This window comes from Deltaproteobacteria bacterium (genome assembly GCA_035063765.1).
GTDB lineage: Bacteria > Myxococcota_A > UBA9160 > UBA9160 > PR03 > CAADGG01.
The window spans coordinates 1-56163 of sequence record JAPSFT010000014.1; the positions used below are offsets into that span (position 1 = coordinate 1).

Below are 56163 nucleotides of genomic sequence, written 5' to 3' on the forward strand. Positions count from 1 at the left end.
TCCTTGCACCCACCTCGACCGCCGCCGGGTCGCCGGTCGGCGACGGACGGGCTCACGCCCGAGACGAGGTGCGCCGCGTCCGGGCAGCCCCGCAGACGACGATTCCTGGCAACCCTCTCAGCGGGTGTGGGATTCCTCGAGCTGGAGCCCGGCCGCAAGCGGCCCGGCCGCGGCCACGGCGGCCTCGGCCCGCGCGCCGCGCTCGAGCTCCGCGATGGCGCGGTCGAGGTGGCGCCCGAGCGCCTCCATGTACTCGGAGAGCGCCTTGTGGACGACCGCGAAGGACACGGCGTCGCGGAAGGCGCTCGGCCGGCGCAGCAGGGTCTCGCCGAGCAGGCGCAGGGTGAACCAGGCCCGGCGCGGATCGGCCACGAGGAGCGTCCGGCGCAGGACCCGGCCGAGCAGGCGCAGATCGCTCCAGCGCAGGTCGAGCCGCTCGGTGATCTGGCGCCCGCGGCCGAGGAGGAACGCGAGCGTGCGCTCCCGGTAGTTGCGGAAGTCGTAGAGGTCCGCGATCAGGCGCCGGTAGCCCTCGTAGAGCTCGCGCCGCGTCATGCTGCGCGGCTCGATGTTCGAGAACACGAACTGGTCGCCGGTCGAGTCCGCGAGCAGGCGGCCCTCGCGCTCCACCCGCTCGTGGAGCGGCGTCTTCGGCATCGCCTGCAGCATGCCGGTCATCGAGACGGGGATGCGCGCCTCCTGGATGAAGCGCAGCTGCTCCTCGAAGATGCCGGTGTCGTCGGCGTCGAAGCCGACGATCATGCCCGCCTGGACCTGGATCCCGTAGTCGTGGATGCGGCGCACGTTCGCGACCAGGTCGCCGCCGCGCGTGTTCTGGGTCTTCTTCGACTGCTGGAGCGACGCCACCCGCGGGCTCTCGATGCCGACGAAGACGGTGGTGAAGTGGGCGTCGCGCAGCAGCCCGAGCAGCTCCTCGTCCTGGGAGACGTTCAGCGACACCTCGGTGTTGAAGTCGATCGGGAAGCCGCGCTCGCGCCCCCAGCGCGCCATCTCGCGCAGCAGCTCCTTGGCGAGGTTCTTGTTGCCGATGAAGTTGTCGTCGACGATGAAGACCTGGCGTACGCCCAGCCGGTGGCACTCCTCGACCTCGGCCAGCACCTGCTCGACGCGCTTGGCGCGCGGCCGGCGTCCATACACCACGATGATGTCGCAGAATTCGCACTGGAACGGGCAGCCGCGTGCGAACTGGATCGTCATCGCGTGGTAGCGGTCCACGTGCAGGAGGTCGAAGCGCGGGACCGGTGTCATCGACAGGTCCGGCTTCTCGTCCGGGCGGTACTCGGTCTTCCAGGTGCCGGCCCGGAAGTCGTGCAGGAACCGGGGCCAGGTCTCCTCGGCCTCGTCGACGAAGAGCACGTCGCAGCGCCCGCGCCATTCCTCGGGGCACAGCGAGGCGTGCGGGCCGCCCACCACCACGAAGCGGCCGCGGCGCCGGAACTCCTCGACGATCTCCGCCATCCGCCGCTTGTGGACGATGTAGCCGGTCACGCCGACGATGTCGGCCTCCACGTCGAAGTCGATCTCCTCGACGTTCTCGTCGCAGAGCGTGATCTCGTGCTCGCGGGGCGTGAGGCCCGCGATGGTCGGCATCGAGAGGTTCGGGAAGATGCAGCGCTTGCCGAGGATCGGGAGGATGCGGTCGTAGGTCCAGAAGCTCGGCGGGTTCTTAGGCGTGACCAGGTGGATCCGCAACGGCGATCTCCTCGGGGGTGCGCCGAGGGTACGCCAGGAGGGCCGCCCGGGGCGTGAAAGTTCGGCAAAAGACGGACCCGGTCCTAGGATGCCGGCCGGGGAGGAGCCGCCATGGACCTGCACGAGCTCGAGGCGATCAAGCGCCTCAAGTACCGCTACCTGCGCTGCCTCGACCAGAAGCTGTGGGACGAGCTGGCCGACTGCTTCACGCCCGACGCCCGCTCCTCCTACGGCGGCGGCCGCCATGCCTTCGAGGGCCGCGACGCGATCCTCGGCTTCCTGCGCGAGGCGATGGGCGCCCCGTCCTTCCTCTCGAGCCACCACGCCCACCATCCGGAGATCGAGCTGACCGGGCCGGACTCGGCGACCGGCGTCTGGGCGCTCGAGGACACCGTGATCGAGACGCGCGCCGGGGTGACGATCCGGGGCGCCGCGTTCTACCACGACGAGTACGTGAAGGTTGGCGGCGCCTGGAAGATCCGCTTCACGGGCTACAAGCGCACCTACGAGGAAGTCGAGTCGCGCCGCGACCGCCCCGGCCTGCGGCTCACGGCGAGCTGGTTCGAGACGGACGGCCGCAGCGAGGCGTGATCCGTCCCGCCGCCAGCCGTCCGGTTGCCGAGGCCGGGGACTCGGGTGGCCGGCGTGGCTATCGTGAGCGCGCGCGACCAGGAGGGACGCCGTGTCCGAGGAGCAGCCGCCGGTCACCCCGCACTGGGGTGACGCCACCAAGGCCTGGGGGCAGGATGCGTGGGAGCAGAAGCGGCGGCTCGCGCGTGCGATGCGCCTCGTGATCGAGCGGCTGGTTCCGAGCAACGCGCCCGAGGACGAGCTGCGCCGGGCGGCCGAGGGGCTCGAGCGCTACGCCGAGGTGCTGCGCGCCCATCCACGCCTCAAGCACTTCCACGGGTTCGCGGAGTCGGCCAACGCCGGTGACGTCGGCGCCTTCTTCGACCAGAGCCCGATGATCGGGCTCGCGAACCCGCTCGCGCCCCCGATCACGATCGGCCGGTCGGGGGAGCGCACAGCCGTCGCGACGGTCCGCTTCGGCTCCGCCTACGAGGGCCCTCCCGGCTGCGTGCACGGCGGCTTCGTCGCGGCGGCTTTCGACGAGGTGCTCGGCTACGTCCAGTCCCTGGGTGGGAACCCCGGCATGACGGCGCGGTTGACCGTCCATTACCGGGCCCCGACCCCGCTCCACACCGAGCTGCGCTTCGAGGCCGAGCTCACGCGGATCGAGGGCCGGAAGATCTTCACGCAGAGCCGCGTCATGGCCAACGGAAAGGTCACGGCGGAGGCGGAGGGACTCTTCGTCTCGGTGGATCGCGCCCGCTTCCTGGAGCTGCTCGAGCAGCGCCGGAGGCGCGAGGCGGGAGAGGCCTGAACGTCCCGCGTCCTCGTGGACCGGGCGGTGGTGCGGAGCGATCGGAGGCCCGGATCGACCCGCGGGCCCTCGCTCCCGGAAGCCCCACGAAGGCCCATCCAGACACGCGCAGATGTCATGCACGTCATCGCCCCATCATCCCGCTGCAACGTCGGAAGTGACCCGCGCGGAGCACGCTGCTAACTAGCGCGTGATCGCGGTCACACCGTGGTGACACGCCCCCTCCGATCAAGGGCGTGGACCGCATCACGGGCCTGGGTCGCGGCGGCCTGCCGGGGGGTGGGGCGCCAAGGGGGTGTGCGGGGGAGCTGCCCCCGGATCCGGGCCGATCGGAGGCTCGAATGCGTTGCAGCGCACTGCGCGGCGCCGTCCTGGCGCTGGCATTCCTCTCCCTGCCGATGCTGGGCTGCGAGATCAGGACGATCCAGATCCAGCTCCCGGGCTTCGCGGACGGCACGATCGAAGGGATCCGCCTCTACAAGCAGGTTCCGGATACCAACGGGGACGGCAAGCCCGACTGGAGCTTCGCCTGCCAGATCACCTTCGAGGATCTGCGCTACACGCAGCAGGGCGAGACGCTGTTCTACGTCCAGAACTGCATCGACGAGCGGCCGGGGCAGGGTCTCGTGCTGCCCGCCGAGGTGCAGCGCCTCCCCGGCGACCCGACCACGATCATCGTCGAGCTGTACTACATGCGCTACGAGGCCGCGGGGCTCTATACGGCGACGGCCTTCAACGACTACGGCGAGTCGGCGCCGTCGCCGAGCTCGGTACAGCTCTGACCCGCGTCCCGGGCCTTCCGGGCGGCCTGCTGGGACCCGCGCTTGCGCTGCTGCAACCAGGCGCTCCCGTCGCCGATCGGCATGCGGCCGTGCGTCGCGAGGTCGGCGGTGGCTTGCGGCCCCGCCTCGCAGGCGGGATCACGGAGGCGCCTGCGCGCGGTGCGCCGGCGCCCCGGGCGCCGGCACCGCCCAGCGCTCCTCGTGCGAGCCCGGCCGCCCCGGCCAGAAGCAGCACTTCGTCCAGGCCAGGCCCAGGATCTCTCCGAACAGGTCCTTGAAGGCCGGGCTGCTCGTCCACCAGCGCTGCTCGTCGTAGCTGGCGGGGCTCGTGGACAGCACGCCGATCCGGGTCTCGGGCCCGAAGGCCATCCGGTAGAGGAGCCGGGTCCGGCGCGCGTGCACGCTGCTCGACACCACGTCGAACGCCTCCATCGCGACGCCCCGATCCGCCGCCCAGTCGCGCACCCAGACGGCGCTCGCGAAGGTGCGGTCCTGGGCCGTTTTCGGCGCCGGTACGGCATCGAGCGGCAGGCCGGCGAGCCCGTGGCGGCGCAGGAAGTCGGCCGCGCGCTCGGCGAAGCTCGGGAAGGTGGCGAACGACTCGATCGGACCACCGGAGGTGATCGCGCGCCGATAGCCCCCGCGGCGGAAGATCACGGCCGCCTGCGCGAGCTCGTCTTCGCCGAGCCAGCCCTCGATCACGAGCACGGGCGCAGGGCGGCCGTCCGGCAGGACGGCGGGCTCGTCGAGCGCAAGGAAGCCGTTCGCCGCGCGCAGGAGCCAGGCCACCAGGCCGGCCGCGGCGGCGGTCAGGACCAGGACGCCCCACGGCGTCGGAAGCCAGACCTGGCGGCGGCGGAACAAGGCGGGCAAGGAGATGCGGGTCAGCGCCGCGTCGCGGCCACCCGTGCGGCCACCGGCTCCAGCCCCGTCTGTTCGCGCGGCCAGTGCGCGGCGAGCTGCGCGTCGAAGGCGCGTGCGAAGGACTGGAGCCGGCTGCGCGCCGGCAGGAGGTCGTCGTCGTGCAGCGCCGTCGAGACGCGCACCAGCGAGCCGTCCGCGCGGCCCTGGAGCAGGCGGCCGAGCAGCCGGTCGAGCGTCTGATCGAGGCCGCCGCGCAGCCCGGTGGCCCGGAACGAGCGGAACCAGTAGTGCACGAGCTCGCGCTTGCCATCGAGCGAGACGACCATCTCGTTCACGCCCAGTCCGCTGCCCTCGTCGATCTTCCGGTGATCGAGGATCTTCCAGCCGTGCGCCTCGTAACACTGCGTCGGCGTGTGCTCGGGGCGGCCGCCGCGCTCGGTCCCGTAGTAGCCGAAGTACACCCAGACGCGATCGCCCAGCGGATGGTCGTAGGCGCGCTGCACGTTGTAGTCGGCGCGCAGCATCGCCTCGACGTTCGATTCGAGCGGCACGTCGCGCGCGGCCCACGGCCCGAGCTGCCTCGGCAGCGACGCGAGCGGGCTCGCGTCGACGTGCAGCGCCGGCCGCAGGGCGAGCGCCCAGGCACCGGCCCCGACGGCCAGGAGGAGGGCAACGAGCAGGCTGCTGATCCGGTCGTCGTGCGTCATCGGCGGGCCTCGGCGACGGTGCAGAGCGGGAGTGCGCGCGCGGTGCGCGCTGCCCGGCGGGCCGTCACCAGGAGGGCGAGAGCGATCGCCGCCCACGCCCCGTGGTCCAGGAGGGCGCGCGCGCCCGCACCCGTGCGGGCGGCGGCAAGCGTTGCCATCGCGAAGCACAGGAGCACCGCCTGCGCGACGAGCCCCCAGGGCGCGAGCCGCAAGGCGGCCGCCGCACACTCGCGTGTCCCTCCAGCGTGGCGCGCGACGCTCCACCAGGCGAGCCCGCCGAGCGCGAGCGCCAGGGGGAGGCCACCGTCGGGCGCGTCGAGCAGCAACGAGGCGTCGTTCAGGAGCAGGTCGTCCTTGACGAAGCTCGCCGTGCCGCCGAGCGACCGCGTGACGCCCACCGCGGCCCAGGCGAGGGCGGACTCGAGGCCGGGCGAGAGCGCCGTGAGCAGCGCCTTGGGCGGCGGGACCGCCCAGCACGCGAGCAGGGCGATCGGGAGCACCGGCCGGCCGAGCGCCAGCGCCATCCCGACGATCGCGAGCGGCAGGCCGGGCCGGCCGAGCCGGGTCATGCCGCCGCCGACGGTGACCAGCGCGAGCGCGACGCCGGCCGCGACCAGCAGGAATCCGAGCGGCCGCCGCCCGGCACGGCGCGGGTCGCTCCAGGCCGCCGCCAGTCCGAGCGTGCCCACCAGCAGGAACGGGCGCGCCCAGGGCTCCACGGCGACGTGTCGCACGAAGTCGAGCAGGGTGGGCGAGAGCGCTGCGGCAAGCGCCAGCCACAGCAGCGGCTCGCGCGGGTGCGCGAGGCCCTCGCTGCGCGATGCCACCCCGTTCACGACGATCTCGAGCCGCTGACCCGGGAGGGGTGGCGGGGCCGGCGTGCCGCCGCGCTACTCCCCACCCGGGTCTCCGTAGTACCCGTAGGAGCTCGCGCGGACCGGCAGCACCCCTTCGTTCAGGATCGCACCGATCAGGCGGTCCTTCGGGATCAGCTTGCAGGTCGCCTCGAGGGAGCTGCGCGTCGACCTCCCGGCACGGCCCACGACGATCGCGGTCCCGATCGGCCCGAGGATCAGGGCGGCGTCGGGGACCAGCAGCATGGGCGGGGTGTCGACGAGGACGATCTCGTAGCGGCGCTCGAGCTCGCGGACGACCCCCGCGAGCGACGGCATCGAGAGCGTCCGGTAGGCGTCGGGCTGGGGACGGAACGCGGGATAGACGTCGAGCTGCGGCAGGTCGAGCGACACGCAGGCGGACGGGAGGTCGGCGCGCCCGGCGAGGACGTCCTCGATGCCGGTCCCGGCGCGCAGCTCGAAGCTCGACGCGACGCGCGGCTTGCGCAGGTCGAGGTCCACGAGTGCGACCGTTCGCTCGCTGCTGACCGAAGCAAGCGCGAGGGCGAGGTTGCAGGCGAGCGTGGTCTTGCCTTCTTCGCGGACGGCACTCAGCACCGCGACGCTGCGCGCGTTGCGGGCCTCGAGCTCGCGGCGCAGGCGCAGCGCGAGGTGGCGCAGCGACTCGGACGCAGGCCCCTGCGCGTCGACCACCACCTCGCGTGACTGCCAGCGCCCGCTCTTGTCGTGGGAGACCCGGCCGACCCGGCCGGGCGGGGCCTCCGCTGCCGGCTTCGGCGCCATCGTCCGGAACGCCTCCACGATCTCCGGGTCCGGCTGCCGTTCGCGCAGCGGGTCGGGCGGCGGCGGACCGGAGGTTCCCGGGACCCGGTTGGCGCGGCGCAACGCCTCGTGGATCTCACCCACGGCTTCCGCTTCCGAGGCCCGTGCTCGTGTTGGGCTGCCCCACCCGTAGGGCCGCGATCTGCTCGGCCTTGCGCTCGAGCAGGCTCGCCTCGACGGGCTTCATCTGGCGCGAGTAGGCAGCGAGCAGGGCGCGGTCCGCCAGCAGGCTGATCAGGCGCGGGCAGCCAAGCGACGCGGCGTAGAAGATGGGCTCGAGCCCGCCCTCGAAGAGATCCTCGTACTTGCCGCCCGCCACCTCGATCCGATGCCGGAGGTAGAGCCCGATCTCTTCGGGCCGGAGCGCCTCGACGTGGTGCTCGAGGGCGATCCGCTGGCGGAGCTGGCGCATGCCGGGCTCGGCGAGCCGATCCAGGAGCTCCGGCTGCCCGGTCAGCACGATCTGGAGCAGCTTCTCGGTGTCGGTCTCGAGGTTGGAGAGCAGGCGGATCTCCTCGAGCGCGGGTGTGTCGAGGTTCTGGGCCTCGTCGACCACGAGCACGGTGTTCAGGTGGCGCTTCAGGCGGCCCAGCAGGAAGCGGTTGAGCGAGATCAGGAGATCGGACTTCGAGGCTCCGCTCGGATCGAGGCCGTACTCCGTGGCGATCAGCTTGAGCAGGTCGAGCGGGCTCAGGCCGGCGGTGTTCAGGATCAGGGCCGTCTCGGTGTCGGCAGGAAGCCGGTCGAGCACGGCGCGCAGCAGGGTGGTTTTCCCCGCTCCCACCTCCCCGGTGAGGAGGACGAATCCCTTCCGCCTGGCGATGCCGTAGTAGAGGGAGGCCAGGCCCTCCTCGTGCGTCTCCGACAGCCAGAGGAAACGCGGGTCGGGCGTCAGCGAGAAGGGGGGCTCCCGGAGGCCGAAGAAGGGCTCGTACATGGCTTCCTGGATCGGTCGGCTCGATCGCGACCGAAAGTTAACCCACCGGCAACCGGCGGCGAATCGAATCCCCCGGGGCGGAACCGCCGGCCCCTCGTCCAACGACGTGAGTGGCTGCGGAAACCCGGAAGGTTACGAGGCGAGCCCGGTTCGGCGGCGATCGCCGGGCGACACCGGGAGGGTTCGCCGGCCTCGCGCACTCGGTGGCGCAGGCGGCACGCGGCCCGGGGTCCCATCCGCGGGTTCGGCAAGGGTTTCCCTTCCAAAGCCACGCCGCGGCGGATAAGATTTTGCCTCGGTTGCGGAAACCAAAGCGGGAGGAAGCGGCACTCAAGAGGGGGGTAGAGGAAGGAGCACTCGGTTCATGCTGCGTTCCCAAGCTGCGCGCCTGCACACTCTGATTCTCGTGATCGACATGGCGCTCAGCGCGTGCCTGCTCGCCGCCGTCCTGTCACGGCCGGAATTCGAGGCGGTGATCCGCACACCGGGGCTCGGCCTCCTGGGCGTGGTCCTCGCCGGGACGTTCTCGCTGCCGATCCTGTTCGATTGGGTGGGGCTCTACGGCTCCCAGCGCCGGACCCAGCTGTCGGAGCTCCTGGGCCGCATGGCGCTGGCCGCCGTGGTCTCGATCACGGCGATCGGCGCGATGATCGTCGTCACGGGCTCACCCCTGACGCTCGACTTCGCGCTCCTCGTAGGGGGGCTCCAGCTCGGCGTGGTGGGCGGGCTGCGCCTCGCGATCTTCGGCGCGCTGCGCTTCGTGCGCCGCCATGGCCGCAACTACCGCAACGTCCTGGTGATCGGCTCGGGCCGCCGCGCGGCGCAGCTCCAGCAGACGCTCGAGGCCAACCGCAGCTGGGGCCTGCGGATCCTGGGCTTCGTCGACGACTGCGACGGTCCGGCCGATCCGCGCCTGCGGGACGCCCAGCTCTTCAAGCTGGCCGACGTACCGTCCGTCGTGCGCGAGCACGTCGTCGACGAGGTGGTCGTCGCCTGCCCGCGCTCGATGCTGGAGCAGATCACGCCGCTGATGGGCTTGTGCGCCGAGATCGGCGTCCAGGTGACCCTGCTCGCCGACCTCTTCACGGACTTCCTGCCCAGCCCGAGCGCCACGAGCCTCGGCGAGGTGCCGGCGCTCTCCTTCGCCACGGTCCGCCACAACAGCACCCAGCTCGGCGTCAAGCGCCTGATCGACGTGGTGGTGTCGTTCACGGCACTGGTCGCCAGCGCACCCGTGCTCGCGGTCGCCGCCGTGCTGATCCGGCTCGATTCGCCCGGACCCGTGTTCTTCCGCCAGAGCCGCTGCGGCCTCTACGGGCGCGTCTTCACCATGCTCAAGCTCCGGACCATGTACGAGGATTCCGAGGCGCGGAAGGCCGAGCTCGCGCACCTGAACGAGCTCGACGGTCCCGTCTTCAAGATCGCCAACGATCCACGCGTGACGCGGGTGGGGCGCTTCCTGCGCCGCTACAGCGTGGACGAGCTGCCCCAGCTCTGGAACGTGCTGGTCGGCCACATGAGCCTCGTGGGGCCGCGCCCGCCGATTCCGGGCGAGGTCGACGAGTACCGCCTGAGCCAGCGCCGACGGCTCTCGATGCGCCCCGGTCTCACCTGTCTCTGGCAGGTGGGGGGGCGCAACCACATCGGATTCGAGGAGTGGGTCCGGCTCGACCTCGAGTACATCGACCACTGGTCGCTCTCGGAAGACCTGCGGATCCTCGCGCGGACCGTACCCGTGGTGTTGCGCGGGGAGGGCGCCAGCTAGCAGGAGCTACACGTTGCCCTCCGAGCGGCCGATGGAAGCCTGTTGCCGCGTGCGGTATAGGAGCGGCTTCCGTCTGGGGGAGGGAACCATGCGCTCGTGTCTCTCGTGGGTCTCGGCGGCGTCGAGCCGCCGTGGTGCAGGCGCCGCCGCCGTCGCGGTCGTCACGGCCAGCCTCGCGGTCGGCTGCGCTTCGCCGCTCATGCCGAGTGGAGAGGCGCCTCCGCCCTCGTCCGCCGCGGCGAGCAGCGAGCTCTACCAGGTCGGCGCCTCCGACCGGCTGGTCGTGCGCGTGCTACCCGATCCGGCGATCGAGCGCATCGTGATCGTGCGCCCCGACGGCTTGTTCTCGATGGACCTGATCGGGGACGTGCAGGCGGCCGGCCGGACGACCAACGAGATCGCCGCCGACGTCCAGACGCGCATGGAGGAGTACCGCCAGAGCCCCAGTGTCTCGGTGGCGCTCGAGAGCCCGCTCAGCAACGCCGTGGCCGTGATGGGCGAGGTGGAGACCCCCGTGCTGTTCCCGCTCGAGCGCGACACCCGCCTGTCCGAGGCGGTCGCCCGGGCCGGCGGCGCCACCGAGCTGGCTGCCGCCTCGCGGGTGCGGGTCGTGCGCAAGACCGCCGAAGGCGAGACCCTCTTCATCGCCAACCTCGACAACATCCAGGGTGGCCAGACGGCGACCGACATGCTCCTCCAGCGGGGCGACCTGGTCTTCGTGCCGCCGGCCATGACCGTCGAGGCCGGCTACGCGCTGCGCCGCTTCCTGTATCCGCTCGAGCAGGTGATGCGGACGATCGCAGGCCCGCTCCTGGGCTTCCTGATCCGCTAGCCCCCGGGGATCCCTCGGACGTGACGCCAGGGGCGGATCCGGGGGCACTCACGGTTCGAGCGCCGCCGGGCGCGGGCGAGCGGGAGGTCACGAGGCATGGACGACGACTCGGAGGACCTTCTCGGCGGCCCGCTCGCCGAGATCCTTCGCGATCCGCGTGGCGTGCTCCGGCGGCGCTGGAAGCCGATGCTGGCGGCGGCCGTGGCCATCCTGGCGGCGACCGGCGTGTTCGTCGCGCTCCAGCCGCCCGAGTACGCCGCCAGCGCCACGATCCTGATCGCCAGCCAGAAGCTCTCCGAGGAGTTCGTCCGCCCGACCATGGAGGAGGACGTCCTCGAGCGGGTGAACGCCCTCACGGCCGAGGCCCTCTCGCGCGACAAGCTCACCCCGATCGTCGAGAAGTACGACCTGTTCCCGGACCTGCGCGCCGAGTACGGCGAGGTGGGTGCCGTCGCGGAGCTGCGCAGCCGGCTCGCGGTCGGGCCCGAGGCCCCGACCGTGCAGTCGCGCGGCGCCCGGGCACTGGTGCTGCTCGTGGGCTTCACCCACAAGGACCCGAAGATCGCCGCGGACGTGACCAACGACGTCGCCCAGGTGTTCGTCGAGTCCGGCGTGCGGCTGCGTACCGAGCAGGCGCGCCTCACGACCAGCTTCATGCGTCGTGAGCTCGAGGCCGCCGAGGCCGCGCTGAAGGCGCAGACCAAGGAGATCAGCGAGTTCCAGGCCGCCCATCGCGGGGAGCTTCCGTCGGAGCTCGCCTCCAACCTGCACCGGCTCGAGCGCCTCCAGCAGCAGCGCAACTCGCTGGCCATGCAGATCACCGAGGCCGAGACGCAGCGGGCGATGGCGATCGCCGCCGCGAACGCGGCGCACCCGGATCCCGCCCTGCTGCAGCTCCAGGAGCTCGAGGCGGCGCTCGCCCGCGAGCTCGGGGTCAACAAGGAGACCCACCCCAACGTGATCTCGCTGCGCCGGCAGATCGCGGCGGCGCGCAGCCAGATCGGCCGCAGCGGCTTTGGGGGTGCCGGCGCCGCGGCCATCGGTGAGCGCGAGGTGGACCTCCTGCGCGAGCAGCTCGCCGAGACCGACCGCGAGCTCCAACAGCTCGACGCCGCGGTGGCGGCCATCCCCCAGCGGCAGGAGCAGCTCGCCGGGATGCTCGAGCGTCAGAGCGTGCTCCAGGAGAACTATCTCGAGTTCCTGCGCAAGGTGAAGGAGGCGGAGCTCGCGCAGAGCCTCGAGATGGCGCAGCAGGGCGAACGGGTGGCCGTGCTCGACGGGGCCTCCCCGCCCTCCAGTCCGGAGAACGCACCCTGGAAGTACGCGATCCTGGGCGTCGCCGCGTCGCTCGGCCTGTCGCTCGCGCTCGGCGTGCTGCTCGAGCTGCGCGATCCCGTCCTGGTCTCGCCCGCGGCCCTCGAGGCCGCGACCGGGGTCCCGGTGCTCGGCACCGTGCCGCACATGCGCTGAGGGGGTTGCCTGCCGGCGCCGGACTCGATCGACGCCGCGGCCTGCTCATCCGGTCCGGGCCTCCCCGGAGCTCTTGTACTCGATCAACTGGCGGCTGCGCCCGAGCAGGCACGCCACCGCGAAGCGGCGTGCCCCCTCCAGGTGCGCGGCCTTGGTGAGCACCAGCAGGAGCGCCAGCGCATCGACGTCGCGCGAGCTGCCGTAGGTCCGATACCAGCGTCGCACCCGCCACGCGAGCAGTCCGTAGCCGGCCAGCAGGAGCAGCAGGGTGAGCCCGCGGGTCCAGGGGGCCAGCGCGAGCGCGAGGGCCGGCAGTGCGAGGGCCCAGAAGCATGCCGAGAGGAGGGGGCGGATGCCGTATCGGCCGGAGGCGAAGCCGTGCTTGAGGGTCGTCTCGGCGTAGGCGTGTCCCGCGCGGATGGCGCGCCGCCACCAGGCACCGAAGCGCGTCATGGCCGCATCGTGCAGGGTCATCTCGTCCGCAAGGCGAAGGATCCGCCAGCCCCGCTGGCGGAGGCGGAGGCACAGCTCGGGCTCCTCTCCGGCGATCATCTCCTCGTCGAAGCCGCCCACCGCCTCGAAGGCGTCGCGCCGCACCAGGCAGTCGCCACCGCAGGCCTCGGCTTCGCCGACGGGCATGTCCCACTCGATGTCGCAGAGACGGTTCCAGAGCGACTGCTCCGGGAATCGCTCCCGGCGGCGCCCGCAGACGACCGCGACGTCCGGCTGGGAGGTCAGGGCGCGCAGGGCGGCCGGCAGCCACCCGGCGTCCACCAGGCAGTCCCCGTCCACGAACTGTACGAACCGCAGGCTCGGATGGGTGCTGCAGAGCTTGTGGAAGCCGGCGTTCCGGGCGCGCGCCGCGGAGAAGGGCCGGGCACGGTCCAGCTCCACGACGGACGCACCGACAGCGGCCGCGTGGGCGACGCTGCCGTCGCACGACCCCGAATCCACGTACACGATCGCGACCTGCCGGGTGGCGAGGGATGCCAGGCAGGCCTTCAGGCGGTCCCCCTCGTTGCGGCCGATCACGACGACGCCGAGCGCGCTGGCTTCCTTCATGCAGCGTGGCCCGGCGCGCATCTCGACCAGGAGAGGTCCGGGGCGCAGGTGACCCGGGAGAAGTTGTCGCAGCGGAGATCGATGCCGAGCCAGGCGCCGAGCTCTGCCAGGTCCTCGTCGAAGCACGCGGCCAGCGCGTTCCGTCGCTCCGGCGAGAGCGCCGGGGGCTCCTTCATGCGCCAGAGGTCGCGGATCCGCTCGCGAAGCGCCTTCGGAACGAGCGCCCGCCGCAGGACGCGCAGGAGCGGCTGCTCGACCACCGCATCGCGCAGCGGACTGCGCCGCATCCGCTGGCTCGAGACGTTCTGCCGCTCGACGTCGGCGTGCCACCGCGGCTCGCGCCCGTAGCCCAGGAACCGGCAGATGCGAACCAGCTCCTGGTGCGGTTCGGTGCGCAGGCGGTCGAAGAACACCGGCAGCACGCGATCGTCTCCGAAGCGCGTCAGGTAGGGCCGGAGCTGCATGGCGTAGCGTCCGTACGCGACGAGCTCGGGATGACGTTCGATCGCCTGCTCGATCGGCTTCTCGATGCGCCGCTCGCTCCAGTCGTGGATGTAGTGCGAGACGAGACGATCGATCGGGTGCCGCATCACGTAGATCAGCTTCACCTGCGGCAGGTGACGCGCGATGCGCTCCACGGCGTGGGGGTGGGTGGGCAGCTTGGTGTAGTGGGTGCTCGACTCTCCCCGGAGCAGCGCCTCGGCACCGCCGGCGAACAGGCCCCGATACCACTCGAACCCCCGCGCGTAGATCGGGTCGTCGCTGAAGAAGTTCGGCTCCTTGGGCGTGCTCATGAAGACGCCCGGCTGCCGTGCGAGCTGCTCGTGCAGCGTGCTGGTCGCGCTCTTCATGGCCCCGATGATCAGGAAGTCGGGAGCCGGGCTCACCGTGCCTCCTCGCGGGTCCGGGCCAGCGACGCGAAGGGGTCCAGGCTATGGCGCCAGATGTCGCGGCCGGCCCCCTCGCAGGTGTGCGCCTGCTTGGCCCCGAAGGTCTCGCGCAGGAGCGAGACCGTGCGGCCTGCCCACCACGCCAGGTTCGCGAACCAGAGGCCGTAGCGGCCGTAGAACTTCGCGAAATAGCGTGCTCGCGAGTGGTAGTAGTAGGGGGGGGGAGGGCGCCGGGCCGCGATGGCGGCCTTGAGCGGCGAGGTGCCCCCGCGCAGGTGCACGACGCGAGCAGCCGGCCAGTGGAGGACCTCGAAGCCGCTCCGCCAGGCCCGCCGGCAGTAGTCCACGTCGTCGAAGTACATGAAATACCCATCGTCCATCGGCCCGAGGGTCTCGAGCACCTCGCGGTGGAGCAGGACACAGGCGAAGCTCGTCCAGGCGGGTGAGAGCGGTGCGTCCGAGACCGGCAGGGGGACGTCCCAGCGCGAGAGCAGGCGCGTGACGACGCTCGTCCCGGCGGCCTCGATCAGCTCGCTTGCCGGCGAGCGGAAGCGGAAGCAGCTGATCTGCGCGGTGCCGTCCGGCCACTCGAGCCGCGGGCTCACGATGCCGGCGCGCGCGCGGCCGCCTGCCGCACGCAGGAGCTCTGCGATGGCTCCGGGCCGAACGTACGCATCCGAGTTGAGCAGCAGGTAGAACTCCGCAGACTCCGCGGCCAGCCCGACGTTGTTGCCGGCCGAGAAGCCGCCGTTGTCGGGGGAGCGGATGACTCGCGCCCACTCCCGCCAGCCCTTCGCGTGGATCGCTGCCTCGATGACCTCGGCGGATCCGTCCCCCGACGCATTGTCGACGACCAGCGCGCGGTCCCGGTCGCGGTCCAGCTCGCCCGCGAGGGAAGCGAGCGCTCCGAGGGTCAGCTCGGGCGTGCGGTAGTTGACGATGACCACGGCGAGGCGGCGCATGAGGCTCAGGGCACCCCCGAAGGCACGAAGTGGATGGCTCCCGGCCGCGCGCTCTTCCCCGGGGGTCCAGTCCTTCCTGGCCGTACCCCTTTCATGGGTCGCTGCGGGTGGCCTAAAGGTGACTGCTGGCGATCCCGATCGCACCCGGGCGGCTCGCTCCGCTCTCGGATCCGCTCTCGGAGCAGAGGGCGATCCTCCCGGTGGACCCCGGAGGAGCGCGCCCGCGGCGCTCGAGGTCGCACATGACAGCCAAGCGGATCGGGGTCCTGGCCAGCGAATATCCGGCGGCCTCCCACACCTTCATCCGTCGTGAGGTGGCCGCCCTGCGGCGGATCGGCTTCGAGGTCTCGACCTACTCGGTTCGCGCTGCCAGCCCGGACCCTGGCTCGCCGCAGGACCGACGCGCAGCCGACACGACGTTCTCCGTCCTGCCGATCCGAGCGGCTGCGCTGCTCCGCGCGCACCTGGCCCTCGTGGCCTCGCGACCGGTCCTCTACGGCCGGACGCTGGCCCTGGCCTGTCGCCATCGCCTGCCCGGCCTGCGGAACGCCCTGTGGGCCCTCTTCCACTTCGCGGAAGCGGGGCTGCTGGCGGCACGGCTGGGCCGCGACCGCATCGAGCACCTCCACACCCACTTCTCGAACTCCGGCGGGACGGTGGGCATGCTCGCCGCGCGGCTCGCGAGGATCCGCTGGAGCCTCACCCTCCACGGCCCGGCCGACTTCGACGCCCCGACCAGACCCCTGATCCCGGAGAAGGTCGACCACGCGGAGTTCGCGATCTGCATCTCGGCCTTCGGACGATCGCAGGCCCTCTTCGTGTGCCGCCCCGATCAGTGGGGCAAGATCCACGTGTCGCGCTGCGGTCTCGAGTCTCCCGAGCGGATGAGACGGGTGCGCGAGCCCGAGAACCCCCGGGTTCGACTCCTCAACGTCGGCCGCCTCGCTCCGGCGAAGGGCCAGCTCGGGCTCGTGGAGGCGCTGGCCGCCCTCGTCTCGCGAGGCGTCGATGCGGAGCTCCGGATCGTCGGCGAGGGTCCGGAACGGGGAGCCCTGGAGGCGAGCATCCGCGAGCACGGCCTGGAGGAGCGCTGCATCCTGCTCGGCGGTGCGCCCGAGGAGGTGGTTCTCTCGGAGATGGCGGACGCCGACCTCTTCGTCCTTTCGAGCTTCGCCGAGGGCCTGCCCGTCGTCCTGATGGAGGCGATGGCGGTCGGGCTTCCGGTGACCGCTCCGCATCTCGCCGGCATTCCGGAGCTCGTGGAAGACCGCGTCACGGGGCGGTTGTACGTTGCTGGCCGATGGGACCAGCTCGCCGACGTGCTCGAGGAGCTCGCGCGGGATCCGGAGCAGCGCCGCAAGCTTGCGAAGGCGGGGGGCGAACGGGTCCGGGAGCAGCACGCGATCGACGTCAGCGTGCGGCCGCTGGCGGCTCTTCTCGCCAGGGAATCCGGCGGATGACGGGCGAGCGCCGCGATCCCGCCGCGTCGCGCCCGGCAGCGTGAGGGAGTTCGCATGACTTCGAGGATCGCGATGATGGCCTGGCCCTTCGTCGCGCTCCTGGCGTTCTCCACCTTCCGTGCCTCCGTCGCCGTCTCGGTGACGGTGCTCGGTGGGGTCCTGCTGCTTCCGGGCAACTACGCCTTCGATCTGCCCATGATCCCGGACATCGATCACTTCCGGATGTCCGCCCTCAGTGCCCTGCTCGCCGGGCTGCTCCTGCGCTCGCGGTCCGCGCGGATCCCGGCTGGCTCGCGCGCGTTCCTGCTGCTGCCGGCCATGGCTGCGGCCTTCGCTGCCACGACGGCCCTGTTGAATCGGGATCCGCTCGCCCTGCCGGACCGGACCTTGCCGGGAATGGCGCTCCACGACCTCGTCTCGTCGGTGCTGTCCCAGCTCCTGGACTACGGCGTCCCGTTCGTGCTCGGAATGCTGTTCTTCCGGCGCCGTCGGGACCTCAGCGATCTCGTCGCCTGCATGGCGGCCGCCGGGGTCTGCTATTCGCCCCTCATCCTCTTCGAGCTCCGGATGAGCCCGGATCTGCACCGCATCGTCTACGGGGTGCTCCACACCTTCGATCACACGATGACGAGGCGATTCGGCGGCTGGCGCCCGGTGGTCTTCCTGCCCCATGGCCTCGCCCTCGCGATGTTCGTGCTGACGGCGGCCTGTGCGGCCGCCGTGGCCTGGAAGGCGCGTCTCCGGCGCGTCCTCGGCATCCCTTGGCAAGCGATCCTGGCCTTCCTGGCCACCCTGTTCGTGGCGTGCAAGAGCCTGGGCTCGCTCGTCTACGGGGCGGTCGTCCTGCCCGCGCTGGCGATGTCGAGACCCGCCGCGATCGCCCGGATCGCGGCGATCCTCGCGGTCCTGGTGCTGGCCTATCCCGCGCTCCGCGTGCTTGGGTGGTTCCCCACGGAATTCCTGGTCGAGACGGCCGAGCGGATCGACCCGCTCCGCGCGCAATCCCTCGACTTCCGGTTCGAGAACGAGGAGCTGCTCGTGGAGAAGCTCAGCCTCCGCCCCTGGTTCGGCTGGGGAACCTGGGGGAGGAACCGCAGCTACGACCCGGTGACCGGGGAGGACGTCTCCACGACCGACGGGCGCTGGATCATCGTCATGGGCGCGCAGGGCGTCCTGGGATTCGCCGCGGTCTTCGGCATGCTCGTGGTGCCGGTCTTCTCGGTGTGGTGGAACCTGTCGCGCTTCCGTTCCGCCAGCTCCCGCCACCTCCTTGCCGGGTCGTCGCTCCTCCTCATGGTCAACGTCGTCGACCTGCTGCCGAACGGCTTCCTGCTCACCTCGACGATCATGCTGTCCGGGGCGCTCGCGAGCCTCGTGCCGGGGATGCTCCGCGAGCAGGCGCGAGCCGCACGCGAGGCACCGGCCGGGGAGCCCGGGTGCGCGCCGGTGCCGGCGCGGCGCGAGGAGGCCCCCGTGAGGCTCGGCGAGGAGCTCCTGCGAGGCGCTCGCCGCTCGGGCTAGGACCGGGAGGCCCTTCGTGACCGGGCCGGCGGCGGCGGGTGCCTCGCCGCGCGCGTCAGTCGAGAAGGTGCTGGCCCTCGATCAAGGCGGCCAGGGCCTCGCCGGAGAGGCGGTGGCTGAGCGGCGTCCAGTGGTAGTGGGAGCGCGGGTAGTAGAGCGGCTCGCGCCCGGCGTAGGGCGCGAGCACGGCTGCCGCCCGCAGGAGGTGGACGCCCTCCTGGGTGGAGTCGAATCCCTTCGGGAGGCCGTCGACGAGCTCCTTCGTCGCGGGGATCTCGTAGGGGATGCTCTGCAGCACGAACGGGACGCCTCGCGCCCGGCAGCTCGCGGCGATCGCGTCGAGGATGGCGACGGTCAGGCGCTGGCCGTAGGGCGCTTCGGCGGGCTCTGCGCCGGGGGCCGGTCCGGCTGCGGCGGCGGCACCCGAGACGTTCTGGAGGTTCTCCTCGACCATGCGGCGCTTCAGGAGCAACGTCGCCTTCTCCTTGAGGAGGGCGAACGCGTCCGATCGCTCCGAGAGCAGATTGAAGACGAAGTTCGTGTTCAGGAAGTTCCCGATCGCGCCGGCCGGCACGTAGCTCTGGGCGCGCGGGACGAGAGTGCCGTTCTCCAGGGCGAAGAGACCGGTTCGCACGTTGTCCACGATGTCGTTCACGAAGAACGAGAGCAGCACCACGTCAGGCTCGTAGCGCCACAGCTCGCGCTCGAGGTAGAGCAGCTCCTCGGCGTTGCTGAAGCCCGACACACCGGTGTTCAGGACCTCGACCCGGCGGCCCTTGCTGTTCAGCTCGCGCTCGAGGACGGCGGAGAAGGTCTCGTTGCCCTCGACCTCGTAGCCGGCGGTGAAGGAGTCGCCCAGGGAGACGATCCGCTGCACGCCGGGAGGCTTCTCGTACGCGTAGTCGCGATCGGCACGCATGCCCTGTGCATCGATCCGGAACCAGATCAGGACATCGGGCGAATGATGGCGGTAGACCGCACCCGGCTCGTTGATGCGCAGGCCCCAGGGCGCTCCGACCACGTGGCGCGGGAACTTCACCTGGGTGCCCAGGAAGGTGCGGACGCCGAGCTCGAGGATCGCGGCCGAGATCGCCAGTGCCGTCACGAAGAGCAGCAGCGCGGCCAGCGCCGTGCGTGCGCGCGAGGGCGTCGATTCGCTCACCGGATCCCCTCCGCGTCGATCGCCCGGACCCGCCCCGGTCTCGCGGGCACTCGGCTCGTGCTGCTTCTTCCGGGAACCGTAGGGATCTCAGGCGGCCCTGCGGGGCTGGTGGTTGCGACCTTTCACGACGCCACCTGCCGGAGAGCGAACAGCGAGCCGGCAGGGTGCCACCTATCCTGCCCGGGTTTCAAGCGCCGTACGCCCCTTGCGACGCGCGGCGGATCCCCCGGGGGTCCGGACTTCGGGTCCTGATCGATGCCGCGCTCGAGTCGCTTCGAACGCCGGCCGAAGACCCTTCGAGGCAAGGAGTACGCAGCCGCCATGCAGGGACGCCCGCCGCAGATCCCCACGCCGCGCATCGCCGTGATCTCGCCGGCGCGCGACGAAGCGGCGACGCTGCCGAGCACGATCGCCAGCATGGCGGCCCAGACGCTCCGGCCCGCCGCCTGGGTCATCGTCGACGACGGCTCGACGGACCGGACCGCCGCCCTCGCGGACGAAGCGGCGCAGCAGCACCCCTGGATCCGCGTCGTCCGCCGCGCCGATCGCGGCTTCCGCAAGGTGGGCGGCGGCGTGATCGACGCCTTCTATGCGGGGCTCGAGGCGGTCGACGTCCCCTACGACTTCGTCGCGAAGATGGACGTCGACCTCGAGTTCGGACCGCGCTACCTGGCGCTGCTCATGGAGGAGTTCGAGCGCGATCCGAAGCTCGCTGCTGCGAGCGGCAAGGTCTATCGGCGCGAGGGTGGCGGCTTCGTCGAGGAGTTCATGATCGACGAGATGGTGGCCGGCCAGTTCAAGCTGTATCGGCGCGATGCCTTCGAGCGGATCGGCGGCTTCGTTCGCGAGGTCATGTGGGACGGGATCGACTTCCACCGGGCCCGCCTGCTCGGCTTCCGGACGAGGAGCATCGAGTCTCCAGACCTGCGGATCATCCACCTCCGCCTCATGGGATCGTCCGATCGCAGCGTGTATCGGGGACGCCTCCGCTGGGGCCGGGGCCAATGGTTCATGGGCTCCTCCTTCTCCTACGTCGTCGCCAGCGGCATCTTCCGCATGCGCGAGAAGCCCTACGTCCTGGGAGGGCTCGCGATCATCGCAGGGTTCCTGCACGCGGCCCTGCGACGCGAGCCGCGCTACGAGGATCCCGACTTCCGTCGCGAGCTGCGCCGCTGGCAGCGGGGCCGGCTGCGCGCCCTCCTGAGCGGACGCGGAGCACGCTGAGGAGCCGTGGAGGTCCAGCCCGCGCTACAACACGTCGCGATCGATGGCCTTCGCTTCGCCAAGATCACCCAGGAGGGGTTGATCGCCCTGGTGCTCCGCGCCGCGGGCGACGGGCGTGGTGGCTGGATCGTGACTGCCAACACGGACTACCTGCACCGCTACGTCACGGACCCGTCGATGCCGGAGCTGCTCGAAGCGGCAGACGTCGTGGTTGCCGATGGCGTTCCCCTGCTCTGGTCCGCCGCGATCTCCGGAAGCCCCTTGCCCGAACGCGTCGCCGGATCCGACCTGGTCCATCGCCTGGCCGGTGCGGCCGCCGGAGCCGGGCTCTCTCTCTACCTGCTGGGCGGCGCGCCGGGAGCGGCGGAGGGTGCGGCACGCCGCCTGCGAGCCGATTTTCCTTCGCTTCGCATCGCCGGCCATGCGAGTCCTCGGGTGACGGATCCGCCGACCCCGCAGGAGATCGCGACGATCGAGCGGCAGCTTGCTGCGTGCTCCCCGGGGATCGTGTACGTGGCACTGGGCTCGCCGAAGCAGGATCGCCTGATCGTCGCCCTTCGCGAGCGGATGCCAGGCGTCTGGTGGATCGGAGTCGGCGTCAGCCTGAGCTTTCTCGCCGGCGACATTCCCCGCGCGCCACGATGGATGCAGCGCGTCGGGCTCGAATGGCTCCACCGCATGCTGCAGGAGCCCGGACGCCTGTGGCGGCGCTACCTCGTAGCCGATCTGCCCTTCGCTGCGCGACTCCTGTGGCGCTCGACGCTCGCTCGCTTCCGCAAGTGACCGGGGCCCGGAGCCGGCGACCACATGGGTTCGCAGGAGCGACCGAGCTACCGGATCCGGTTCGAGATGACCTCGTTCTTCCGCAGCGCCACGCTCCGTTGCCAGGCTCGCAGTCGGAGCCGACGCGACAGGATGTCGGCGAGCCGGAGCCGCCATCCGAAGACCCGCCACGCAAAGCGGGCCCGCGCCACGCGGTCCTGCGCTCGCAGGTGCACGCGCGCCAGGGGGCCGACGCGGATCGCCGGCAGCCCGCTGCCCGTGTAACCCACTGTCTCGAGCAGCTCCCCGGTGCGCGCCTCGACGAGCTGGATCTCGCGCGTACTCAGGGTCCTGCGCCATTGCTCGACCAGCGTCGGATCGGGCCGCTCGTAGCTGCTGCGCGCACCGTACTCGAGCATTTCCGCCGACCAGCGCAAGCCCAGGAAGTCGCAGATCCTGCCGAGCTCCTCCTCGGGGCGGACGATCAGCTTCTCGTAGCGAAGCTCGAGAAAGCGATCCTTCTCGAGGAGCACGGACAGGCGAGCCCAGAGCGTCTCGGCCTCGACCCACCGCTCGACACCCGTCCAGACGTTGCCCGCCCACCCCATTCCGATGCACGACCGGGCGACGTCCCGGGGATCGCGGGCCAGATGGAGGAAGCGCGCATCGGGCCAGATCCGCAGGAGCCGGTCGAGATGCCGGTGCACGGTCGCTCCCACGAAGGCCTTGCCGGCGCGTGCCCTTCGCTGCTCGAGGAAGCTCCGGACCAGGTCGGGGTAGGCGAGGGTCGGGTCGATCTCGTAGCGGGCAGCCCGGAAGATCCGGTGCGTCTCGAGGGAGCGGACGTAGTCTGCTGCCGCAGGCCAATCCGCCCCGTCCATGCCGTCGACGGCGTACTCGAACTCGTTCACCCAGGCCAGCTCGGGATGCGAGTCCAGCATCAGTCGGAGCACCGTCGTTCCCGAGCGCTCGGCGCCGACGAGGAAGACGGGGCATTCGGGCGTGGGAGGCTTGGTCATTCCAGCTCGAGACCCCGTTCGCAGCACTGGCCGCACCAGACTGCCCGTCACTGGGAAAGCATCGGCCCGTTCGCCGGTCTCCACCCGAACCGTCGGGCCCGGTCGGTTCACGCACGCCAGGTTCGCGCCCGGCGCGACGTCACCCCTCCGCAGATGCCGGTTGCCGGTCAGCATGTTGTCATAACATCTGCCTATCATCTCCGAAACACCGCTGCCCCTCCTGCCCTTGCTGCGGCCATGGCGCTCTCGTGCGAGACCCCTCGCGTTTGTGAAGCGGAGGCGCAGCCAAAGGGCAACCTGCTGCATCTGGACGGACAAGAAGGGTGTGAGCCTCGTCACCGAGGGCAGCGCGGGAAGGCCGATACTCCCATTGCGCATCTTCGGGGGATCGGGCGCATCCCCGGCCCCGATCGATGGAGTGGGAGGGACTCGTCATGGACGCGCTCAGGAAGACAGCTCTAGGCCTCGTCCTTGCGGTGGCAGTGGCCGGTGGTGCCGGTGCCCAGACCATCGGCGTCGCCATCGCGCCCAGCCGGACCAGCGGTGTCGCTCCGCTGGCCGTCCTCTTCGACGCAACGGGCACGACCTATAGCGCCACCGGGTCGAGCCCCTTCCACGATCTCGTCTACCAATGGAGCTTCGGGGATCCGAGCTCCGGGACGTGGTCGGTATCCGGCAAGAGCAAGGATGCGGCCCTCGGGCCGATCGCGGCCCACGTATTCGAGCAGCCGGGGACCTACACCGTCAGCCTGGACGTCTGTGACGCCTCGCGCTGCAGCCGGTCGCAGGTGACGATCCAGGTGCAGGACCCGAACGCGGTGTTCGCGGGGGACCGGACGATCTGCTTCCGGGCGACGGCGAGCGGGGGCTTCACCGGCTGTCCGGCGGGCGCCCAGCAGCAGACGAACTCGAGCTGGAGCGCGGTGGCCGCCGCGGCGACGGCGGGCCGGCGGATCCTGTTGCGCCGGGGAGACGTCTGGTCGACGGGAGGGGGAGCGACGCTCAAGAACCCGGGCCCCGGGATCATCGGGGCCTTCGGATCGGGCGCGAAGCCGCGGATCGCAGTCGGTACGACCGTGCTGGTCTTCGCCACTGCGTGGGACTGGCGGCTCATGGATCTCGCCGTCGATCACGGAAGCCTCGTGAACGAGAATGCGTTCTGGGACGAGGGTCGTGACGGAGAGAACCGCAATCTGCTCTTCCTGCGCGTCGACGTCACCGGGTTCTACCGGGGCGTCTCCATCTCGAACAACGGTCTGGATTACTACGGCCACCGGAACAACCACAACGGGATCTTCCTGGTCGATGGGAACTTCGACCGCATCACGGGCGGACACGGGGCGTATCTTGGCGGTGAGCGCATGGCGATCATGGGGATGCGAATCACCGAGAAGTCCGGTTCGCACAACATCCGGCTTCCCTATGCCGCCCACTCCGTCCTGCAGCATTGCTACCTGCAAGGTTCCGGATCCGACCAGCACGTGTTGAAGCTCCATGCCGGCAAGTGGAACGAGCGCGGGGTGACCGATGCCCGTTACGGCGAGTACACCGTCGTGTCGGACAACGTGATCGACGGCAGGAACGCGGGGCCCTGGCTGATGGCCATCGGCCCCCAGAACAGCGCGAGCGATGAGCGGGTCCGCAACGTGATCGTGGAGCGGAACGAGTTCCGCTCGATCCCGGCGGTGGGCGTAGGCATCCAGGTATGGGCAGCGTCGGTGTCGGTGAGGAACAACATCTTCAACCTGTCGGGCCAGAGTGGCGGCGCCACCGGCATGCAGCTCGGGCGCCGTGGGATCGAGCCCATCCCGGCGGGCAACCGGTTCCTCAACAACACGTGCTACCGGAGCGGTGCGGGCGGCCGGACGACCTGCGTCGGGATCGACGCGGAGGCGTCGGGCTCGATCGTCAGGAACAATCTCCTCTATGCGCCGTCGGCCTCTCCGCGCCAGGTCCTCGCCAACAACAGCGGCAGCACCACGGCAGGGGACAACCTGGACCTGACGGCGAATCCCTTCGCCGTATCCAGCCCGGCGAGCGCCCAGGACTTCCGGCTGGCCGCCGGCGGCCCTGCGGTCGACGCCGCGGCGAATACGGGATCGAACCTGCTGGACTTCGCAGGGAACCGCCGCCCGCAGGATGGGAACGGAGACGGTACGGTGAGGGCGGACGTGGGCGCCTTCGAGTTCATCGGGGCAACGCCGCCGGGGCCACCGCCGGCGCCGGTACTCCTTCCTGCGGGATCCTGAGCCAGGCGCGCCGGGCTGCGAGCGCCATCCCCTCGGTGGGAGGGCTCGGCGTCAGCGGGCTTCTCGAGCCGTCCCGGGGAGCGGAACGGAAGCGGAGGCCTGCTCGACCGAGCGCAGGAACGTCTCGAAGGTGACGAGGCAGCCGAGCACCGCGGTGTGATCAGCGCCTCCGGCATCGTGGGCTCGCACCAGATCCGCGACGGTGTCCCTGCGGATCACGGCCTCGTAGCGCGGCCTGCTCGAGAGGAGCGTGTCGTGAAGCAGGTCGCGAAGCTCGTTCCTCCACCACTGGCGATACGAGGTAGGCTGGCTTGCGCCGTCCCACGGGGTTCCGGGCGGGAGCAGGGGGACGCGCCGCCGCGCGAAGTCGAGCGCCCGCTTCGCGAATCGGGACGGAGCAGAGCGCGAGAGCGGGAGGCCGCGCCTCGCGTCGGGCACGGCCGCGAGCGCCGGGAAGTGCTCGCGATGCATTCGCAGGTAGACGCGCTGCTCTGCCAGGTACCGGGCAGGAAGAGTGCGGAGAAGGCTCCAGACCCCCCGCCCGTAGAAGGGGGCCCGGACGTCCGCGAACGGCCGGAGCAGGTGCGCGCCCATCTGGATGAAGCGGCGCTGCCGCTCCAGCAGGTCGAATCGGTGCGCGCCTTCCCAGGGACGGCCCGGGCCGCGAGGCTCGAAGTGGGCTCGAATCGCCTGGACCGGGTCGTAGGCGGAGGCCTGCTCGAGGAAGACCGGATCGAGGAGGGCCTCGAGATCCGCACGCGCTGCGCAAGCCGTGGCGCGCATGCGATGGGTCGCCCGGACGGCTGCTCGAGGATCTCGAGCCAGGAGCATGCGCCATTCGAGGTGTCCGCCCGTGAGGGCATCCCCTCCGAGGCCGTCGAGGACGACACCTCCGTCCGCGGCGAGGTCTCGTGCCAGGCGGAGGATGTGATAGTGCACGCAGCTCATCATTCCACCGGAGACGTAGACCCCGTGGTCGAGGGATTCCAGGAGATAGCGGCCATCGATCGTCCGGTGGACGTGAGGCAGCGAAGCCCTGCGACTCAGCTCTCGTGCGATCACGACGTCCGCGCAGTCGGGTGGACCGAAGGTGTAGGTGCGAACGGGCCTGGTGGTGCGAACGGCTGCGCCGAGGATCGCGCGGGAGTCGAGTCCTCCCGAGAGGGGTAGGGCGATGCTCGATGCGCCCTGGGAGCATTCGGTCACGGAGGCCGTCAGCTCCTCCGCCAGGATCCGCGCGACGTCCCTTGCGCTTCGGGTCTCGACGGGCGCCGGAGCCGGATCGCCCAGGTAGGAGCGGACGGTCCCCTCCCCGCGCTCGAAGCGGAGAACGGATGCGGGCGCGAGCAGGCGGACCTCCCGCGCGAACGTCCGGTCCCCGGTCACGTGTTCGAAGCTGAAGAAGTCGAGGACCGCTTCGGGGCAGAGGGACCACTCCAGGAGTCCGGAGGAGAGGATCGGTGCGAGCTTCGTCGAGAAGACGAGGAGCCCGCGGCTGAGGGCGTAGTACACGGGATGATGTCCGAAGCGATCGGAGACGAGCTGGACCGACCGCTCCTGCCCGTCGAGCAGGCAGCCGGCCGTCGGCGGATCCAAGGCCTGGAACGCATCGTGCGATGCGAACGACCCTTCGGACGCCTCGCGTGCGCTCGCGCCGATCCAGGCGTGCCGAAGGGGACACCGCGGATCTTCGGCGAAGGCGGTCCGGTCTCCCGCGTGCTGGGAGAGGATGCCGACGCGGCACCAGGGCAGTTGTCCGGTTCGCAGCCCTCCTCGACGGAAGGCGTGGAGCCTCTGCGCCATCCTCTCGAAGCCCTGGGCGTCCGGGGGCGTGAGCTCCTGGGTGCGTGCGACTCCGAAGAGCTCGGCCATGGGGCGATCCTAGGTGGGCCGCGCGCAGGGTGCGCCGCCGCGGGCCGGCGAGCCGGCCCGGATCGGATCCCTTGCGATCCGGTTCATCCGAAGCTTCCCCGCAGCGCAAGCCCACCGAGCACCGCGAGGGTGGAGAGGCCGATCGCGAGCAGGTCCTGCGCGGCGCTCCACACACCGTAGCGCCGGGAGAGCCAGACCTGGACCGGGTAGTACACGAAGTAGGAGGCGCCGATCCCGACCACGGTGCCGAAGGTGCCGGCCACGGCGTGGCCGATCCAGATTCCCGCGAGCAGCGCGGCGCCGTGGGGCCCGGTCGCCAGGAGGCCGATGAAGGACTCGCCGCGGGCGAGGTTCAGGGGGCCGATCCAGCTCAGGAACCGGAAGATCGAGCCGGCCGCGAGGATCTGGAGCATCCAGCCCGCATCCTGGTAGCGGGCGTCGTAGAGCACGGCGACCACCTGGTCGCCTGCGACGGCGAGGAGCCACAGCGGTGGGAGCACCCCGAAGGTCACCATCGTGCGGATGCGGGTCACGTAGCGCTCGAGCTGCGGCGTCGTCTCCTGTCCGATCTCCGAGTACATCGGGAACAGCACGCGGTTCGCGAGCATCGTGATCGCCTGCACGAGCGACTTCAGCATGAGCGTGGCGATCGCGTACTGGCCGAGATCGGCGAGCGAGAGGAGGTTGCCCATCAGGAGCCGGTCGCCCTGGTTCGTGAGCCAGGTGAAGAAGGTGCTGAGGAAGATCCAGCGCCCGAACCGGTACATCGAGCGGGCGACATCGGGGTCCCAGTGCAGGCGGTGCGCGTGGTGGGACCAGGCGTGGCTCCAGACGAGCTTCACGAGGGCTCCGGCGATGCTGCCGAGCGCGAGTGCCCAGACGCTGCGCCAGGCGAGCGCCAGCGCGATGGTGGCGATCACCGAGACGACGCTCGCGGCCAGCTCGATCGTCGTTACGCGCCAGAGCTCGAGCCGGCGGCGCCAGGTGTGCATGTTGACCGCGTTGAAGCCGGCGATCGCGGCGTTCACCGCGGCGGCCGGGATCAGGGCGGCCAGCGAGGGCTCGCCGAACTGGCGCGAGAGCGGCCAGGCGAGCAGGGCGGCGATCGCCCACAAGGCGAAGCCCCGCACCACCTGGATCGTCCAGGCCGTGTTCAGGAAGCCGGGCTCGAGGCCACGCTTGTCGCGGATGATGCTGGGCCCGATCCCGACGTCCGAGATCAGCCCAAGGCCCTGCACCACGGCATTCACCATGGCCATCACGCCGAAGGCCTCGGGGAAGAGCAGGCGGGTCAGGACGAGGTTCGAGCCGAGATGGAGGACCCTGTCGGCGATCTGTCCCCCGACGGTCCACACCGACGCGGCGAGGACGCGCTGGCGCAGGCTCCGGCCGGTTGCCGGAGCAGCGGCGGTCGACTCCCCCGGCGGGACTGCGTCGCTCGGAGCGGTCAACCTGGTCCTCTTGGCGGCCGGAGTCCGTGGCGGCCAACCCCCCGTAGGTAGCCGCCAGCCGTGGATCGGTCACAGAGGATGCCGGGTTGAACCCGCCCGCGCCGCAGGCGGCCGGAGCGCTCGCCACCCCGGAGCGGACGGCCGGCCGGAGCTGGAGCGGGGCGCTACTCGAGGCCCTCGTCCTCGGTCAGCGCCTCCGGATCCCGGACCACGAGCCGGCGGTCGACCGTCTTCACGAGATCGGCCTGGACGAGCTGCCCGAGGACGCGCGTCACCGTCTCGCGCGAAACCCCGGCGATGCTGGCGAGGTCCCGGTGGGTGAGCGCGAACTCGATGCGCGTCCCGTCGGGGGTCCGGGTGCCCTCGCGGTCGCAGAGCTGGCGGAGGGCCACGCGTACGCGTGCGTCGGCCGTGTGGTAGGTGAGCGCCTCCACCTGCTTCCAGCTCGCGCGGCAGCGCGTGCACAGCTCGCGCAGCAGGGCCAGCGCAAAGGAGTGTCGGCGCAGCAGATCCAGGAAGCCCGGACGATCGAGGGTCAGGACGACCGATGCATCGACCGCGGTGATCGTCGCCGGCTCGGTGCGGCCGTCGATCAGGCCCATCTCGCCGAAGTAGTCGCCGGCGGGGTGCAGGGCGAGGATCACCTCGCGCCCGCTCGGGAGCCAGCGCGACGCCTTCACCAGGCCGTCGCGGACGACGTACATCGCCTGGCCCGTCTCGTCTTCCGCGAACACGACCTGTCCGCGGCGGAAGCGACGCTCGGCGAGGCGCTGGGAGAGCGCCGAGAGATCGTCGTCGGTGAGGTCGCGGAAGAGCGACAGCCGCCGCAGGAAATCCTTGTCGACGGCCATGCCCCTTCCTCTGCATCGCCACGCCCTCCGGCGTCGCGACGCCGGGGTGGTTTCCCGGCATCATCGCCCGGACGGGACTGCGACTTGACACGTTCCTGCCCCCCGCGGGTAGCGCCGCTAGAAGTGGAGCAGCTCCGTCTCGAGCGAGCCCAGGTCGACGACTCCCACGGCGTTGTGCCCGGGCAGGTGGCCCGCGCACTCGCCCGGGTTGAAGACGAGCCGGCCGGGCCCGCGCTCGAGGTGGTGGCGGTGGGTATGACCGTGGAGGAGCACCTGGTGCCCGTCCCGCCCCAGGGTGATCCCCCGTGGGTCGTGGACGACCACGATCCGCCTGCCCGCCCACGAGAGCTCCAGCGGCGGCTCGCCGAGCCGCATCCCGAGCCGCCCGGCGGCGCTCTCGAGCGCCGCCTGCTCGCCCCGGTCGTTGTTGCCGAACACGCCGCACAGAGGCGCTTCGAGCCGCGCGAGCACCTCGAGGGTCGCGGCCTGCGTGATGTCGCCGGTGTGGACCACCCGCTCGACGCCGGCGGCGTTCAGCAGCTCGACGATGCGGGCGACGTTGGGCAGGTGGTTGTGCGTGTCGCTCATCACGCCGATGCGCATGGACGTCCGATCGGAGCCGGTTCCCCGCGTGCTGGTGTCCCGAGATCGCCCTCGCCCGGCTTCGCCTCGCCCCCGGCTCCCGGCGGCTACGCCACCTTCTCGAGCACGTGGATGCCGCAGGCGCTGCCGAGCCCGATCACGTGGGTCAGGCCGAAGCGGGCATTCGGCACCTGGCGCTTGTCGGCCTCGCCGCGCAGGTGGGTCGACACCTCGTAGATGTTGGCGATGCCCGTGGCGCCGAGCGGGTGGCCCTTCGAGAGGAGGCCTCCCGACACGTTGACGGGGATCTTGCCGCCGAGGGCGACGGCGCCGGTGTCGATCATCCGGCCGGCCTCGCCTTCGCCGCACAGGAGCAGGTTCTCGTAGTGCAGGATCTCCGCGGTGGCGAAGCAGTCGTGCAGCTCGACGAGGCTCAGGTCCTCGGGCCCGATCCCGGCCATCTCGTAGGCCTTCTTCGCCGCGTTGCGCGTGCAGGTGTTGACGTCGGGCATGACCAGGTCGCGCTCCTGCCAGGGGTCGCTGGTCATCACCGAGGCCTTGATGCGCACGGCGCGCTTCATGAGCCCGAGCTCCTTCGCCTTCTTCTCCGAGGCGAGCACCGCTGCCGCGGCGCCGTCCACGTTCACCGAGCACATCAGCTTGGTGTTGGGATAGGCGATCATCTCGGCGTTCATCACCGTCTCGAGCGGCGTCTCGATCTGGTACATCGCCTTCGGGTTCAGCGTCGAGTGGTGGTGGTTCTTGACCGACACCTTGGCGAACTGCTCGAAGGTGGTGCCGTACTTGCGGGCGTGCTCCTGGCCGGCCTCGGCGAAGACGGCTGGCATCGTCGCCGAGCCGAGCAGGCCCTCCTTGGGAATCCCCTTCGCGCCGCCGCCGCCGCCCAGCAGGCCCGCGCTCATCTGCTCGACGCCGACCGCCAGCACGAGGTCGTAGGCGCCGGCCTGGATCGCCATCCAGGCCTCGCGGAACGCGGTGGCGCCGGTGGCGCAGGCGTTCGCCACGTTCACGACCGGGATGCCGGTCTGGCCGATCTCCTGGAGGATCCGCTGCCCCACCATGGCGCCCGCCTGGTAGAGGTTTCCGCAGTAGAGGGCCTCCATCTGCTGGATCGTGAGCCCCGCGTCCTGCAGCGCGAGCAGCGCGACGCGTCCGCCGAGATCCTGCACGCTCTTTGCGGTGCCGGCCTTCTGGAACTTCAGCATGTCGATCCCGACGACGTAGGCGTCGCTCATCGGAGGTCTCCTGTCGGTTGGACTTCGCTCGCCTGCGGCTCGCTGCGCGGCCCCGCCGAGCCGGGACCTTGCGGCGCTTCAGGCCGGTTCGAAGAAGTAGGAAAGATACGAGTTGCCGTCCCGGTCCTTGCGGCCGAGCGCGTCCTGGAACACCACGCGCACCGGCATGCCCATCTTGATCTTCTCGGGGCTCGGGTCGATGCCGATCAGGTTGCCCTTCACGGTGCCGCCGCCCTTCAGGTCGACGACCGCGGAGACGTAGGGAACCTGCACGCCGGGGAACGAGCGGTGGACGATGCTGTAGACGTAGAGCTCCCCCTCGTTCGCGAGCCGCTTCGGTTCGAGCTGGCCGACGGCACCGCACTTCGAGCAGGCGCTGCGCTCGCCGAGGTACACCGAGCCGCACGCCTTGCACCGGGTGCCTTCGAGGTACGGCTCGCCGGCGTCGGGGATCTTCAGGAAATCGACGACCGGCAGGGGCCGGGCAGCCGCTTCGGAAGCCATGGGGGGAGCGCTCCTGGAGAGAGGGAAGGGACGGGGCGACCCGCGGGCCGATCGGCGAGTCAACCCGGGCGGAGAATGCCAGCCCGGCCGGAGCCCTGCAACGAGCGGCGCCGGCGCCGGCTCGTGCAGGCGGCTCGGGTGGGGGCTCCCGGGCTAGAATCGGGCGCCGTGCAGATCGTCCGAGCCGATCACGCCTCGCGCGACCTCGCAGACGCCGCGCGGGCGGAGGCCGTCGGGCGGGAGCGCGATCCCTGGATCGGGGATCTCTTCGACCCCGAGGTGCTCACCGGCTCGCTCGCGATCGCAGCGGCGGATCCCGGCGCGCTGCTGCCCGAGGAAGCCGCTCTGGCGGCGCGTTTCGCGCCGGCGCGCCGGCGCGAGTTCGCGGCGGGCCGGCAGTGTGCGCGGCGGCTGCTGGCCGAGCTCGGGGCGGGGGAACCGCTCCTGATGGTCGATGCCCACCGGGCGCCGGGCTGGCCGGAGGGTGTGGTCGGCTCGATCTCGCACGGCGCGGGCCTGTGCGTGGTGGCGGTGGCGCGGCGCGGCCCGGTGCGCGGGCTCGGCGTCGACGTCGAGTCCGGCGAGCCGCTCGCTGCGGCCGTGCGCCGGCGGGTGTGGAGCGAGCCGGAGGCGCAACGGCTCGCCCGGGCGTCCGACCTCGAGGCGGGCCGCAGCGCGAAGCTGCTCTTCTGCGCCAAGGAGGCGGTGTACAAGTGCGTCCACCCGCTCCTGCGGACCCCGCTCGGGCTGCGGGCCGTCGAGATCCGGCTCGAGCCCGCCGCAGGCCGCTTCCGAGCGATTGCGCTCGCGGGCGCCGGGGAGGGCGCCGCGGCACTCGTCGGCGCCGTCGAGGGGCGCTTCGCGGTGCGGCGCGGGCGCGTGCTCGCCGGCGCCGTGCTGCGCCCGGACGGCGCCTGCACCGCGCCGGTCGGAGCGCCGGGGTGACGCGCCGCGAGATCGGCTTCGCGCTCGCGCTGCTCGTGGTGTTCGCCCCGGGGCTCGCCGCGCTGGCCGGCGCGTGGTCGGCGGCCGAGTACCAGTCGCACGGCTTCCTGGTGCCGGTCGTCTCCCTGCTGGCGGCGCGCCAGCGGGCCCGGCGCGGGCCGGCCGCACGCAGCGACGGCCGCGGGGCCCTGGTCCTGGTGGGTGCGCTGCTGCTCTACGGGTTCGGGATCGCCGCCGGCTCGGTGACTGCACAGGGGCTCGCGCTGTGCGCGGCGGTCACGGGCGCCGTGTGGTACCTGCGCGGCCCCGCCTGGCTGCGACGCCTCGCCTTCCCGCTCGGCTACCTGCTCTTCCTGGTGCCGCTGCCGCTGCCGTGGGTCGCGGCGGCGGTCGTCCCGCTGCTCGAGTTCGTCACCGCCGGTTCGGTCGAGGTGCTGCGCGGCGCCGGCGTCGCCGTCCTGCGCGAGGGCAGCGTGATCCAGCTCCCGAACGGCGAATCGCTCTTCGTCGCCGAGGCGTGCAGCGGCCTCACCTCGCTGGTCACGCTGATGCCGATCGCCGTCCTGATCGCGTGGCTCGCTCCGCTCCCGGCCGGGCGCAGGACCGCCCTGGTCGCGCTCGTGGTGCCGATCGCGATGGGCGCCAACCTGTTGCGCGTGGTCGCCACCGTGCTCGGCAGCGAGGCGTTCGGGACCGCTGCGATGACGGCCGAGCCCACGCACTCGCTGCTCGGGCTCTCGGTGTACGTGGTCGCCTGTCTCGCGCTGCTGGCCCTGGCGCGGTGGCTCGAGCCCGCTTCGAGCACGGGTCCGGCTGCGGCGCCGCGCCCGCGGCCCACCCCGGGCGCGTGACTCCTCAGGCCGACTCGAAGCGGGTCCCGGCGCGGGCCGGCGGGCTCGCGAGGACGCGCTGCCAGCGCCCGGAGCGGAAGCGGCCGGTGAGCAGCGCCACCTTCAGGACGTAGTCGGCGATCAGCGCCGCGTAGATCCACTCGACGGGGAGCCCCCGCCAGGCGAACAGGGCGGCCAGCGGCACGCGCGCGCCGATCAGGCCCGCGAACACCGCGAAGAGCGGGAAGCGCGTGTCGCCGGCGCCACGCAGCGCCCCGCCGAGCGCCGCCTCGACCGCCATCAGCGGCTGCACCGAGCCGAGCACGTAGATGAAGGTCACGGTGAGCTCCACCACGCCCTCGTCGTCGATCATGAGCCGTGCGAGCGGCCGGGCTGCCAGCACGATGGCGAGCCCGAAGGCCGTCATCGCCGCCACCGAGAGCCGCATCGCCCGCCAGCCGGAGCGGGTGGCGCCACCCGGGTCACCGGCGCCGAGCGACTGCCCGACCAGCGTCGAGGCGGCGATCGAGAAGCCGAAGCCGATCACGAACGAGAAGGAGAGCAGGCTCACGCCGATCCCGTAGGCCGCGTAGGCGCCGGTGCCGTAGAGCGACACGATCCAGAGGAAGGCCACGAAGCCGCTCTGCCAGACGAGCTGTTCGATCCCGGCCGGGTAGCCGATGTCGACGATCCGGCGCAGGCGCCCGTCCGCGAACGAGCCGGCGACGGTGCCGGTGCGATGCAGCAGGAGCCGCCCGCGTACCCACAGCACGGTCAGGGCGAGGGCGCCGACCGCGAAGGCGATCCCGCCGGCGAGCGCCGCGCCGCCCACGCCGAGCGCCGGCAGGCCGAGCTTGCCGTACACGAGGGTGTAGGCAAGGGCCACGTTCACCACGTTGCTGAGTGCGCCGATCCAGAGCGGCGTACGGGTGTCGCCGGCCGCGCGCAGCGCGGCGCCGAGCGCGAAGAACACCCCGAACGCGATCTGGAAGGGCGCGTGCCAGCGGATGAAGAGCGCCGCGAGCCGCACCGCCTCGGCGTCCACGCGGAAGACGCCGGCGAGCCGGTGCGGGATCACGAGCGCCACGGCGCTCATCGCGACGGCGATCCCCATGCACAGCCACAGCGAGGCCCGCGTCACGCGCTCGGCCTCGGCGCGGTCGCCGGCGCCCCAGGCGCGCGCCACCAGCGCGGTGGTGCCGGCGGTCACCGCCATCAGGAGCGCCTGGAGGACGAAGAAGATCCGGTTGCCCGTCGTGACCGCCGCCACGGCCGGCGCGCCGAGGGCACCGACGATCTTCATGTCGACGACGCCGACCAGCGCGGCCAGCAGGTTCGCGGTGATCGCAGGCCAGGCGAGCTGCCAGATGCCCGGCGTCGCGCGCGCCGGGTCCGGCGCCGTCACCGGCGCCCTCGGCGCGCGGCGCCCGCGCTCGGGCGCTCGGGGGGTTGCATCCGGCGTAGGGTAGCTGCCGGGCCCCGGCCGCTCCTCTACCCTCCCGCGTCTCGCGCCGATCCGGAGGACGAGCCATGGACCCGCGACGCGATTGCCCGGCGCCCGGAGACGACGCGGTGGCGCCCGCGCTCGGGGATCCTGCCACCGACGGGGCGCTCGCCTGACGCGCCGGGAGCCCGTCGCGCCGGGCGGGCGGCTCGCCGCCCTCGAGGAGATCCCGGACGGGGAGGCGCGCGGCTTCGCGGTGCGCGCGGCGGGCGGCGTCGTCGCGATCCTCGTCGTGCGCCAGGGAAGCTGGGTCGGGGCGTACGAGAACGTCTGCCCCCACGTCGGCACGCCCCTCGACTGGATCCCCGACGAATTCCTCGACCGCGAGCGACGCCATCTCGTGTGCGCCACGCACGGGGCGGTCTTCCGCATCGAGGACGGGGTGTGCCTCGCCGGACCCTGCCAGGGCGACCAGCTCGAGCCCTGGCCGGTCGCGCTGCGCGAGGGGGCGGTGTGGGACGCGTCGGCTACGCTGCCGGATCCGGCGTGAGCTGCCGGGCGGAGGAGGAGACGATGGCGATCCAGGTGGGCGAGAAGCTCCCGGGCGGGACGCTCCAGGTGGCCGGGGCCGGCGGCATCGAGGGGATGACGACCGACCAGCTCTTCGCCGGCCGGAAGGTGGTGCTGTTCGCCGTACCGGGCGCCTTCACGCCCACCTGCTCGGCGAAGCACCTGCCGGGCTTCGTCCAGCACGCCGCCGCGATCCGCGCCAAGGGCATCGACGCGATCGTGTGCCTCGCCGTGAACGACGCCTTCGTGATGGGCGCCTGGGGCCGCGACCAGCAGGTCGGCAGCGAGGTGGTGATGGCCGCCGACGGCAACGGCGAGTGGACGCGCGCGCTCGGCCTCGAGCTCGACGCGAGCCGCTTCGGGATGGGCACGCGCTCGCAGCGCTTCGCGATGGTGGTGGACGACGGCGTGGTCCGGAGCCTCGCCGTCGACGTGGGGGGCAAGCTCGAGGTTTCCAGCGCCGAGGCGATCCTGCGCAGCCTGTAGCCCCGCTCCCCGCGAGGCGCTGGCGGAGCCCGGTGCACCCCGAGGCTCTCGCGAGCGGCTCAGCCCGCGAGCAGCTCCTGCGCGAGCCGGCGCGCGAGCTGGCCGTCGACCTCGCCCCTGTGCGCCTTCATCAGGGCCCCCATCACCTTGCCGAGGTCGCCCGGCGCGCCGGCCGCGGTGGCGGCGATCGCCTCGCGTACCCAGGCGCGGGTGGCAGCCTCGTCGGCGAGCCGCGGCAGGTACTCCTCGATCACGGCGAGCTCTGCGCCCTCCAGGGCGGCGCGCTCGGGCCGTCCGGCGGCCTCGAAGGCCTCGATGCTCTCGCGCCGCTGCTTGGCGAGCCGGCGCAGCACCTCGACGCTCACCTCGTCGCTCAGGGTCTTCGCGTTGTCCTTCTTCATCTCGTTCAGGAAGGCCGCGCGGATCCCGCGAAGGGCCGCCACGCGCGCGGTGTCACGCGCCTTCATCGCCTGCGCGAGGCGCTCGTTCACGGTCTGCTCGATGCCCATCGTGCGCTCCCGGGCGGGATTCTAGGCTGGCCGGATCCCCGGCGCCGGCTATTCCTGGTGTCAGCCGCGCCGGGCGCGCGGCCACGCGAAGGAGAGCGAATGCGACGTGCGATCCGGATCGGAGCCCTGGTGACCGTGTTCGGGGCCGGCTACCTGCTCGGCACGCTGGCGCAGCCGGCGGCCGAGGCGCAGGTGGGCGAGCTCGGCAAGAAGGCGATGGAGCAGGCCGCGGGGCAGGGCGGAGCGCTCGGCACCGCCGCGCAGCTCGGCACGACCATCACCGGCCTCCAGGAGAACGTGAACGAGCTCCAGGGCCACATCGACACGCTGAACAAGATCAAGGCGGCCCTCCCGGGCGGCTGATCCGGGTCAGCGCGGCAGCACCGCCTCGATCCGGCGCGCGCAGTCGGCCAGCAGCTCCCGGTCGGCTTCGGGGCGGCGCGGTGCCTGCGGGTGGATCGCGTCGCTGGCGAGGCCGCCGGTGAGCTGGAGGTAGAGCGCAGCCGCGTGCTTGTAGGCGGGCACCGGCGCGCGGAAGCCCACGTTGCCGAGGTGCTGGAGCGCGTCGTCGAGCGCGAGGAAGGCGGCGTCGCCGGCCGCGAGCGCGCGGTCGCGGGCGGCGAAGGCCTCCGGTGCGAAGGTGGCGAGGCCGAGCAGGTAGTCGCTGCCGTAGGCGACCATGTCGATCGCGAGGTCGTTGCCGGTGTAGACCCGGAAGCCGGGCCGCGCACGGTCGCGAGCGGCCAGCCGGCGCAGCTCGGTCGCGCGGTCGAGCGACGAGTGCTTCGCGCCGAGCAGCCCCGGCACGTCGAGCAGGCGCGCGAAGGTCTCGTCGTCCCAGATCTCGCCGTGTGCGGCGAAGCGGGGGGAGAGCTCGAAGGCGAGCGCGCCGCGCTCGCTGGCGCCGGCCACCGCGGCGTAGAGCGCCGCCCGGGCCGCGGCGTCCATGGCGTGCATCGCCGGGCACTGCACGATCACGGCGGTGCCGCCGCGGCGCTCGATCGCCGCCACGGCCGCGCGATAGGCGGGCAGCGGGTCCGCGGCGCCGAGCGCGAAGGCCCCCGCGTAGAAGCCCGGGCCCGGGCCGAGCGCGCGGCGCGTGGCGTCGAGCACGCGCTCGCGTTCGGCGGGCGCGAGCAGGTCACCGAAGCCGGTGTCCATGTTCACGGCGACGTCGAGACCCGCCGCACGCGTGCGCGCGACGTGCCGCTCGAAGGCGGCGAGATCGATCGTACCGCCCGGCGTGTAGGGCAGGAGCGCCGCCGCGATCCCGTGGACGCTCCGTCCCGGCCGCAGTCGCGCCCAGGCCGCGGCGAGCCCCGCACCCGGCCCCGTCCCGATCATCCCGCCGCTCCTCGCTTCGCCCGCTCGAGCGCGGCGCGCTCGGGCCGCGTCCGGTAGAACCCGTCGAGCGGGTAGCAGCCCGACACGAGCCCGTTTCGCGGCGCCGTCGTGCAGTCGCTGAAGGTGCGGCACAGGCGGCCGCGCACGAGGGGCCGCCCGGCCAGCGCGTCGGCCGGCAGCTCCGGGTACGAGAGCACCATGCGGCCGAGGCCCACCGCGTCGAACCAGCCGGCGCGCAGGCAGGCCTGCGCCACGTGGGGGATCCACTCCTGGAGGTAGCTCCAGCCCGACGACACGATCACGGCCTCCGGGACGGCATGCTTGAGGTCGCGGGCAGCGCCGAGCAGGCGCGCGACACCGGCCAGCGGATCCTCGGGCGGCGGATAGCCGTCCGAGGGCGGGAACAGCGCCGGGCGCTGCGCGTGCGGTGCGTAGTAGGGGCTCGCCGCGGTCACGTTGATCCAGTCCACGCCGGCCTCGCGCAGTGCGCGCACGAAGGCGATCGGCTCGGCGAGGTCGATGCGCTCGGGATGCTCGGCATCGAGCCCGAAGCCGAGCGCGTAGGGACGTGCGCAGGGCTCGGGCTCGCCGCGACCGCCCGGGCCGGTCCGGTGCGGGAGCAGGTCGAAGACCGAGAGCCGCACGCCGATGCGCAGGCCCGGCGCCGCCGCGCGCACCGCCGCGACGAGCGCGTGGGCGAGGCGCGTGCGCGCCTCGAGCGAGGTCCCGCCCCAGCGGCCCGCGCGGCCGCGGGCGCCCAGGAACTCGTGGAGCAGGTAGCCGTGGCAGTGCTTCACGTCGACGAAGGCGAAGCCGGCCTCGGCGGCGCGCGCCGCGGCGCGCGCGAAGGCGGTGACGAGGACGTCGACCTCGTCGTCGCGCAGCACGGCGCCGTCGTCGGTGACGCCCGAGCGGCGGTCGAGGAGCTCGTGGCGCTGGGCCACGCGCGGGCGGCGAGCGCCCGGCTCCGGCACCGACCAGCGCCCGCTGTGGGTGAGCTGGAGCCCGATCACGGGCTCGGGGTGGCCGGCGCGGCGCGCCTCGTCGAGGAGCGCCTGGCGCAGGCCGGCAACCGCCGGCACCGTGCGCTCGTCGAGCACGAGCTGGTGCGGGTTCGCGCGCCCCTCGGGCTGTACCGCCACCGCCTCGCCGCCCCAGATCCAGCCGGCCCCCGACGCACCGAAGCGTCGCCAGCGGCGCTCGGTGAGCGGCGTCGGCAGGCCCTCGCGGGTGCCGTCCCAGCCCTCCATCGGCTGCACGACGAAGCGGTTCGCTGCCACCAGGCCGCTCCCGAGCGCGAGCGCGCGCCCGAGCGGGGAGGCGGGGCCCGTCTCGAGCGCGTCGTCGCAGGGCAGCTCGAGGCCGAGCGCGGCGAGCCGCGCGCGCAGCGCAGCGGGCTCGCGCAGCGAGGCGATCCGCGGAAAGCGCTCCGGGCTCACGTCACCCGCCTCCCGCGCCCAGCTCCGCCAGCACGCCGCGCAGCCACGCCACGTCCTCCGCCAGCTTGTCCTCGACGGGTCTCGGCTCGAAGGACAGGAACTCGATGGTGAGCGGGCCTGCATAGCCGGCGGCGAAGGCGGCGGCCAGGATCGCGCGGTAGTCGAGGACTCCGCTCGCGAGCGAGCCGCCCGGCGGCATCGGGCCGGCGCCGTCCGCGGCGGGCCGCGTGTTCTTGAGGTGGAAGTAGCGGGCGCGCGCCACCAGGCGACGCGCGTCCTCGGGCTGCTGTGCGGCAAGGCGCTGCGGCAGCCCGTCGAGCACCTGGTAGTTGAGCGCGAGGTTGGGCCGCGCCACGGCCTCGAGGAGCGCGTCGATGCGCTCGGGCGTGTCGGCAAAGGAGCCGACGTGGCGCTCGACGACGACCGTCACGCCGGCGTCGGCCGCGGCGTCGCAGGCCGCGCGCAGCGTCGCGACCACCTCGGCGAAGCCGGCGTCCGGCGCACTCGCGATGCAATCGGCCCAGACCCGCAGGAGCGGCGCGCCGAGCAGCGCGGCGATCCGCGCCTCGCGGACGGCCGCCGCGACACCGCGAACGGGAGGAGCGCCCGCACCCGGGTTCCGGGGACCCGCGCCTTGGCCGAGATACGAGCCGTAGGCCGTCACGGCTACGCCGGCTTCGCGTACCGCCCGCCCGGCCTCGCGGATCACCGCGTCCGGAGCCGAGGCATCGAGGTGCGGCGGCCGCGCCGTGATCTCGAGGCCGTCGAGGCCCTGTGCGGCGGCGAGCGAGGCAGCCGCCGCGAGCGGGCGGTCGAGGGCGGAGATCGAGCACAGGGCGAGCGGCCGGCGCGGCCGGGTCGCGCCGCACGCGTCCGTTCCACCTTGGCTCTGCGATCGCCGGCCGGTCATCTCGCCTCCTCACCGGAGTCCACAGGCACGTGCGCACCCGATCGCACCTGCGCGTTGCTCACGTCGACCTCGACGGTGCGGTCGCCGAGGTGGACACGATGGTGGCCCACCGCGCGCACGGAGCCCTCCCCCCGGTCGGGTAGGGCACCCGGAGCGGCGGCCAAGGGCGTGGACCGGAAACACGGCGGCCGCACCGGTGAGGACCGGCAGCCAGGCGGCCGCGAGCTCGAAGCGCCGATGCGTTCCCCCGGCCAGGTGACCGGCAGCGGCGAGCGCGAGATCCCAGAGCGGCGGCCACGGTACGGGCGCGCCGTGCGGGTTGGCGAGGCTGGGGTCGAAGCGCAGGTAGTCCGGGAAGTGGGCGAAGCTGAAGAGTGACGGCGCAGGAGATACCACGGGTCACCGCCGGTGAAGACCACGCCGCCGTCGTCGCAGAAGGCGATCGCGCTGCCGAACGAGCGGGCGAGGAGGGCGAGCGCGAAGATGGCCAGCAGGGTCGTGACGCCCGAAAGGCGCTTCATGGGCAGCGCATCCTAGCCGGGACCCCTCTCGTCGGCCCGCTCGCGAGCAGCGGCCCCGGTCCGGGTACCACGGGAGGGGCCCTGGCGAGCTCGCGGGTCGGGCGGAACCGGCCGGCATCGCTGGCTTACGGGCGCTCGAAGACGAACAGCCAGTTCAAGCCGAGCTGGAAGCGCCGGTCGGCAATCGTCCGGAAGCCGGCCCGCTCGAACACGCTGCTCGTCGTCGAAGCGTCGAAGCCGTGATGCTGCCCGGTCTCCATCCCGTCGATCCAGCGGAGCCGGAGCAGGATCTCGAGGATCCGGTCCACGACCGGATGGGGCACGGTCAGGACGACACGCCCGCCGGGCACCAGGACACGGTGACACTCGCGCGCGAGCGCGTCGGGGTCGGCGACGTGCTCGAGCACGGCGAGCAGCGTCACGCAGTCGAAGTCGCCGGCCGGAAGGCGCGGCTCGCCCGGGAAGGTCCCGCGCAGGATCTCCACGCGGCCCTGGGCGGGAGTGGCTTCGGGATCGACGCCGAGCGCGCGTCGCAGGGTCGGCGAGAGCCGGCGCAGCAGGACGCCGTCTGCGCAGCCTACGTCGAGCAGGCGCGCCCCCGGCGGCACGCAGGCGCCGGCTACCCGCGCGCGCCAGCGCTGGAGCAGGCGGTCGAGCGGCTTCATCGGCGCGGGACGCCACGCCGTCGCGGAATCCCGAGCATGCTGTAGACGAACGAGACGAGGACGGTCTGGATGCCGACCGCGGCGAGGGTGGCGCCCAGCACGGTCGGCCGCATCGTCTGGGAGACGTCGAGGGGCCCGAAGCCGGTGAGCCACCACGACCACGCCTGGACTCCGATGAGCGCGACGCCCACCACCGTGAGCGCCGCCCCTGCGAGCAGCCCGCGCTCCAGCGTGAACACCGAGAACGACCGCTCGAGGCGCGGAGCAGGCGCGCCGAGCTCCTCGACCAGCGCGTAGATTCGCATCGCCAGCGCCGTCGTGGCGGCTCCGTAGCCGACCAGGACCAGCAGGCTGCCGATGACCAGCGTGTGCACGTCGAGGGTCACCGCGCGCACGGTCCGCGGTCCGAAGAGCACGAGGCCCATCAGCAGCGCGCCCAGGCCCGCCAGCACGACGCCCGGGACCAGCAGGGTCCAGCGTGGTGAGAGCGTGAGCAGGAAGCGCAGGTGGCGCCAGCCGTCGCGCCAGCGTCGCAGGTGGGGCGCGCGCGAGCGGCCGTCGGGCCGGAGGGTCACCGGCACCTCGTCGATGCGCATCCTTCGCACCGCCGCCTTCACCACGATCTCGCTCGCGAACTCCATGCCGCTCGTGCGCAGCTCCATCGCCCGGTAGGCGTCGGCCGTGAGCGCACGCAGCCCGCAGTGGAAGTCCGATGTGGGTGCGCGGAAGAGCCGCCGTTCGAGCCACGAGAGCACCGGGTTGCCGAGGTAGCGGTGCAGCCATGGCATCGCTCCCGGCTCGATCCGACCCCGAAAGCGCGAGCCCATCACGAGGTCGGCGCCGTTGCGCAGCCGCTCGATCAGCCGGTACGCCTCGCGGAAGTCGTAGGAGAGGTCGGCGTCGCCCATCACGAGGAAGCGCCCGCGGGCGGCGTCGAAGCCGCCCATCAGGGCGCTGCCGTAGCCACGCTCGGGCACCGCGACCACCCGTGCGCCGAGCCGTTCCGCGAGCTCCCGCGAGCCGTCGCTGGAGCCGTTGTCCGCGACGATGATCTCGGCGTCGAGCTGGTGCGCTTCGATGCAGGCGCGCACCTCGGCGACGCAGCGCTCGAGCGTGTCCGCCTCGTTCAGGCAGGGCATGACGAACGAGACCTCGACGTGCGATCGTTCCGCTCTGGTCGACACCGGCGCCGTCTCATCCTGCCATCGGGGGCGGCATGATACCCTGGCCGTCGCCATCGTACCGCGCCGCCGGTAGCGGTCGCTTCCCGCCAGCCGGAGGATCGCCAGGATCACCGGGAGGTCCAGCGTGGGGGATCGGCATGACGGGGCTGCCATGACGGCGCGTGATCGCGAGGACCGGGAGCGGGGGTTCTTCGACCGGCACTACGAAGGTGTTTCCTACCACCCCGATGGGTGGAAGCTGCGGATGGAGCGCGACCTGCGCGTCCTGCTCGACGAGCTCGGCGACCACGGTCCGGGTCGCGTGCTCTCGATCGGCTGCGGGGACGGGGCCTTCGAGCTCCTGCTCGCGCGCCACGCCACCTCGGTGCTGGGCGTGGACCTCTCGCCGGCTGCGATCGCCGCTGCCGAGCGGGAGCGGGCGCGCCAGGGCGTCGCCAACGCCTCCTTCCGCTGCACCTCGTTCCGCGACCTGGCCTGGCAGGATCCATTCGACACGATCGTGTGCCTGGCGTTCCTGCACCACGTCCCCGAGCCCGAGCTGGACGGGTTCCTCCGCTCCTGTCGCGAGCACCTGGCGCCGCGGGGGCTGTTCTTCTCGCAGGATCCCAACGTGCACGGCGCGCTGCGCGCCGCGGGACGGGTCCTGCTCGGCCGGCGCTACGACGCCTTCCACACGCCCGACGAACGCGAGCTCGATCCCGAGCAGCTGCGTGGCGCGCTGCGCGCCGCCGGCTTCGGCGCCGCTGCGATCCGCCACGTCGACCTGGCGCTGATCCCCGCCTGCTACCTGCTGGCGCGAGGGCCGGCCTGGCCGTTGCGCGCTGCGGCGTGGGCCGATCGGCTGTGGTGCGCGAGCCCGCTCGCACGCTGGAGCAGCGGCTTCGTCGCGGTCGCCCGAAACGGCTGACCCGCATCCGGCCAGCGATCGCGACGCCCTCAGGCGACGTGCGCGAGGTCCTCGCGCCGGACTTCGTGCGCGAGCGGCTCGCCGCGCACCAGCCGCTCGAGCTCGTCGAGTGCGAGCGCCGCGAGCCGCTGGGTCTCGGCGCCCATCGCGCCCGCGACGTGCGGGGTCAGGAACACGTTCGGCAGGTCGTAGAGCGGGGAGTCGGCGGGCAGGATCTCGGGGTCCGTCACGTCGAGCACCGCGTCGAGGCGGCCGCTCACGAGCTCGTCGGCGAGCGCGGCCGGGTCGACGAGGCCGCCGCGGGCGGTGTTGACGAGCACCGCGCCGTCGCGCAGCAGGGCGAGGCGGCGGCGGTCGAGGAGTCCGCGCGTCTCGGGCAGGAGCGGCGCGTGGAGGCTCACGACGTCGGCGCGCGCGAGCAGCTCGTCGAGCGCGAGCGGCTCGGCGCCGAGCGTGTGGGCCTCGCCTGGCACCAGCAAGGGGTCGTGGACGAGCCGCGCGAAGTCGAAGGGGCGCAGCCGCTCGAGCACGAGGCGGCCGATCCGCGACGCGCCCACGATCCCGACCGTGCGGCCGAGGCTGCCGAGCGGCCCCGGCACCTCGCGCGGCCACAGGCGCAGCGCGCGCACCTCGCGATAGAGCCGCTGCAGGCGGAAGGCGCGCTTGCTCGCCAGCAGGATCGCCGCGACCGTGAACTCGGCGACCGGCACGGCGTTGGCCGCGGCGGCCGACGACACCCGGATTCCGCGCTCCCACACGGCCTCGCCCAGGTGTCCCTTCACGGTCCCAGCCGCGTGGAGGATCGCGCGCAGGCGCGGCGCGCGGGCCAGCACGCCGGCGCCGACGGACGGGCAGCCCCAGCCGGTCAGCAGCACGTCGGCACACGCCAGCAGACGCCCGGCGCGCTCGTCGTCGAAGCGCTGGAGCGGCTCGGGGTCGGGCACCTCCGCCAGCGTGGCGAGGCGCGCGCGCAGGGCCGACGAGAACAGCTCGGGCGTGAGGGCCGGGGCCATCGCCAGCACCACGGTCGGCCGCGCCGCCACCGGCCGGCCGCCGCTCACTGCACGCGGAAGGGCGTGCGCACCGCACCCTCGACCTGGTCGTTCCCGAGGAAATGCAGGAGGCCGCTCCCGGTCTCGGCGTCGAGGAAGAACGCGTTGCGCTCCTCGAACGGGATCTGCACCCAGGGGTTGTCCATGCGCGGGTAGCCCGTGATCGGCACCTCGCTGCCGGCGACGACGAGCGGGCCCGTCCAGGCGAACTCGACCGTGCCCTGGCTGGGGGAGCCGTAGGAGACCGTGAAGAAGGGCGGCAACGTGCCCGCGGGCAGGCCGGTGGTCGCCGCGGTCACCGTCACGGGCGCTGCACGCAGCGCGTCGCGGAAGGCCTGGAACGAGCCCCAGTCCGCCGCGCGCCCGCACTCGACGATCCACACGTTGTCCGGCCCACCCGAGGCCACGAGGTCCCACGGGAGGGTCATCCCGTCGTTCGGTACCTCGGGCCCGTGATCGACGAACTCGGCGAGCCGCCACGAGTAGAGGCCGACGTAGCCGTCGCGGAAGCGCGCGAAGGTCCAGTGGCCGTCGCGCACGACCTCGTCGAAGTGGTCCTGCGGCAGGTAGGCGTGGGTGTAGGGCTCGTAGCGGGTGATCGCGTCGGCCGGCGGGAACGCCAGCGGCTGGTACTGCGGCGCGTACAGGTGGATCGCCACGTTCTCGTGTTGCGCCGACCGCGGCTGCGAGGCGGTGCCGGTCCAGTCGCCGGGCTCCCCGTCGTCGCCCCAGGAGGTGTCGTGCCGCGGGGCGTGCCCCGGATGGGTCGTGAAGATCTGGGCGTTGGCGTCGAAGGTGAGCTGCCAGGAGTGGTACTGGAAGCCCCGGTAGCCCTTCCGGTAGTCCTGGGCGGACGAGAGCATGTAGTCGGGCGTGCGCCAGGTGTAGGTGTTCACCTGCTCGTTCAGGCCGCCCGAGATCGAGGCCGCGAGGAGCTGGGCGATCGGCATCGCCGTCGCCGCGTCCGGGAAGCCCGCCTTCAGGGCGGCGTAGGGCAGGAACAGCTCGCTCTCCCAGAGGTCGTAGCGATCGGCGACGTCGAAGAGCTTCGGGATCACCGGCCAGGTGATCAGCGCGCTCATCGCCCACCAGACGTGGATGTACTCCTCGCTGAAGTCGAAGCCGTAGGGGCCCGGCGGGACGACGTAGCCGCCCTCTCCGTCGGGGACCAGTGGGGCATCCTCGTCGAGCGCGATTCCCATGCGCTCGCGGTCGGCGAAGGAGGCCTGGCTGCGCGCCACGTCGAGGACGAGCTGGGGCAGCCGGTACTTCTTGGCTCGTGCCAGCAGCACCGCGCCGGCATCGGTGGCGGCAGGGTAGGGGTACTCGGTCTGGTCGAAGAGCAGCTTGGCGAGGCCGAAGGTGTCCTCGTCGAGCGCCGTCATCTTGTCCTTCTTGTAGGAGCGCCCGTGGGTGGCCCCGAACGCGCCGCGGAAGCTGTGGAGTGCGATGTCGAGCAGGACGCGGTCGAGCAGGATCGCAGCGCCGGTCGCGATCTCCGGGTCGTCCGCGAACTCGACGAGGGTGAGCAGCGGCGTCACGTCCTTCTGGTAGTAGACGTTCGAGTGCCACTCGTCGAAGCCGAAGCGCGCCTTGTGGTCGAGCCAGCGGCGGATCCAGGCGGCGGCCCGCTCGCGATGCTGCGCGCCGGTCCAGCCGGTGATCGTGAAGGTTGCCTCCGGGAACTCCTGGCCGATCAGGTACTCGAGCGTGTGGAAGATGATCTGGTGGTTCTCGGACCAGTACCACTTGTCGTCGACGATCCCTTCGGGCTGGGGATCGGTGTACCAGAACTTGAAGGAGAGGAAGGCGTCGGCGGTCTTCTGCCAGAGCTCGGGCGCCACGGCCGGGTTCGGGTGGTAGCCGAGGTAGGCGTTCAGCATGTAGAGCAGGGTGAAGTCGGTGGTGTCCTCCATCGCCGCGATGCGGGCGAAGTCGGCGTCCCACGCGTCCGGGCCCCAGGTGCCCGGCATCATGACGCCCATCGGTTCGCGCGCCTCGCGCTCCATGTGCGCGATCGCCGAGGTCTGGCTCGTGGTGTGGATCGCCGCGGTCGCGAAGTCCAGGAACGCGTCGATGCGCGCCTCGTAGGCGGCGGCGTCCGCCGGGGAGAGCTCGCCCGGGCCGAAGGGGTCCTGTTCGCACGCGAGGGCGGACGCCAGCGGGAGCAGCGCGAGAAGGAGCATCCGAGGGGGCGGGGCCATGGGCGCGCATGCTAGCGAAGCCCCGCGGGCCGCGGCCGGCCGACTTGGCTCGTTCGCACGGGTAGCCGATCCTCCCGGCATGCCCCCCGGCGACGGCGAGCACCCCGACTGGTTCGTCAACCGCGAGCTGTCCTGGCTCGCGTTCAACGAGCGCGTGCTCGAGGAGGCCCGTGACCCGGCCAACCCGCTGCTGGAGCGGGTCAAGTTCCTCGCGATCTTCGACGCGAACCTGCTCGAGTTCTACGAGATCCGCGTGGCCGGCCTGCGCCAGCAGGAGGAGGCCGGCATCGGCAAGAGCGGCCCCGACGGCATGACCGCCGCCGAGCAGCTCGAGGCGATCGACGCCCGGGTCCGCGAGGGGGTCGCCGCCTTCTACACGTGCTGGAACGACGAAGTCCGCCCGGCCCTCGAGAAGGAGGGCATCGTCGTGGCGCACCCCGAGCAGCTCGACGGTGAACGGCAGGCCTGGCTGCGCGCGCACTTCCAGCGCGAGATCTTCCCGGTGCTGACCCCGATCGCGGTCGACCCCACCCACCCGTTCCCCTTCGTCGGCAGCGGCAGCCTCAGCATCGCGGCGCTGCTCGACACCGAGGACCCCGAGGAGCCCGTACGGCTCGCCGTGGTCCAGGTCCCGCAGGTGCTCCCGCGCATCTTCCGCGTGCCGGGCGGCGGCCCGCGCACCTACGTCTTCCTCGCCGACACCGTCCGCTGGCAGCTCGCCGAGCTCTTCGCGGGCGCCACGATCCTCGACCACACCGCCTTCCGGGTGACCCGCAACAGCAACCTCTACGTGGACGAGGAGGAGGTCGAGAACCTGCTCACCGCGATCGAGCAGGAGCTGCGCCGCCGGCGGCGCGGCGACCCGGTGCGGCTCGAGGTCCGGGGCCCGGTCGGGGAGCGCCTGCGCCAGGAGCTGCTGGAGGTGTTCGAGCTCGGGCCGGGCGAGCTCTTCGAGTGCCAGGGGCCGGTGAACCTCTCGCGCCTGCTGCAGCTCGTCGAGCTCGAGAAGAGCGAGCGGCTCTCGGCGCCGCGCTTCGTGGCGCCCGTGCACGTCGCGCTGCGCGACCCGGCCAAGCTCTTCCCGGTGATCCGCTCCGGCGACGTCCTGCTCCACCACCCCTTCGACTCCTTCGACAGCGTGGTCGAGTTCCTCGAGCAGGCGGCGCTCGATCCGCGCGTGCTGGCCATCAAGCAGACGCTCTACCGGACCAGCGAGGACTCGCCGATCGGGCGCGCGCTGCTGGCGGCCGCCGAGCGCGGCAAGCAGGTGACCGCGCTGGTGGAGCTGAAGGCGCGCTTCGACGAGGAGAAGAACATCCGCTGGGCGCGGCGCATGGAGGAGGCCGGCGTCCAGATCGTGTACGGCCTGGTGGGCCTGAAGACGCACTGCAAGCTGATGCTGGTGGTGCGCCGCGACGAGGACGGCCTCCGCCGCTACGCACACATCGGCACCGGCAACTACAACCACACCACCGCCCGCCAGTACACGGACTTCGGGCTCTTCACCGCCGACCCCGACGTGACCGGCGAGGTCGCGAGCGTCTTCAACCTGCTGACCAGCCTCTCGAGCCGCGAACGCTGGCAACACCTGCTGGTGGCGCCCTTCAACCTCCGCTCGGGGCTGCTCGAGCGGATCCGGCGCGAGACTGCGCACGCGCGCGCAGGCCGGCCCTCCGGGATCGTCGCGAAGCTCAACGCGATCCAGGACGAGGAGCTGATCCTTGCTCTCTACGAGGCCTCGCGCGCCGGCGTCGGGATCGACCTCGTCGTGCGCGGCATCTGCGCGCTGCGCCCGGGCGTGCCCGGCCTCTCCGAGCGGATCCGGGTGCGCTCGATCGTGGACCGCTTCCTCGAGCACACGCGCGCCGTGCGTTTCGAGAACGACGGCCGGCCGGAGCTGTGGATCGGGAGCGCCGACTGGATGCCGCGCAACCTCTCGGGTCGTGTCGAGGTGATGTGCCGGGTGCGAGCCCCCGCGCTCGTCCAGCGGCTCGAGGAGATCCTGGCGCTCTACCAGCGCGACGACGTGAAGGCGCGCGAGCTCGGCCCCGACGGGCGCTACCGCCGCGCCGCCCGCGGGCCGGGCGTGCGCGCCCAGGAGTGGCTCATCGGGCGCGCGAGCCAGGGCCTGCCGTCCTAGCCGCTCCCCGCGTGGCCTCGCGGCGCGCGATCTCGCGCAGGATCTCGGCGTGCCGCTCACGGGTGAGCGGATAGCCGCGCAGCAGCCACACGCCGATCACGAGGAAGAACGGCGGCGCGAGCGCCGTCATCCAGCGGATCGCCTGGCGCGCGGTCTCGCTCTGCTCGGCCTGGCCGGGCGCGAAGCCGAGCACGTCGAGGAGCCCCATCACGAGCGCCACCCCGAGCGCGCCGCCGAGCTTGCGCAGGAAGGTGAAGATGCCGTTGTAGAGGCCCTCGCGGCGCTCGCCGACCCGCACGTCGTCCTCGTCGATCACCTCGCCGAGCATCGACCAGGGCATCACGTCCACCGCCGCGTAGCCGAGGCCGATCACCGGCATCCACGCCAGCAGGAGCCACCGGGGGGTCTCCGGCTCGACGAAGGCCAGCACGAGGCTCGTCGCGGCCCACCAGAGCGAGCCGATCGCGAAGACCTGCGCCTTGTCGCGGCCCCGCGCGAGCCACAGCCAGCCGGGCAGGGCGACCACCGCCGCGGCCAGGAAGAGCGTCATGGCGGGCTCGAAGTCGCGGGAGCGGCCGAGCCAGAAGGTGACGTGGAGGATCAGGAGCGCGCCCGCCAGGTCCATCGCGATGCGGCCCATGATGTAGACCGCCGTCAGCTGGTTGAAGCTGCGGTGGCCGAAGGCTGCGCGCAGGCCCTCGCCGAAGGGCTGCTCGGCCGGGCGCTCCTGGAAGGCGGGCCGCTCGAAGGTCGTGAGGTACACCGCCACCCAGGGCAGGGCCAGCAGCACGCCGAAGCTGGCGCCGGCCAGCGCGAAGCCCTCGCGGCCGCCCCCGAAGAGCTCCGCCACGGGCCGGATCGACACGGCCGCGAAGACGCCGAGCAGCGCGCCCACCGTCCGGTAGGTGTTGAGCGAGGTGCGCGCGTCGTAGTCGAGTGCCATCTCGGGCAGGATCGCCAGGTACGGGACCGAGAGGACGGTCATCGAGAGCGCGTGCAGGAGATAGACCGTGGCGTAGTAGGCGAAGCGGCCCGCCATGCCGTCGATCGGCGCGTCGACCCACATCAGGGCGAAGCTCGCGCCGTAGGGGATCGCGCCGAGCAGGAAGTAGGGCCGGCGCCGGCCGATCCGCCAGCGCGTCCGGTCCGAGAGCCGGCCCATCAGCGGATCGGCGAAGGCGTCGACCGTGCGCCCGATCAGGGGCACCAGGCCCGCCAGCGCCGGGCGCAGGTCGGCGACCTGGGTCAGGAAGTAGGAGGCGTAGAGGAGCCCGAGCGCGGCCAGCGAGGTGTTGACCGTGAAGTCGCCGAGGCCGTAGACGCTCTTGCGCAGGGGACCGAGCCGGGGCTCGCGCGCCGCCCGCGGTGCCGGCAGCGCCGCCCGGCTCACCCGAGCACCGCCGGGTCGAGGTCCACGCCGACCGGGCAGTGGTCGGAGCCGAGCACGCCGGGCCGATGGAAGGCGGCGCGCACGAAGCGCATCGCGGCGGGCGAGGCCAGCACGTAGTCGATCCGCCAGCCGACGTTCCGGGCCCGCGCGCCGCCGTTGCGGAGGGCGTGGCGCTGGCTCCACCAGGTGTAGTGGCCGGGCTCGGGATGGAAGGCGCGGAAGCAGTCGACCCAGCCGGCGCGAATCCAGCGGTCGAGCTCGGCGCGCTCCTCGGGGAGGAAGCCGCTGGTCCGCCGGTTCGCGCGCGGGTGCGCGAGGTCGATCTCGCGGTGTGCGGTGTTGAGGTCGCCGAGCGCGAGCACGCGCCAGCCGGCGCGCCGTAGCCGCGCGAGGCGCTCGAAGACGGCGTGGTAGAAGGCGAGCTTGTAGGGAACGCGCGCGTTGTCGCGCAGCGCGCCGCTGCCCTTCGGGAAGTACCCGTTCGCGACGACCAGCCGGCCGAAGCGCGCCAGGACGAAGCGCCCCTCGACGTCGAAGCGCGGCACGCCGAGCCCGTGCGCCACGGCGTCGGGCTTCCGGCGGCTCCAGAGCGCGACGCCGCTGTAGCCGCGCCGTTCGGCGGGCGCCCACTCGACCTGCCAGCCCGCGTGCAGGGCCGGCTCCACCTCCGCGGGCAGCGCGCGCACTTCCTGGAGCCCGACCACCTCGGCGCGCTCCGCGTGCAGCCAGTCTGCGAAGCCCTTGCGCGCGCAGGCGCGCAGGCCGTTCACGTTCCAGGAGACGACCCGCAGCCGCCGTGTGCTCACTGCGGCTCCTGGCACATCCGCAGGATCGTGGCGAGGATCGCCAGCAGGACCCACGCCGCCGTCGTGGCGATCCGCACGCCCCGCACGCGGCGTGCCTCGGGTGCCTCGTCCGCCGGCGTGCCGGCGCGCTCCTCCCCGGCCCCCGCGCTCGGGTCGAGCCGCGCCCCGGCCGCCGCGCGCGGGTCGAAGGCGCTGGCGCCCTCGCGGCTCGGCTGCACGCGCCCTCCGCAGTGCACGCACTGCTTGCGCCCGGGCGGATGCGTGACCTGGCAGCGCGGGCACCACCACTCGTAGTACGCCACGGCTAGCGCGTTCCCCGGGCGCTCGGGAGCGCGCGCAGCTTGCGCGCCATGCGCAGCACGCCCTCGTCGACCCCGAGCGCGCCGAGCGCCTCGATCGGGAACCAGCGGACCGCGTGCGACTCGGCGCTCGCGCGGGCCTCCTCGGCGCCCGGCGCCGCAACCAGCAGGAAGCGCACGTCGTGGTGGTCGTGCGCGGGCTCGCCGGGCCGCGCCGGGATCTCGTGCACGTCGAGGTCGAAGGGCGCGGGGGCCTCGTGAGCAGCAGGCGTGCCGTCCGGGCCCAGGAATCGGAGCCCGGCGAGGCCGGTCTCCTCCGTAGCCTCGCGCAGCGCCACCTGCGCCACGTCGCTCTCGCCGTCGGCGTGGCCGCCGGGCTGGAGCCAGCGGTCGAGCTTGCGGTGGTGCACGAGCAGCACGCGCGCGAGGTCGGCGGACGCCACGAATGCGGAGCCGGTCACGTGGCCCGGGACGCAGCGGCGCTCGAAGCAGTCGGGGTGCGCGTGGACCAGTGCGCGTACGCGCGCGACGCAGGCTCCCTCGCCGGGATGCCACGCCTCGTAGCGGTCGAGCAGCTCGAGCAGCGGTTTGCGGTGCACGCGCAGGTCCCCTCGGCCCAGGGCGCCCATGCTAGCCGAGCGCCGCCGCCGTCCGCGCCGGCCCCGGCCGGAGCAGGGAATGCGGGGCGCGCGGGCCGCCGGGGGCCGGCTTCCGTGCTCGAGACGCGCACCCGGCCGCTGGGAGGGCTTCAGAGCTCTGCGGCGCTCCGGATCACCTTGCCGACGATCCCGTAGGCCTGCGCCTCCTCGGGGCCCATCCAGAAGTTCCGGTCGGTGTCCTGCGCGACCTTCTCGAGCGGCTGGCCGGTGGCCTCGGCGATGGTCTTGTCGATGCGCGCGCGGGTGCGCAGGAGCTCCTCGGCCTCGATCCGGATGTCCGACGCGCGACCGTGTCCTCCACCCATCGGCTGGTGGATCATGAAGCGGGTGTTGGGGAGCGCATAGCGGTCGGCCTTCGGGACCGCGAGGTAGATGTGCACGCCGGCGCTCGCCACCCAGCCGGTCCCGATCATGCGCACGCGCGGCTTCACGAAGCGGATCATGTCGTGGATCGTGTCGCCGGCCTCGACGTGGCCGCCCTCGGAGTGCACGAACATCGTGATGTCGGCGTCCGAGTCCGCGGCCATCGCGAGCAGTTGCGCCGTGACGGCCTGCGCGAGCTTCGAGGAGATCTCGCCGTGGATCAGGATCGTGCGGGCCTCGAGCAGGCGCTCGCTGATCCGGGGGTGGATCGGGGCGAACGAGATCGAGCCGGGCTCGGAGTCCTTGTCGCGCATGCGGGCCCTCCCTGGCGGCGGGCCGCGAGACTAACCGCCGCGCGCCGGCCCGGGTAGACTCCTGCGCCCGCGCGCCTCCCCGGCGCCGCAGCGGCGCGAGAGGAGGCCATGGCGGCCGCGAGGAAGGAGCCCTGGTGGGTGGCGCTGCCCGACGAGGAGCTGCTCGACGTCCGGCTGTGCGACCTCGAGCTGCGCATCGAGGGCACCGACGTCGAGGACCGCCTGCGGCGCCTGTACGCCGAGCTCGAGCGGGCCGGCGTGCGGCGCTTCCGGCCCTACGCCTGGCTCTCCACGAGCTGGTTCACGCCCCACGGCTCGACCGGCTTCGCGGTGCCCTTCTTCCTGGCGCACCAGCGGCTGGTCCGGCTCGAGCGCTGGCAGGTCGGCGAGGCGGAAGGCGCCTCGCGCGAGGGCTGCCTGCGGCTCATGCGCCACGAGGCCGCCCACGCCTTCGACAACGCCTACCGGATCCACCAGCGGCGCGACTGGCGCGAGAGCTTCGGCCGCTTCAGCCAGCCCTACCGGGCGAGCTACGTGCCCAAGCCGGGCAGCCGACACTTCGTCGTGAATCTCGACTACTGGTACGCGCAGAGCCATCCGGGTGAGGACTGGGCCGAGACCTTCGCGGTGTGGGCGCGCCCCGGCTCGCGCTGGCGCTCGCGCTATCGGGGCTGGCCGGCGCTGCGCAAGCTCCGCTACGTCGACGAGCTGGTGCGCGAGCTCGGCGATCGCCGCCCGCTCGTGCGCACCCGCGAGCGGTTGGATCCGCTGCCGGACCTGCGCCATACCCTCCGCCAGCACTATCGCCGCAGGCACGTGCGCTGGGAGCGCGTGCTGCGCCGGGGGCGGCGGGAGTACCTGCGATGAAGCGGCTGCGCGTGCTCGTCCTGACCCACGAGGACCTGGTCCCGCCGGACTCGCTGCGCGGTCTCTCGGAGAAGGACGCGCAGGCCGTGCAGAAGGAGTTCGACGTCGCCCAGGGCCTGCGCGAGCTCGGCCACGAGGTGCAGATCGTGGGCGTCTCGCACGACCTCTCGCCGATCCGCCAGCACGTGGAGGGCTTCCAGCCGCACGTCGTCTTCCACCTGCTGATGGAGTTCCAGGACATCGCGGTGTACCAGGCGCACGTGGCGAGCTACCTCGAGCTGCTGCGGGTGCCCTACGCGGGCTGCAACCCGCGCGGCCTCCTGCTCGCGCGCGACAAGGCGCTCTCGAAGAAGATCCTGCGCTATCACCGGATCCCCTCGCCGAGCTTCCAGGTGTTCCGGCTGGGCCGGCCGGTCCGGGTGCCGAAGGACGTCGACTTCCCGCGGATCGTGAAGTCGGTGGACGAGGAGGCGTCGCTCGGGATCGCCCAGGCCTCGATCGTGCGCGACGAGGAGAAGCTGCGCGAGCGGGTGGACTTCGTGCATCGCCGGCTCGGCTGCGATGCGATCTGCGAGCAGTACATCCCGGGCCGCGAGCTCACGGTGAGCGTGATCGGCAACGAGCGGCTCCAGACCTTCCCGGTCTGGGAGCTGTTCTTCGACAAGCTGCCGGCCGGCAGCCACCCGATCGCGACCCAGCGCGCCAAGTGGGACCCCGACTACCAGCTCCGCGCCGGGATCGGAACGGGCCCGGCCGAGAACCTGCCCGAGGGCCTGGCCGAGCGGATCGCGCGCCTCGCCAAGCGCAGCTACCGCGCGCTCCATCTCTCGGGCTACGCGCGCATGGACCTGCGCCTCGCCGAGGACGGCCGCGCCTTCGTGATCGAGGCCAACCCGAATCCGGACCTGCGCCGCGCGGAGGACTTCGCGGCCTCGGCGGCGGCGTCCGGGCTCGCCTACCCGCAGCTCCTCCAGCGCATCCTGAACCTCGGGCTGCGCCACCGCTCGCCGTGGAAGGCGCTCGAAGAGGGCGCGTAGGTGCGAGCCGCCCCCTTCGCCGACCTGCGCGTGGTCGAGCTCGCCCAGGTGCTCGCGGGGCCCTACGGCGGCCGCCTGCTCGCCGAGCTCGGCGCCGACGTCGTGAAGGTGGAGGCGCCGGCCGGCGACCTGGCGCGGCGCATCGCGCCCCCGCGCGATCGCGGCCAGTCGGGCCTCTACACCTGGGCGAACCTCGGCAAGCGCAACGTGTGCCTCGACCTGACCCGCCCGGAGGGCCGCGCGGTCGCCCTCGACCTCGTGCGCGCGAGCCACGCGGTGATCGAGAACTTCCGCCCCGGGGTCGCCGACCGCCTCGGGGTCGGCTGGCGCGACGTGCACGAGGCCAACCCGCGCGCCGTGATGGTGTCGGTGTCGGGCTACGGCGGCGACTCCTCGCTGCGCGAGCACGGCGCCTTCGCGCCGACCATGCACGCCGCGACCGGTCTGATCGAGTACCAGCGCCGCAAGGGAGGCCCCGGCGCTGCCCTCGTGAACCTGCCCGATGCGCGGGCCGACCTCACGACCGCGCTCCACGCGACGATCGGCCTGCTCGCGGCGCTGCGCACGGCCGAGCGGACCGGCGTCGGCCAGCACCTCGACCTCGCCATGTTCGACGCCGTCCTCGCGACCTACCCGGAGACGCCCTTCGAGCTGCTCGACCCGCCCGAGGTGCGCGAGGAGCCGCCGCCCTACGACGCCGGCCCGAACGGCCACGTCGTCGTGGCCGGCCCGCCCCAGCACGTGTGGGCGGTGGTCGCGCGCGCCTTCGGCCTCGCCGATCCCGCGCCGCCGGAGGCCGACGTGCCCGCCAAGGCGCGCCTGCGCCACGCCGCGATCGAGCGCTGGATGGCGGCCCAGCCCGGCCGCGAGGCGCTGCTCGAACGGCTGGCCTCGGCGCGGATCCCCGCGGCGCCGGTCGTCTCGCTGCGGGAGGCGCTCACGGGCGCCTTCGCCGAAGAACGCGGGCTCCTCGTCGCGGTCGACGACCGGCGCGGCGGCACCCGGCCCGTGGTGCGGCTCCCCTACCGCTTCTCGGAGACGGCCGCCGGCGCCCGGCGGCCGGCGCCGCGGCGCGGCGAGCACAACGCCGAGGTGCTGCGCGAGGTCCTCGGCTACGACGCGGCGCGGATCGGGGCGCTCGAGGAGGCAGGCGTCCTCCAGGCGGAGTAGCGTCCGACCGGAGGCCCTCGCGCGTGACTCCTTCCCCGAGCTCCGGCTGGCGCATCTTCGGGATCGAGCTGTCCCCCTACTCGGTCAAGGTCCGCTCCTACTTCCGCTACAAGCGGATCCCCCACGAGTGGGTGGTGCGGCACCTCGGCAACATGGCCGAGTTCCAGAAGCACGCGAAGCTGCCCCTGGTGCCGCTGGTGCTGGCGCCCGACGGCGGCGCGCTCCAGGACTCGACGCCGATCGTGGAGGCGCTCGAGGCGCGCTTCCCCGAGCCCTCGATCCACCCGCCGGGCGCCGCGAGCGCGTTCCTCTCGGCGCTCCTCGAGGAGTACGGCGACGAGTGGGGCAACAAGTGGATGTTCCACTATCGCTGGTGGTACGAGCCCGACCAGAAGTCCGCCGCCCGGCGGATCGCCGCGGCCAACCTGCCCGGGGCGCCCGAGGCGGAGGTCGCGAAGATGGCGGTCGCGATCGAGCGGCGGATGGTTCCGCGCCTGTCGTTCGTCGGCTCGAACGAGGCGACGCGCCCGCTCATCGAGGCGTCCTTCGAACGCGTGGTGGCGCTGCTCGAGGCGCACCTGGCGGCGCGGCCCTACCTCTTCGGGGGCCGGCCCGCCTTCGCCGACTTCGGGGTCTGGCCGCAGCTCTACGAGCTCTCGACCGACCCCACGCCGGGAGCGCTCCTGCGCGCGCGCGCCCCGCGCGTGCTCGCCTGGGTCGAGCGCATGCTGGACCCTGCGGGCGGGGGCCCCTTCGAGCCCTGGGAAGCGCTCGCGCCGACCCTCGAGCCGCTCCTGCGCGAGGAGGTGGCGGGGCGCTTCCTGCCCTGGTCCACGGCCAACGCGCGGGCGCTCGAGGCTGGAGAGCCGGAGTTCACGGTAGACCTGGGCGGGCGCCCGTTTACGCAGCAGACCCAGAAGTATCACGCGAGGTCGTTGCGGGTCCTCCGGGAGCGCTACCGGGCGGTGCCCGACCGCAGCGCCCTCGACCCGATCCTGGCGCGCACGGGGTGTCTGGCCGGGCTTGCCTGAAGCGAGCGGGCCGGGCGGCGGCGCGCGGGGACTTCCGTCACTCGAAGCGCCCGTGGCGGCCCGCGCCGCCGGCGAAGCGGCCGGCGCCCGCGAGCGTCTCGCCCGAGGCGATCACCTGGA

55 protein-coding genes (1 of these 55 only partly in view) are annotated in these 56163 nt (G+C 72.6%); 22 read left to right on the forward strand and 33 right to left on the reverse strand.

Annotation, left to right across the window (positions count from 1 at the left end; genetic code table 11):
* Positions 1-117: 117 nt before the first annotated feature.
* A complete protein-coding gene (locus tag OZ948_11945) occupies positions 118-1713 on the reverse strand; it encodes a radical SAM protein (GenBank protein ID MEB2345443.1) in 1596 nt (531 codons plus the stop codon).
* 111 nt (positions 1714-1824) lie between these two features.
* Between OZ948_11945 and OZ948_11950 the strand changes: the two genes are divergently transcribed.
* The 3 genes from OZ948_11950 (at position 1825) to OZ948_11960 (ending at position 3879) form a co-directional block, all read left to right on the forward strand.
* Positions 1825-2304: a nuclear transport factor 2 family protein gene (locus OZ948_11950; GenBank protein ID MEB2345444.1), complete on the forward strand. Its 480-nt coding sequence runs from the start codon at positions 1825-1827 to the stop codon at positions 2302-2304.
* A gap of 91 nt (positions 2305-2395) precedes the next feature.
* A complete protein-coding gene (locus OZ948_11955; protein ID MEB2345445.1) occupies positions 2396-3097 on the forward strand; it encodes a PaaI family thioesterase in 702 nt (233 codons plus the stop codon).
* A 341-nt stretch (positions 3098-3438) separates the two neighbouring features.
* A complete protein-coding gene (locus OZ948_11960) occupies positions 3439-3879 on the forward strand; it encodes a hypothetical protein (GenBank protein ID MEB2345446.1) in 441 nt (146 codons plus the stop codon).
* A 138-nt stretch (positions 3880-4017) separates the two neighbouring features.
* Here the strand turns inward: OZ948_11960 and OZ948_11965 are convergent, their stop codons facing one another.
* Genes OZ948_11965 through OZ948_11985 form a run of 5 tightly spaced genes read right to left on the reverse strand, consistent with a single transcriptional unit; the run spans position 4018 to position 8063 of the window.
* A complete protein-coding gene (locus OZ948_11965; protein ID MEB2345447.1) occupies positions 4018-4752 on the reverse strand; it encodes a YdcF family protein in 735 nt (244 codons plus the stop codon).
* Positions 4753-4763: 11 nt separating this feature from the next.
* On the reverse strand, positions 4764-5450 hold the full coding sequence (locus tag OZ948_11970; protein ID MEB2345448.1) for an EpsI family protein: 687 nt from the start codon (positions 5448-5450) through the stop codon (positions 4764-4766).
* Positions 5447-6286 (reverse strand): hypothetical protein, encoded by an 840-nt coding sequence (locus tag OZ948_11975; protein MEB2345449.1) that lies wholly within the window; start codon positions 6284-6286, stop codon positions 5447-5449. The genes OZ948_11970 and OZ948_11975 overlap by 4 nt, the downstream gene beginning before the upstream one ends.
* 54 nt (positions 6287-6340) lie before the next feature.
* Positions 6341-7210: a CpsD/CapB family tyrosine-protein kinase gene (locus OZ948_11980; protein MEB2345450.1), complete on the reverse strand. Its 870-nt coding sequence runs from the start codon at positions 7208-7210 to the stop codon at positions 6341-6343.
* On the reverse strand, positions 7203-8063 hold the full coding sequence (locus OZ948_11985) for an AAA family ATPase (protein MEB2345451.1): 861 nt from the start codon (positions 8061-8063) through the stop codon (positions 7203-7205). Before OZ948_11985 ends, OZ948_11980 begins: the two co-directional genes overlap by 8 nt.
* A 364-nt stretch (positions 8064-8427) precedes the next feature.
* Between OZ948_11985 and OZ948_11990 the strand changes: the two genes are divergently transcribed.
* From OZ948_11990 to OZ948_12000, 3 genes are all read left to right on the forward strand, one after another.
* Positions 8428-9828: a sugar transferase gene (locus tag OZ948_11990; protein ID MEB2345452.1), complete on the forward strand. Its 1401-nt coding sequence runs from the start codon at positions 8428-8430 to the stop codon at positions 9826-9828.
* An 88-nt stretch (positions 9829-9916) separates the two neighbouring features.
* The gene (locus OZ948_11995) at positions 9917-10660 is read left to right on the forward strand and encodes a polysaccharide export protein (protein ID MEB2345453.1); all 744 of its coding nucleotides are present in this window, start codon (positions 9917-9919) and stop codon (positions 10658-10660) included.
* Between the two features lie 96 nt (positions 10661-10756).
* The gene (locus OZ948_12000; protein MEB2345454.1) at positions 10757-12130 is read left to right on the forward strand and encodes a hypothetical protein; all 1374 of its coding nucleotides are present in this window, start codon (positions 10757-10759) and stop codon (positions 12128-12130) included.
* A 45-nt stretch (positions 12131-12175) separates the two neighbouring features.
* Here the strand turns inward: OZ948_12000 and OZ948_12005 are convergent, their stop codons facing one another.
* The 3 genes from OZ948_12005 to OZ948_12015 are packed head-to-tail and all read right to left on the reverse strand — an operon-like array spanning position 12176 to position 15044.
* The gene (locus OZ948_12005; GenBank protein MEB2345455.1) at positions 12176-13192 is read right to left on the reverse strand and encodes a glycosyltransferase; all 1017 of its coding nucleotides are present in this window, start codon (positions 13190-13192) and stop codon (positions 12176-12178) included.
* Positions 13189-14079: a sulfotransferase gene (locus OZ948_12010; protein ID MEB2345456.1), complete on the reverse strand. Its 891-nt coding sequence runs from the start codon at positions 14077-14079 to the stop codon at positions 13189-13191. The genes OZ948_12005 and OZ948_12010 overlap by 4 nt, the downstream gene beginning before the upstream one ends.
* Positions 14076-15044, reverse strand: a complete 969-nt coding sequence (locus OZ948_12015) for a glycosyltransferase family 2 protein (protein ID MEB2345457.1) — start codon at positions 15042-15044, stop codon at positions 14076-14078. Before OZ948_12015 ends, OZ948_12010 begins: the two co-directional genes overlap by 4 nt.
* A gap of 242 nt (positions 15045-15286) precedes the next feature.
* On the opposite strand from OZ948_12015, the gene OZ948_12020 reads away from it, so the two are divergent.
* Together OZ948_12020 and OZ948_12025 are read left to right on the forward strand one after the other, a co-directional pair.
* A complete protein-coding gene (locus tag OZ948_12020; protein ID MEB2345458.1) occupies positions 15287-16504 on the forward strand; it encodes a glycosyltransferase family 4 protein in 1218 nt (405 codons plus the stop codon).
* Between the two features lie 54 nt (positions 16505-16558).
* On the forward strand, positions 16559-18025 hold the full coding sequence (locus tag OZ948_12025) for a hypothetical protein (protein ID MEB2345459.1): 1467 nt from the start codon (positions 16559-16561) through the stop codon (positions 18023-18025).
* Positions 18026-18080: 55 nt separating this feature from the next.
* Here the strand turns inward: OZ948_12025 and OZ948_12030 are convergent, their stop codons facing one another.
* Positions 18081-19187 carry a GDSL-type esterase/lipase family protein gene (locus OZ948_12030; GenBank protein ID MEB2345460.1) on the reverse strand — a complete coding sequence of 369 codons (1107 nt, stop codon included), beginning with the start codon at positions 19185-19187 and terminating at the stop codon, positions 18081-18083.
* A gap of 321 nt (positions 19188-19508) precedes the next feature.
* On the opposite strand from OZ948_12030, the gene OZ948_12035 reads away from it, so the two are divergent.
* Complete coding sequence (locus tag OZ948_12035; protein ID MEB2345461.1) at positions 19509-20411, forward strand: glycosyltransferase family 2 protein; 903 nt, start codon at positions 19509-19511, stop codon at positions 20409-20411.
* A gap of 6 nt (positions 20412-20417) precedes the next feature.
* Entirely contained in the window at positions 20418-21194 is a 777-nt protein-coding gene (locus OZ948_12040; protein ID MEB2345462.1) for a WecB/TagA/CpsF family glycosyltransferase, read from the forward strand.
* Between the two features lie 47 nt (positions 21195-21241).
* Here the strand turns inward: OZ948_12040 and OZ948_12045 are convergent, their stop codons facing one another.
* Positions 21242-22192 carry a sulfotransferase gene (locus OZ948_12045; protein MEB2345463.1) on the reverse strand — a complete coding sequence of 317 codons (951 nt, stop codon included), beginning with the start codon at positions 22190-22192 and terminating at the stop codon, positions 21242-21244.
* A gap of 434 nt (positions 22193-22626) precedes the next feature.
* Here OZ948_12045 and OZ948_12050 point away from each other — a divergent pair, with 434 nt between their 5' ends.
* Positions 22627-24441, forward strand: coding sequence for a PKD domain-containing protein (locus OZ948_12050; GenBank protein ID MEB2345464.1), 1815 nt, complete (start codon positions 22627-22629; stop codon positions 24439-24441).
* 51 nt (positions 24442-24492) lie between these two features.
* On the opposite strand, the gene OZ948_12055 is transcribed toward OZ948_12050, so the two are convergent.
* The 6 genes from OZ948_12055 to OZ948_12080 form a co-directional block, all read right to left on the reverse strand.
* Positions 24493-26037 (reverse strand): asparagine synthase-related protein, encoded by a 1545-nt coding sequence (locus OZ948_12055; GenBank protein MEB2345465.1) that lies wholly within the window; start codon positions 26035-26037, stop codon positions 24493-24495.
* 359 nt (positions 26038-26396) lie between these two features.
* Positions 26397-27764 carry an oligosaccharide flippase family protein gene (locus OZ948_12060; protein MEB2345466.1) on the reverse strand — a complete coding sequence of 456 codons (1368 nt, stop codon included), beginning with the start codon at positions 27762-27764 and terminating at the stop codon, positions 26397-26399.
* A gap of 164 nt (positions 27765-27928) precedes the next feature.
* Complete coding sequence (locus OZ948_12065) at positions 27929-28615, reverse strand: Crp/Fnr family transcriptional regulator (protein ID MEB2345467.1); 687 nt, start codon at positions 28613-28615, stop codon at positions 27929-27931.
* Positions 28616-28732: 117 nt separating this feature from the next.
* Positions 28733-29218 carry a YfcE family phosphodiesterase gene (locus tag OZ948_12070; GenBank protein ID MEB2345468.1) on the reverse strand — a complete coding sequence of 162 codons (486 nt, stop codon included), beginning with the start codon at positions 29216-29218 and terminating at the stop codon, positions 28733-28735.
* A gap of 86 nt (positions 29219-29304) precedes the next feature.
* Positions 29305-30453: a beta-ketoacyl synthase N-terminal-like domain-containing protein gene (locus tag OZ948_12075; protein ID MEB2345469.1), complete on the reverse strand. Its 1149-nt coding sequence runs from the start codon at positions 30451-30453 to the stop codon at positions 29305-29307.
* Positions 30454-30531: 78 nt separating this feature from the next.
* The gene (locus tag OZ948_12080) at positions 30532-30957 is read right to left on the reverse strand and encodes a Zn-ribbon domain-containing OB-fold protein (protein MEB2345470.1); all 426 of its coding nucleotides are present in this window, start codon (positions 30955-30957) and stop codon (positions 30532-30534) included.
* Positions 30958-31125: 168 nt separating this feature from the next.
* Between OZ948_12080 and OZ948_12085 the strand changes: the two genes are divergently transcribed.
* The gene (locus OZ948_12085) at positions 31126-31902 is read left to right on the forward strand and encodes a 4'-phosphopantetheinyl transferase superfamily protein (GenBank protein ID MEB2345471.1); all 777 of its coding nucleotides are present in this window, start codon (positions 31126-31128) and stop codon (positions 31900-31902) included.
* A complete protein-coding gene (locus OZ948_12090; protein MEB2345472.1) occupies positions 31899-32753 on the forward strand; it encodes an exosortase/archaeosortase family protein in 855 nt (284 codons plus the stop codon). Before OZ948_12085 ends, OZ948_12090 begins: the two co-directional genes overlap by 4 nt.
* A gap of 4 nt (positions 32754-32757) precedes the next feature.
* On the opposite strand, the gene OZ948_12095 is transcribed toward OZ948_12090, so the two are convergent.
* On the reverse strand, positions 32758-34137 hold the full coding sequence (locus OZ948_12095) for an MATE family efflux transporter (protein MEB2345473.1): 1380 nt from the start codon (positions 34135-34137) through the stop codon (positions 32758-32760).
* Positions 34138-34348: 211 nt separating this feature from the next.
* Between OZ948_12095 and OZ948_12100 the strand changes: the two genes are divergently transcribed.
* Together OZ948_12100 and OZ948_12105 are read left to right on the forward strand one after the other, a co-directional pair.
* A complete protein-coding gene (locus OZ948_12100) occupies positions 34349-34726 on the forward strand; it encodes a Rieske 2Fe-2S domain-containing protein (protein ID MEB2345474.1) in 378 nt (125 codons plus the stop codon).
* 23 nt (positions 34727-34749) lie between these two features.
* Entirely contained in the window at positions 34750-35232 is a 483-nt protein-coding gene (locus OZ948_12105; GenBank protein MEB2345475.1) for a peroxiredoxin, read from the forward strand.
* A gap of 59 nt (positions 35233-35291) precedes the next feature.
* Here the strand turns inward: OZ948_12105 and OZ948_12110 are convergent, their stop codons facing one another.
* Positions 35292-35741, reverse strand: a complete 450-nt coding sequence (locus OZ948_12110; protein ID MEB2345476.1) for a GatB/YqeY domain-containing protein — start codon at positions 35739-35741, stop codon at positions 35292-35294.
* 99 nt (positions 35742-35840) lie between these two features.
* Between OZ948_12110 and OZ948_12115 the strand changes: the two genes are divergently transcribed.
* Positions 35841-36104, forward strand: a complete 264-nt coding sequence (locus tag OZ948_12115; GenBank protein MEB2345477.1) for a hypothetical protein — start codon at positions 35841-35843, stop codon at positions 36102-36104.
* A gap of 6 nt (positions 36105-36110) precedes the next feature.
* On the opposite strand, the gene OZ948_12120 is transcribed toward OZ948_12115, so the two are convergent.
* The 6 genes from OZ948_12120 to OZ948_12145 all read right to left on the reverse strand — a co-directional run bounded on the left by OZ948_12120 (position 36111) and on the right by OZ948_12145 (position 41804).
* Complete coding sequence (locus OZ948_12120; GenBank protein ID MEB2345478.1) at positions 36111-37085, reverse strand: dihydrodipicolinate synthase family protein; 975 nt, start codon at positions 37083-37085, stop codon at positions 36111-36113.
* Positions 37082-38524, reverse strand: a complete 1443-nt coding sequence (locus OZ948_12125) for an NADH:flavin oxidoreductase (GenBank protein ID MEB2345479.1) — start codon at positions 38522-38524, stop codon at positions 37082-37084. Before OZ948_12125 ends, OZ948_12120 begins: the two co-directional genes overlap by 4 nt.
* Before the next feature lies 1 nt (position 38525).
* Positions 38526-39434: a TIM barrel protein gene (locus OZ948_12130; protein ID MEB2345480.1), complete on the reverse strand. Its 909-nt coding sequence runs from the start codon at positions 39432-39434 to the stop codon at positions 38526-38528.
* A complete protein-coding gene (locus tag OZ948_12135) occupies positions 39431-39955 on the reverse strand; it encodes a hypothetical protein (protein MEB2345481.1) in 525 nt (174 codons plus the stop codon). Before OZ948_12135 ends, OZ948_12130 begins: the two co-directional genes overlap by 4 nt.
* Positions 39956-40080: 125 nt before the next feature.
* Positions 40081-40620 carry a class I SAM-dependent methyltransferase gene (locus OZ948_12140; GenBank protein ID MEB2345482.1) on the reverse strand — a complete coding sequence of 180 codons (540 nt, stop codon included), beginning with the start codon at positions 40618-40620 and terminating at the stop codon, positions 40081-40083.
* Entirely contained in the window at positions 40617-41804 is a 1188-nt protein-coding gene (locus OZ948_12145) for a glycosyltransferase family 2 protein (GenBank protein ID MEB2345483.1), read from the reverse strand. The genes OZ948_12140 and OZ948_12145 overlap by 4 nt, the downstream gene beginning before the upstream one ends.
* A 151-nt stretch (positions 41805-41955) precedes the next feature.
* On the opposite strand from OZ948_12145, the gene OZ948_12150 reads away from it, so the two are divergent.
* Complete coding sequence (locus tag OZ948_12150) at positions 41956-42711, forward strand: class I SAM-dependent methyltransferase (protein MEB2345484.1); 756 nt, start codon at positions 41956-41958, stop codon at positions 42709-42711.
* Between the two features lie 29 nt (positions 42712-42740).
* Here the strand turns inward: OZ948_12150 and OZ948_12155 are convergent, their stop codons facing one another.
* Together OZ948_12155 and OZ948_12160 are read right to left on the reverse strand one after the other, a co-directional pair.
* Positions 42741-43724 carry a hydroxyacid dehydrogenase gene (locus tag OZ948_12155; GenBank protein MEB2345485.1) on the reverse strand — a complete coding sequence of 328 codons (984 nt, stop codon included), beginning with the start codon at positions 43722-43724 and terminating at the stop codon, positions 42741-42743.
* A 44-nt stretch (positions 43725-43768) separates the two neighbouring features.
* Complete coding sequence (locus tag OZ948_12160; GenBank protein MEB2345486.1) at positions 43769-45967, reverse strand: hypothetical protein; 2199 nt, start codon at positions 45965-45967, stop codon at positions 43769-43771.
* Positions 45968-46046: 79 nt separating this feature from the next.
* Between OZ948_12160 and ppk1 the strand changes: the two genes are divergently transcribed.
* Complete coding sequence (gene ppk1, locus OZ948_12165) at positions 46047-48107, forward strand: polyphosphate kinase 1 (protein MEB2345487.1); 2061 nt, start codon at positions 46047-46049, stop codon at positions 48105-48107.
* Here ppk1 and OZ948_12170 read toward each other — a convergent pair.
* The 5 genes from OZ948_12170 to OZ948_12190 all read right to left on the reverse strand — a co-directional run bounded on the left by OZ948_12170 (position 48073) and on the right by OZ948_12190 (position 51938).
* On the reverse strand, positions 48073-49497 hold the full coding sequence (locus tag OZ948_12170) for an MFS transporter (protein MEB2345488.1): 1425 nt from the start codon (positions 49495-49497) through the stop codon (positions 48073-48075). The genes ppk1 and OZ948_12170 overlap by 35 nt on opposite strands.
* On the reverse strand, positions 49494-50288 hold the full coding sequence (locus OZ948_12175) for an exodeoxyribonuclease III (protein MEB2345489.1): 795 nt from the start codon (positions 50286-50288) through the stop codon (positions 49494-49496). Before OZ948_12175 ends, OZ948_12170 begins: the two co-directional genes overlap by 4 nt.
* Before the next feature lie 11 nt (positions 50289-50299).
* Positions 50300-50605: a hypothetical protein gene (locus OZ948_12180; GenBank protein ID MEB2345490.1), complete on the reverse strand. Its 306-nt coding sequence runs from the start codon at positions 50603-50605 to the stop codon at positions 50300-50302.
* Positions 50606-50607: 2 nt separating this feature from the next.
* Positions 50608-51201, reverse strand: coding sequence for an NUDIX hydrolase (locus OZ948_12185; GenBank protein ID MEB2345491.1), 594 nt, complete (start codon positions 51199-51201; stop codon positions 50608-50610).
* A gap of 149 nt (positions 51202-51350) precedes the next feature.
* Entirely contained in the window at positions 51351-51938 is a 588-nt protein-coding gene (locus OZ948_12190; GenBank protein ID MEB2345492.1) for an ATP-dependent Clp protease proteolytic subunit, read from the reverse strand.
* 108 nt (positions 51939-52046) lie between these two features.
* Between OZ948_12190 and OZ948_12195 the strand changes: the two genes are divergently transcribed.
* Genes OZ948_12195 through OZ948_12210 form a run of 4 tightly spaced genes read left to right on the forward strand, consistent with a single transcriptional unit; the run spans position 52047 to position 56043 of the window.
* Positions 52047-52805, forward strand: a complete 759-nt coding sequence (locus tag OZ948_12195) for a hypothetical protein (protein MEB2345493.1) — start codon at positions 52047-52049, stop codon at positions 52803-52805.
* Positions 52802-53842, forward strand: a complete 1041-nt coding sequence (locus OZ948_12200) for an ATP-grasp domain-containing protein (GenBank protein ID MEB2345494.1) — start codon at positions 52802-52804, stop codon at positions 53840-53842. The genes OZ948_12195 and OZ948_12200 overlap by 4 nt, the downstream gene beginning before the upstream one ends.
* Positions 53843-55012 carry a CoA transferase gene (locus OZ948_12205; protein MEB2345495.1) on the forward strand — a complete coding sequence of 390 codons (1170 nt, stop codon included), beginning with the start codon at positions 53843-53845 and terminating at the stop codon, positions 55010-55012.
* Positions 55013-55035: 23 nt separating this feature from the next.
* Entirely contained in the window at positions 55036-56043 is a 1008-nt protein-coding gene (locus tag OZ948_12210) for a glutathione S-transferase family protein (GenBank protein ID MEB2345496.1), read from the forward strand.
* A 37-nt stretch (positions 56044-56080) separates the two neighbouring features.
* Here OZ948_12210 and OZ948_12215 read toward each other — a convergent pair whose 3' ends face one another.
* On the reverse strand, positions 56081-56163 hold the final stretch of the coding sequence (locus tag OZ948_12215) for a crotonase/enoyl-CoA hydratase family protein (protein MEB2345497.1). It continues 685 nt past the right edge of the window; only the last 83 of its 768 coding nucleotides appear in the window; its start codon lies off the right edge, out of view; it ends in the stop codon at positions 56081-56083.

Coding starts and splice junctions, on each gene's coding strand:
- OZ948_11950 (MEB2345444.1), top strand. CDS start 1,825: ATGGACCTGCACGAGCTCGAGGCGATCAAGCGCCTCAAGTACCGCTAC.
- OZ948_11960 (MEB2345446.1), top strand. CDS start 3,439: ATGCGTTGCAGCGCACTGCGCGGCGCCGTCCTGGCGCTGGCATTCCTC.
- OZ948_11970 (MEB2345448.1), bottom strand. CDS start 5,450: ATGACGCACGACGACCGGATCAGCAGCCTGCTCGTTGCCCTCCTCCTG.
- OZ948_11985 (MEB2345451.1), bottom strand. CDS start 8,063: ATGTACGAGCCCTTCTTCGGCCTCCGGGAGCCCCCCTTCTCGCTGACG.
- OZ948_11990 (MEB2345452.1), top strand. CDS start 8,428: ATGCTGCGTTCCCAAGCTGCGCGCCTGCACACTCTGATTCTCGTGATC.
- OZ948_11995 (MEB2345453.1), top strand. CDS start 9,917: ATGCGCTCGTGTCTCTCGTGGGTCTCGGCGGCGTCGAGCCGCCGTGGT.
- OZ948_12000 (MEB2345454.1), top strand. CDS start 10,757: ATGGACGACGACTCGGAGGACCTTCTCGGCGGCCCGCTCGCCGAGATC.
- OZ948_12005 (MEB2345455.1), bottom strand. CDS start 13,192: ATGAAGGAAGCCAGCGCGCTCGGCGTCGTCGTGATCGGCCGCAACGAG.
- OZ948_12015 (MEB2345457.1), bottom strand. CDS start 15,044: ATGCGCCGCCTCGCCGTGGTCATCGTCAACTACCGCACGCCCGAGCTG.
- OZ948_12020 (MEB2345458.1), top strand. CDS start 15,287: ATGACAGCCAAGCGGATCGGGGTCCTGGCCAGCGAATATCCGGCGGCC.
- OZ948_12025 (MEB2345459.1), top strand. CDS start 16,559: ATGACTTCGAGGATCGCGATGATGGCCTGGCCCTTCGTCGCGCTCCTG.
- OZ948_12035 (MEB2345461.1), top strand. CDS start 19,509: ATGCAGGGACGCCCGCCGCAGATCCCCACGCCGCGCATCGCCGTGATC.
- OZ948_12045 (MEB2345463.1), bottom strand. CDS start 22,192: ATGACCAAGCCTCCCACGCCCGAATGCCCCGTCTTCCTCGTCGGCGCC.
- OZ948_12050 (MEB2345464.1), top strand. CDS start 22,627: ATGGACGCGCTCAGGAAGACAGCTCTAGGCCTCGTCCTTGCGGTGGCA.
- OZ948_12065 (MEB2345467.1), bottom strand. CDS start 28,615: ATGGCCGTCGACAAGGATTTCCTGCGGCGGCTGTCGCTCTTCCGCGAC.
- OZ948_12070 (MEB2345468.1), bottom strand. CDS start 29,218: ATGCGCATCGGCGTGATGAGCGACACGCACAACCACCTGCCCAACGTC.
- OZ948_12075 (MEB2345469.1), bottom strand. CDS start 30,453: ATGAGCGACGCCTACGTCGTCGGGATCGACATGCTGAAGTTCCAGAAG.
- OZ948_12080 (MEB2345470.1), bottom strand. CDS start 30,957: ATGGCTTCCGAAGCGGCTGCCCGGCCCCTGCCGGTCGTCGATTTCCTG.
- OZ948_12105 (MEB2345475.1), top strand. CDS start 34,750: ATGGCGATCCAGGTGGGCGAGAAGCTCCCGGGCGGGACGCTCCAGGTG.
- OZ948_12110 (MEB2345476.1), bottom strand. CDS start 35,741: ATGGGCATCGAGCAGACCGTGAACGAGCGCCTCGCGCAGGCGATGAAG.
- OZ948_12115 (MEB2345477.1), top strand. CDS start 35,841: ATGCGACGTGCGATCCGGATCGGAGCCCTGGTGACCGTGTTCGGGGCC.
- OZ948_12120 (MEB2345478.1), bottom strand. CDS start 37,085: ATGATCGGGACGGGGCCGGGTGCGGGGCTCGCCGCGGCCTGGGCGCGA.
- OZ948_12130 (MEB2345480.1), bottom strand. CDS start 39,434: ATGACCGGCCGGCGATCGCAGAGCCAAGGTGGAACGGACGCGTGCGGC.
- OZ948_12135 (MEB2345481.1), bottom strand. CDS start 39,955: ATGAAGCGCCTTTCGGGCGTCACGACCCTGCTGGCCATCTTCGCGCTC.
- OZ948_12140 (MEB2345482.1), bottom strand. CDS start 40,620: ATGAAGCCGCTCGACCGCCTGCTCCAGCGCTGGCGCGCGCGGGTAGCC.
- OZ948_12150 (MEB2345484.1), top strand. CDS start 41,956: ATGACGGCGCGTGATCGCGAGGACCGGGAGCGGGGGTTCTTCGACCGG.
- OZ948_12155 (MEB2345485.1), bottom strand. CDS start 43,724: ATGGCCCCGGCCCTCACGCCCGAGCTGTTCTCGTCGGCCCTGCGCGCG.
- OZ948_12160 (MEB2345486.1), bottom strand. CDS start 45,967: ATGGCCCCGCCCCCTCGGATGCTCCTTCTCGCGCTGCTCCCGCTGGCG.
- ppk1 (MEB2345487.1), top strand. CDS start 46,047: ATGCCCCCCGGCGACGGCGAGCACCCCGACTGGTTCGTCAACCGCGAG.
- OZ948_12190 (MEB2345492.1), bottom strand. CDS start 51,938: ATGCGCGACAAGGACTCCGAGCCCGGCTCGATCTCGTTCGCCCCGATC.
- OZ948_12195 (MEB2345493.1), top strand. CDS start 52,047: ATGGCGGCCGCGAGGAAGGAGCCCTGGTGGGTGGCGCTGCCCGACGAG.
- OZ948_12200 (MEB2345494.1), top strand. CDS start 52,802: ATGAAGCGGCTGCGCGTGCTCGTCCTGACCCACGAGGACCTGGTCCCG.